The organism is Kitasatospora sp. NPDC094019 (assembly GCF_044764505.1).
Lineage (GTDB): Bacteria > Actinomycetota > Actinomycetes > Streptomycetales > Streptomycetaceae > Kitasatospora.
The window spans coordinates 115,344-171,566 of record NZ_JBIWIF010000020.1 but is presented as its reverse complement, the minus strand read 5'-3'; the positions used below and the strand labels follow the sequence as shown (position 1 = coordinate 171,566).

The following is a 56,223-nucleotide window of genomic DNA, read 5'->3' as shown; positions in this document are numbered from 1 at the left end:
AGAACAGGAACGCCAGACCACCCGAACCCGCCACACCCCGCACCACACCCGCACCCTCGGGATCACGCAGCAACCCCGCATCCCCCAGCACCACCACCCGCTCCTCCAACGCCGCCCGGCCCACGGCCAGCGACTGGGCGAGGTCCGCCGGATCGGCGGTGAGGGCCAACTCGGCCACCCGCTCGCCCTGTTCGCGCAGCGCTTCCGGCGAACGGGCCGACACCACGAACGGCAGCAGCGCACCGTCCACCGTCGGCCCGGCAGCCTCCGCCGGCGCGGCCTCCTCCTCCGGGGCCTGCTCGACGATGACATGGGCGTTGGTGCCGGAGACACCGAACGCGGACACGGCGGCCCGGCGCGGACGCTCCAGCGCCGGCCACTGCCGCTGCTCGGTCAGCAGCTCGACGGTGCCCGCCGACCAGTCCACGTGCGGCGACGGCTCGTCCACGTGCAGCGTGCGCGGCAGCACCCCGTGCCGGATCGCCAGCACCGACTTGATCACACCCGCCACACCGGCAGCCGCCTGGGTGTGACCAATGTTCGACTTCACCGAACCCAACCACAACGGCCGTTCCGGCGAACGCTCCTGCCCGTACGTCGCGATCAGCGCCTGCGCCTCGATCGGGTCGCCCAGGGTGGTGCCCGTGCCGTGCGCCTCCACCACGTCGACGTCCGCGGCGGTGAGCCCGGCGGAGTCGAGCGCCGCCCGGATCACCCGCTGCTGCGAAGGACCGCTGGGCGCGGTGAGGCCGTTGGAGGCGCCGTCCTGGTTGACCGCACTACCGCGCAGCACCGCCAGCACCTCATGACCGTTGCGACGCGCGTCCGACAGCCGCTCCACCAGCAGCAGGCCCACACCCTCCGCCCAGCCCGTCCCGTCGGCACCCGCCGCGAACGCCTTGCACCGCCCGTCGGGCGACATCGCGCGCTGCCGGGAGAACTCGACGAAGGTGGTCGGGGTGGTCATCAGCAGCACACCGCCGGCGACGGCGAGGTCCGACTCGCCCGAGCGCAGTGACTGCGCGGCCAGGTGCAGCGCCACCAGCGACGAGGAGCAGGCCGTGTCCACGGTCACCGCCGGGCCCTCGAAGCCGAAGGAGTAGGAGATCCGGCCCGAGGCCACGCTGCCCGCGTTGCCGATGCCGAGGTATGCCTCCAGCTCCGCCGGGACCTGCTGGGCGCCGCTCGCGTAGTCGCGGCCGGAGATGCCCGCGAAGACTCCGGTCCGGCTGCCGCGCAGGGCGGCCGGGTCGAGGCCGGCCCGCTCGAAGAGCTCCCAGGTGGTCTCCAGCAGCAGCCGCTGCTGCGGGTCGATCGCGGGGGCCTCGCGCGGCGGGATGCCGAAGAACTCGGCGTCGAACTCACCGATGCCGTCGAGGAATCCGCCGTGCCGGGAGTAGGAGGTGCCGGGCTTGTCGGGGTCGTCGGGCGAGTACAGGGCGTCGAGGTCCCAGCCCCGGTCGGCCGGGAACTCGGTGAGCGCGTCGACGCCGTCGGACACCAGCCGCCAGAGGTCCTCCGGCGAGGCGACGCCGCCGGGGTAGCGGCAGGCCATACCGACGATGACGATCGGATCGGTGTCGACGGCCGCGCCGTGGGCCGGGGCGGCCGTCCGGTCGGCCCGGGAGTCGGCCTGCGGGTCGGCGTCGGCCGCGCCCCACAGTTCGTCCGCCAGCCAGTCGGCGAGCGCGGCGGGCGTGGGGTGGTCGAAGACCGCGGTCGCGGGCAGGCGTCGGCCGGTGACCGCGCCGAGGCGGTTGCGGAACTCGACGGCCGTCAGCGAGTCGAAGCCCTGCTGCTGGAAGGCCCGGGCCGGGTCGACGGCGTCCGCCGAGCGGTGCCGCTGCACGGCCGCGGCCTCGGCCCGGACGACGCCGAGCAGGCTGCGGCGGCGCTCGGCGGCGGGCAGCGCGCCGAGCCGGGCGACGAGGTCGGCCTCGGCGGCCGCGCCTCCGCCGCCCTGATGAGCCGAACGGGCCACGTCGTCGCGGGGCAGCAGTTCGACCACCAGACGCTGATCCCGGCCCCGGAACAGCGCCGCCCAGTCGACGTCGGCGACGACCAGGTGGCTCTCGCCCCGGTCGAGCGCCGCGCCGAGCAGTTCGACGGCCTGCGCGGGCGGCAGCGAGGCGAGGCCGTGCCGGAGCAGTTGCCGTTCGGCGCCGTCGGCGGCGATGCCGGCGCCCGCCCAGTGGCCCCAGGCGATCGAGGTGGCCGGGAGTCCGGCCGCCCGGCGCTCGGCGGCGAGGGCGTCCAGGTAGGCGTTGCCGGGGGCGTAGTTGGCCTGGCCCGGGATGCCGGCCACGCCCGCGAGCGAGGAGAACAGGACGAACGCGCTCAGCGGCAGGTCCGCGGTGAGCTCGTGCAGCAGCCGGGCGGCGCCCGCCTTGGCGCGCAGGGCGGCGGCGAGCCGGTCGGCGGTGAGGGTGGGCAGCAGGCCGTCGTGCAGGGCGGCGGCGGTGTGGACGACGGCGCCGAGCGGCACGTCGGCGGGGATCGCGGCGAGGACGGCGGCGAGCTGCTCGCGGTCGGCGACGTCGGCCGCGGCGAAGGTCACCCGGGCGCCGAGGGCGGCGAGTTCGGCCTCCAGGACGGCCGCTCCGGGCGCGTCGGCCCCGCGTCGGCCGACCAGCAGCAGGTGCTCGGCACCGCGCGCGGCCAGCCAGCGGGCGACGTGGCCGCCGAGGGCGCCGGTGCCACCGGTGATCAGGGTGGTGCCGCGCGGCTCCCAGGGCTGCTCCGCCGGGGCGGACGGCGCGGCGGGGGCCAGCCGGCGGGCGAGGGCTCCGGCCGGGCGCAGCGCGAGTTCGCTCTCCCGATCGGGCGAGCGGTCGGTGATCAGTGCGGCGGCCTGCTGCCAGGTGTACCGGTCGGGCTCGGCGGGCAGGTCGATCAGGCCGCCGTGGAGGGCGGGCTGCTCGGCGGCCAGGATCGCGCCGAAGCCCCAGGTGAGGGCCTGCTCGGGGGCGGTGACGGGGTCGGTCGCGGAGTCGGCGGGCCCGGTGCTGACGGCGCCCCGGGTGAGGTACCAGACGGGGGCGGGCGCGGCCGCGTCGTCGAGGGCCTGGGCGAGGGCCACCTGGGCGGCGTGCGCCCATGGCAGTTCGGGGTGTTCGGGGTGGACGCCGGGGCGCAGGGCCAACAGGGAGACGACGCCGGTGACCGGGCCGTCCTCGGCGGTGGTCCGGGCCAGTTCGGCGGCCAGGGCGGGCCGGTCGGTGCCGGCGGTGAGCACCCGCGCGGTGGCGCCGTGTGCGCCGAGCGCCTCGGTGAGGCCGGTCGCCCAGGGGTGGTCGGCCGGGTCGAGGTCCTCCGGGAGAACGAGCAGCCAGCGGCCCCCGGTCGCGGCCCGCGCCGGGGTGGCGACCGGCCGCCAGACGACGCGGTGGCGCCAGCCGTCGGCGGCCGTCGCGGCGCGGCGCCGGTCCCACCAGGAGGCGAGCGCGGGCAGCACGGGGACCAGCCGGTCGCCGTCGACGCCGATCGCCTCGCCGAGGCGGCCCGCGTCCTGCTCGCCGACGAGGTCCCAGAACACGCTGTCCCCGGCGGGCCCGCCCGGGGCGGCGGTCAGCTCCGGGGAGCGGCTGGCGTCCAGCCAGTAGCGCTGCCGCTGGAACGGGTAGCCCGGCAGTTCGGCGTGCGTGGGCCGGGCGTCGGCGAAGGCGGCCGTCCAGTCGACGGGTATGCCGCGCACGGACAGCTCGGCGACGGAGGTGAGCCAGCGCTCGCGGCCGCCGTGACCGCGCCGCAGCGAGCCGGTGACGACGGCGGACGCGGCCGGGGCCGCGGCGTCGAGGGTGTCCTCGATCGCGCCGGTGAGCACCGGGTGCGGGGAGACCTCCACGAACACGGTGTGCCCGGTTTCGGCGAGCCGGCGGGTGGCCTGCTCGAAGCGGACGGTGTGGCGCAGGTTGCGGTACCAGTAGCCGGCGTCCAGCTCCGCGGTGTCCTGCCAGTCCCCGGTGACGGTGGACAGCAGCGGCACGGTACCGGTGCGCGGCCGCAGGTCGGCGAGCAGGGTGAGGAGTTCCTCGCGCAGCGCCTCGGTCTGGGCGGAGTGCGAGGCGTAGTCGATGTTGACGGGCCGGACGGTGGCGCCCTCGGCGGTGTAGGCGGCGGTGAGTTCGGCGAGCGCGTCGAGGTCGCCGGAGACCACGGTGGCCTGCGGGCCGTTGACGACGCCGATGGAGAGCCGGCCGGGCCAGGCGGCGATCCGCCGTTCGACCTCGGCGAGCGGGCGCGGCACGGAGACCATGCCGCCGCGGTGGGAGATCCGGGCGAGCAACTTGGCCCGCAGGGCGACGATCCGGGCCGCGTCGGCGAGGTCGAGGCCGCCCGCGACGTAGGCGGCGGCGACCTCGCCCTGGCTGTGGCCGACGACGGCGTCCGGGCGGACGCCGTAGGCCCGCCAGAGTTCGGCGAGCGAGACCATCACCGCCCACAGCACCGGCTGGACGACGTCCACCCGGTCCGGGTCGGGGCCGTCGGCGGCGCCGCGGACGACGTCGAGCAGCGACCAGTCGGTGTGCGGGGCCAGGGCCTCGGCGCAGCGGGTGAGGGCGGCGGCGAAGGCGGGTTCGGTGTCGAGCAGTCCGGCGGCCATGCCGGCCCACTGGGAGCCCTGGCCGGGGAAGACGAAGACGGTGCGGCCGGGGGTGGCGGCCCGGCCGCGGACGACGCCGGGGCCGTCGAGCGCGCGCAGGGCCGAGGCCGCGTCGTCCGCCGGGGCGACGACGACGGCGCGCTCGTCCAGCGCGGCCCGGCCGGTGGCCAGGGTGTGCGCGGCGTCGACGGGCCGGGTGCCGGGGAGCCGGTCGGCGATCCGGGCAGCGTGGGCGGTGAGCGCCTCGGGGGTGCGGGCGGAGAGCACGTACGGGAGGACGGCGGGGGCGGGGGCGACCTCGACCTGCGCGGTCTCCTCTGCGGGTGCCTGCTCGACGATGACATGGGCGTTGGTACCGGAGACACCGAACGCGGACACGGCGGCCCGGCGCGGACGCTCCAGCGCCGGCCACTCCCGCCGCTCGGTCAGCAGCTCCACCGTCCCCGCCGACCAGTCCACGTGCGGCGACGGCTCGTCCACGTGCAACGTACGCGGCAGCACGCCGTTCCGGATCGCCAGCACCGACTTGATCACACCCGCCACACCCGCCGCCGCCTGCGTGTGACCGATGTTCGACTTCACCGAACCCAGCCACAACGGCTGCTCGGCACTACGACCCGCCCCGTACGTCGCGATCAACGCCTGCGCCTCGATCGGGTCACCCAGCCGGGTGCCGGTGCCGTGCGCCTCGACGACGTCCACGTCCCCGGTGGTGAGCCCGGCGGAGTCGAGCGCCGCCCGGATGACGCGCTGCTGCGAGGTGCCGCTCGGGGCGGTGAGCTGGCTGGAGCGGCCGTCCTGGTTGACGGCGGAGCCGCGCAGCAGGGCGAGCACCCGGTGGCCGTTGCGGCGGGCGTCGGACAGCCGCTCCAGGACCAGCAGGCCGGCGCCCTCGCCCCAGCCGGTGCCGTCGGCGGCGGCGGCGAAGGGCTTGCAGCGGCCGTCGGCGGCCAGGCCGCGCTGACGGCTGAACTCGATGAACATGCCCGGCGCGGCGAGCACGGTGGCGCCGCCGGCCAGGGCGAGCGAGCTCTCGCCGGAGCGCAGCGAGCGGGCGGCGAGGTGCAGCGCGACCAGCGAGGAGGAGCAGGCGGTGTCGACGGTGACGGCCGGGCCCTCCAGGCCGAGGGTGTAGGCGATCCGGCCGGAGGCGACGGAGGTGGTGGTACCGGTCAGCACGTAGCCGTCGGTCTGCTCGGCGGGCAGGTGGTGCATGCTCGGCCCGTACTCCTGGGCGATGACGCCCGCGAACACGCCGGTGCGGGTGCCGCGCAGGGCCGCCGGGTCGATCGCGGCGTCCTCCAGGGCCTGCCAGGCGGTCTCCAGCAGCAGCCGCTGCTGGGGTTCGGCGGCGAGCGCCTCGCGGGGCGAGATGCCGAAGAACTCTGCGTCGAACTCGCCCGCGTCGTAGAGGAATCCGCCCTCGCGGGCGTAGCTGCGGCCGGCCCGGTCGGGGTCCGGGTCGTAGAGGTGGTCGAGGTCCCAGCCCCGGTCGGTGGGGAAGGGGCCGACGACGTCGCGCTCCTCGGTGACCAGCCGCCACAGCTCGTCGGGGGTGTCGGCGCCGCCGGGGAAGCGGCAGGCCATGCCGACGATGGCGATCGGCTCCTCCGCGCCGGGGCCGGTCCCGCCGTCGGCGGCGGGGTCGGTGACGGCGGCGCGGGCCTCCGCGTCGCGCAGGCGGCGGCGGGTCTGGTGCAGCTCGGCGGCAACCTTGTTGAGGTAGTCGCGCAGCTTCTGCTCGTTGGTGCTCATCTCTGCGGTGCCTCTCTCAGGAAATGCCGAGCTCGTTGTCGATGAAGTCGAAGATGTCGTCGTCGCTGACGTCGGTGATGCGGGTGGCGAGGTCGCCGTCCCCGCCCTCGCCGTCGCCTTCGGCGGCGGGCGGGCCGGTCAGGGCGGCGAGCAGGGCGGTGAGCCGGTCGACGGCCTCGTCCCGGGCGGCCGGGTCGGCGGCGAGGGCGGTCAGGGCGCGCTCCAGCCGGTCGAACTCGGCCGCGGTGTCGGCGGGTTCGGCCTCCTCGACCGGTGCCACCGGTGCCACCGGCGGTGGCGGGGCGAGCCGCTCGGCCAGGTGGGCGGCGAGAGCGGCCGGGGTGGGGTGGTCGAACAGGGCGGTGGTGGGCAGTCGCAGACCGGTCGCGGTGTTGATCCGGTTCCGCAGCTCGATCACCCCGAGGGAGTCGAACTCACTGTCCATGAAGCCGAGTTCCGGTCGGATCGCGGTCGCGTCCGGGTGGCCGAGCACAGCCGCGGCGGTGCTGCGGACCAGCGCCAGCAGCTGCCGCTCCCGCTCGGCGGGCGGCTGCCCGGCCAGCCGGGCCAGCAGCGCGGCCGGACCGTCGGCGCCGCCCCGGGCGGCCGGACGGGACCGGTGCCGGGCGAGGCCGCGCAGCACCGGCGCCAGCCGGTCGGCGGGAACGGCCGCCGGGTCCAGCCGGGCGGCCACCAGGGCCGCGTCCGGGACGCCCCGGGTGCCCGGGCCGGCCGTCGGGGAGCCGAGCGCGGCGTCGAACAGGGCGAGTGCCTGCTCGTCGGTCATCGGCGCCAGACCGGTGGCGCCGAGCCGCTCCCGCTCGGCGGCGGTGAGGCCCGCCGCCATACCGCCCTCGGCCTGCGCCCAGTGGCCCCAGGCGAGCGAGACGGCGGGCAGTCCGCGCACCGTCCGGTGCTGCGCCAGCGCGTCCAGCTCGGCGTTGGCGGCGCCGTAGTTGGCCTGGCCGGGATTGCCCAGCAGGCCGACCGCGGAGGAGAACAGGACGAACGCGGCCAGGTCCTGGGAGCGGGTCAGCTCGTCCAGGTGCCGGGCGCCGTCGGCCTTGGGGCGGCGGACGGCCCGCAGCCGCTCGGCGGTGAGCGAGCCGAGCACGGCGTCGTCCAGGACCCCGGCGGTGTGCACGACGGCGGTCAGCGGCCGCTCGGCGGGGACGGCCGCGAGCAGCGCCGCGACGGCGTCCCGGTCGCCGAGATCGGCGGCCCGCACGGTCACCTCGGCGCCCGACTCCGCCAGCTCCGCGACGAGTTCGGCGACGCCCGGGGCCTCCGGTCCCCGCCGGCTCGCGAGCAGCAGGTGCCGGACGCCGTGCCGGGCGACCAGGCGGCGGGCGACGAGCCGGCCGAGGGCGCCGGTGCCGCCGGTGACGAGGACGGTGCCCTCGGGGTCGAGCGGGGCGGGCAGGGTGAGCGCGAGCTTGCCGGTGTGCCGGGCCTGGCTGAGCCGCCGCAGCGCCTGCGGGGCCTGCCGGGCGTCCTGGGCGTGGACCGGCAGCGGGCGCAGCGCGCCCTCGGCGAACAGCCCGGCGAGTTCGGCGAGGATCCCGGCGATCCGGTCGGGGTCGACGTCGAACAGGTCGAAGGCCAGGTAGGCGGCGCCGTCGTAGTCGGCGGCGACGGTCTCCGGGTCGCGCGGGTCGGTCTTGCCCATCTCGACGAACCGGCCGCCGGGGGCGAGCAGGCGCAGCGAGGCGTCGGTGAACTCGTGGGCCAGCGCGTTGAGGACGACGTCGACACCCCGGCCGCCGGTGGCCGCGCGGAAGGCCGGCTCGAAGTCGAGGGTGCGGCTGGAGGCGACCCGGTCGCCGACCAGGCCGAGCCCGCGCAGCACGCCCCACTTGCCGGGGCCTGCCGTGGCGAGCACCACCGAGCCGCCGTGGCCGGCGAGTTGGACGGCCGCCTGGCCGACGCCGCCGGTCGCGGCATGGATCAGCACGGACTCGCCGGGCCGCAGCCGGGCGAGGTCGTAGAGGCCGTGGTAGGCGGTCAGGAAGGCGACCGGGGCGGTGGCGGCCTCGGCCCAGCTCCAGCCGTCGGGGACGGGCAGGAGCAGCCGGTGATCGGTGACGGCGACCGGACCGAGGGTGCCCTGCACCAGGCCCATCACCCGGTCGCCGGGCCGCAGTCCGGTGACGCCGGGGCCGGTCTCCAGGACGGTGCCGGCTCCCTCGGCGCCGATCCGGGCGCCGCCGGGGTAGAGACCGAGGGTGATCAGCACGTCCCGGAAGTTGAGGCCGGCGGCGCGCAGGGCGATCCGGACCTCGCCCTCGGCCAGCGGCCGCCGGGCCTCGGGGGCGGGCAGCAGGGCCAGTGAGTCCAGGCTGCCGGGGGTGGCGGTGTCGAGCCGCCAGGTGTCGGCGGCGCCGGGGTCGAGCCGGTCGCCCGGCCCGGGGCGGGCGAGCCTGGGGACGAGGATCTCGCCCGCGCGGAGGGCGAGTTGGGGCTCGCCGTCGTCGGCGGTGCGCAGCCCGGCGGCGAGGGCGTCGCCGAGGGCGTCGCGGCTCGCGGGGGCGGTGTCGGTGTCCAGGAGGAGGAAGCGGTCGGGGTGTTCGGCCTGGGCGGTGCGGACCAGGCCCCAGACCGCGCCGACCGCCGGGTCGGGCACGTCCTCGCCCGGGTGGGTGGCGACGGCGTGCTCGGTGAGCAGGGCGAGGGTGCCGGTGTGCGCGGCGTCCAGCCAGCCGTGCAGCAGGGCGAGGGCCTGTTCGGCGGTGCGGACGGGGGCCAGCACGTGCTGTCCGGGGGCGGCCTCGGCGAGGGAGGCGAGGACCGGCGCGGCGGGCCGATCATCGGCGGGGTCTGCGGGGTCTGCGGGGTCGGCCAGGAGGGCCCAGTCGACGGGCGGCGCGTCGGCGGCGGTGAGCGGGCGCCAGTCCAGCCGGTACAGCGAGTCCGGGCCGGCGGCCGCCGGGGCGCGCAGGGTCAGCTCGCCGACGGTGGCGACGGGCAGCCCGGCCGGGTCGGTCAGCGCCAGGGCGACCCGGTCGGGCCCGGCCGGGGTGATCCGGGCCCGCAGGGCGCCGGTCCCGGTCCCGGCGCGGTGGACGGTCACGTCCCGCCAGGAGAACGGCAGCACCGTCCGGTCGGCGTCCAGGACCACGGCGTGCAGCACGGCGTCCAGCAGCGCCGGGTGCAGGGCGTAGGCCCCGGCCTCGGCGGACGGCAGCACCGGTGGCGCGGTGACCTCGGCGTAGCGCTCCTCGCCGTGGACGGCGACGGCGGTGAGACCCCGGAAGGCGGGGCCGTAGTGGTAGCCGCGCCCGGCGAGGCGGTCGTAGGCGTCGGCGAGGTCGAGCGGGACGGCGGCCGGGGGCACGGCGGCGGAATCGGAGGTGTCGGGTCCGGCCGTCCCGGCGGGCTCCACCGGGGCGACGGCGACGGCCCCGGTGGCGTGGGTGGTCCAGTCGGCGCCCTCGGCCTCCCCGGTGTCGGGCTGGGAGCGGATCCGCAGCGGTCGGCGTCCCTCCTCGTCGGCGGCGCCGAGCAGCACCTGGAGCCGCACCCCGGCCCTGGCCGCCGCCGACAGGACGAGCGGCGCGGCCAGGTCCAGCGTCTCCACCCGGGCGGCGCCGGCCCGCAGCGCGGCCTGCACGGCCAGCTCCAGGAAGGCGGTGCCGGGCAGCAGCACGGTGCCGGCCACGGTGTGGTCGGCCAGCCAGGGGTGGGTCCGCAGCGAGATCCGTCCGGCGAGCAACCAGCCCTCGCTATCAGGGAGTTCGGTCACTCCGGCAAGCAGCGGGTGGCCGGTCGGGGCCAGGCCGCCGGGGGCGTCGGCGGTGTGCGCGGTCGGCGTGTCCAGCCAGTGCCGGCGGCGCTCGAAGGGGTAGGTGGGCAGGTCGGGGCGGTCGGCGCCGGGGGCGGCCGGCAGGGCGGCGGCCCAGTCGACCGGCACCCCGTGGACGTGCAGCCCGGCCAGCGCCTCGGCGACGGTCGCCCGCTCCGGCCGGCCGGCGCGCAGCAGCGGGGCGAACACCCGTGCGGGCGGGACGGGACGGGCCGCGTCGGCGTCGGCCAGCGCCTCCTCGGCGAGGGCGGTCAGCACGGGGCCGGGGCCGAGTTCGAGGTAGGCGGTGGTGCCGAGGCGGTCCAGGGTGCGCACGCCGTCGTGGTAGCGGACCGCCTCCCGGACGTGCCGCACCCAGTACCCGGGGTCGGTCAGTTCCCCGGCCCGGGCGAGTCCGCCGTGCAGGTTGGAGACCACCGGGGTGTGCGGCTCCCGGTAGTCGAGCCGCTCCGCGACCGCCCGGAACTCCGCCAGCACCGCGTCCATGTGCGGCGAGTGGAAGGCCCGGCCGACGGTCAGCAGCTTGACCCGCCGCCCGCGCGCCCGCCAGCCCTCGGCCAGGCGGCGGACCTCGGCCTCGTCGCCGGAGAGGACCACGGAGGAGGGGCCGTTGACGGCGGCGATCGCCACCCGGTCGGCGAGCTCCGCCAGTTCGGGCGCCACCTCGGCCTCGGTGGCGCCGATCGCGGCCATCGCGCCGTTCGCCGGGAGCGCCTCCATCAGCCGGCCGCGCGCGGCGACCAGCGCCACCGCGTCGGGCAGGCCGATCACCCCGGCCAGGTGCGCGGCGCTCAACTCGCCGATCGAGTGGCCGATCAGCCGCTCGGGGCGCAGGCCGTACGCCTCCACGGCGAGCCGGTGCAGGGCGACGTGCAGGGTGAACAGGGCGGGCTGGGTGTAGGCGGTGGTGTCCAGCAGCGCGGCCGGCGCGGTGCCGGGCGCGGCGAACAGCACCTCGGTGAGCGGGGTGTCCAGGTGCGGGGCGAACAGCTCCGCGAGCTCGTCCACCGCGGCCCGGAACACCGGCTCCGCCGCGTGGAGTTCGCGCCCGGCGCCGGGCCGCTGGCTGCCCTGGCCGGAGTAGAGGAAGGCAAGTCCGGAGGGGCGGGCGGCCTCGCCCCGGAGCAGTCCGGGCGCGTCCTCGGCGCCCTCGGCGAGCGCCCGCAGCGCCTCGGCGCGGGATCCGGCCGGGCCACCGAGCACGACGGCCCGGTGCGCGAAGTGGGTGCGGCCGGTGGCGAGGGCCCGGGCGACGCCGGGGGCGTCGGGCGCGACCGCGTCCAGCAGTCGGGCGGCCTGGGCCCGGAGAGCGGCGGGCGTCCGGGCCGACAGCAGCAGCGGGGCGTCCACCGGGACGCCGTCGAGCGGGACGGCGCTCCCTGCGGGGACGGCGGACTCCGAGGGAACGGCGGGCACTGCGGGCTCCGCGAGTTCCTCCGGCGCGGCCTCCAGGATCAGGTGCGCGTTGGTGCCGCTGATCCCGAACGAGGACACCGCCGCCCGGCGCGGCCGGCCGGTGGCGGGCCAGGCCCGGGTCCCGTCGAGCAGTTCCACGGCGCCCGCCGACCAGTCGACGTGCGGCGAGGGCGCGTCCAGGTGCAGCGTGCCCGGCAGTTCGCCGTGCCGCAGCGCCTGCACCAGCTTGATCACCCCGGTGACCCCGGCGGCGGCCTGGGTGTGCCCGAGGTTGGACTTCGCCGAGCCCAGCAGGACCGGCGCTCCGCCCGGGCCGCGCTGCCCGTAGGTGGCGAGCAGCGCGCGGGCCTCGATCGGGTCGCCGAGCGCGGTGCCGGTGCCGTGCGCCTCCACCGCGTCCACCTCGGCCGGGGTGAGCCCGGCCGCGTCCAGCGCCTGGCGGATCACCCGCTCCTGCGCCGGGCCGTTGGGGGCGGTCAGCCCGTTGGAGGCGCCGTCCTGGTTCACCGCGCTGCCGCGCACCAGCGCCAGCACCCGGTGCCCGTTGCGGCGGGCCGCGGAGAGCCGCTCCAGCAGCACCAGCCCGACGCCCTCGGCCCAGGCCGTCCCGTCGGCGGCGGCGGCGAAGGGCTTGCAGCGGCCGTCCGGCGCCAGACCGCGCTGGCGGCTGAACTCGGTGAACATGCCGGGCGAGGACATCACGGTGACACCGCCCGCGAGGGCGAGGTCGCACTCCCCCGCGCGCAGCGCCTGCGCCGCCAGGTGGATCGCGACCAGCGAGGAGGAGCAGGCGGTGTCGACGGTGATGGCCGGTCCCTCCAGGCCGAGCGCGTACGCCAGCCGGCCGGAGGCGACGGAGGTCAGGGTGCCGGTGAGGGCGTGCCCCTCGTACCCGGCGGGCGTCTCGTGCAGCCGCGGCCCGTAGTCCTGCGGCATGACGCCGACGAACACGCCGGTGCGGCTGCCGCGCAGGGCGGCCGGGACGATGCCGGCCCGCTCGGTCAGCTCCCAGGCGGACTCCAGCAGCAGCCGCTGCTGGGGGTCGGTCGCGGCGGCCTCGCGCGGCGGGAGGCCGAAGAAGGCGCCGTCGAACTCGTCGGCGTCGTACAGGAATCCGCCCTGGCGGGTGTAGGAGGTGCCGGGGCGCTCGCCGTCCGGGTCGAACAGGGCGTCGAGGTCCCAGCCCCGGTTCTCCGGGAACGGGCCGATGGCGTCCCGGCCGTCGCGCAGCAGCTCCCACAGCTGCTCGGGGGTGTCGGCGCCGCCCGGCCAGCGGCCACTGAGGGCGACCACGGCGATCGGGTCGTCCGCCTCCCGCGCGGCGGCGGTGCCACGATCGGCACCGGAACCGGCACCCGCACCGGAACCGGCACCCGCACCCGCACCTCCGGCGTCCGGCCGCTCGGCGAGGAAGGCCGCGACGGCGCGCGGCGTCGGCCGGTCGTACACCAGGCTGGTCGGCAGGGCACGGCCGACGGAACCCGCGAGGCGGTCGCGGAACTCGACCGAGGCGACGGAGTCGAAGCCGAGGTCCTTGAAGGTCCGGTCCGGGTCCACGGCCTCCGCCCCGCCGGTCTCGCCGAGCACGATCGCCGCGCCCGCGCGGACGGCGGCCAGGGCGGCCGCCTCGTCCAGGGCCGGGGCCTCCGGGCCGTCCGCCGGGAGGGCCGGGACGTCGGCCGGCTCCTCGGCCACCGCGCGGCCCGACCCGATCGCCGCGCGGCCCGGCCCGGTCGCCACCGCGACCGGCCCGCCGTCCGGCAGCCAGAGCCGACGGCGCTGGAACGCGTACGTCGGCAGACCGGTGAGCCGCTGCCCCGGCCCGGACCAGACGCGCCAGTCGACCGCGCCGCCGCGCGCGAACAGCTCGGCGACGGAGCCGGCGAACTGGTCCGGGCCGCCGTGGTCGCGCCGCAGCGTGCCGGTGACCGCCGCCGCACCCTCCGTCAACTCACCCAGTCCGAGGGTGAGTACGGGATGCGGGCTGCTCTCGACGAAGGCCCGGTGGCCGTCGGCCAGGGCGGCCCGCACGGCCCGGTCCAGCCGGACGGTACCGCGCAGATTGCGGAACCAGTACCCGCCGTCCAGCACGGCGGTGTCGAGGCGGCCGCCGGTGAGCGTCGAGTAGAAGGCGACGCTGCCGCTGCGCGGGCGGATCCCGGCCAGCAGCACGGGCAGGGACTCGCGCAGCGGCTCCATCTGCGCGGAGTGCGAGGCGTAGTCGACGGGGACGAGCTTGGCCCGCACGCCCTCCGCCCGGTACTGCTCGACCAGCGCCTCGACGGCCTCGCGCTCGCCCGAGACCACGGTGGAGGTGGGGCCGTTGACGGCGGCCACGCCGAGCAGGCCCGGGTCCGGCGCGGCGGCGATGGCGGCCTCGACCTCGGCGACGGGCAGCGGGACGGCGGCCATCGCGCCCCGGCCGGTCAGACCGAGCCCGGCGATCGCCTTCGACCGCAGCGCGACCACCGCGGCCGCGTCCTCCAGCGAGAGCGCGCCGGCCACCTGGGCGGCGGCGATCTCGCCCTGGGAGTGGCCGATCACGGCATCGGGCCGCACGCCCGCCGCCTCCCAGAGCGCGGCCAGGGCCACCATCACGGCGAACAGGGCGGGCTGGACGACGTCGACCCGGTCCAGGCCGGGCGCTCCCGGCCGGCCGCGCAGCACCGCGTCCAGCGACCAGTCGACATGCGGGGCGAGGGCCCGCTCGCAGTCCGCGATCCTCGCGGCGAACACCGGTGCGGTGTCGAGCAGTTCGCGCGCCATGGCGTCCCACTGCGCGCCCTGGCCGGGGAAGACCAGTACGGTGCCGGCCGACTGGCCCGGGGCCGACGGCACCGCCCGGCCCTGCACCAGGCCCGGCAGCTGCCCGCCCCCGGCGAGGGCGTCCAGACCGGCGAGCAATCCGGACCGGTCGGTGCCGGTGACGGCGGCCCGGTACTCGAAGGCGGTCCGGGTGGTCGCCAGCGCCCGCCCGAGGTCCGCCGGGGCCAGCTCCGCCCGCCGCTCCGCGAACTCCCTCAGCCGGGAAGCCTGTTCGCGCAGCCCGCCGGGGGTCCGCGCGGACAGCGGCCACAGCACGGGCCATGGCGCGGACACCGCCGGGACGCCGCCCCCGGCCTCGGCCGGAGCCGCGCCCGGGACCGTCTCCGGGGCGTCGGCGACCAGGACATGGGCATTGGTCCCGCCCACGCCGAAGGAGCTGACCCCGGCGATCAGCCGGCCCTCCGGGTCCGGCCACGGCCCGGACCCGGTGCGGACGGCGAGACCGAGCCGGTCGAAGTCGATGTCCGGGTTCGGCGTCCGGAAGTTGAGGCTGGCGGGCAGTCGGCGGTGGCGCACCGCCAGGACCGTCTTCAGCAGGCCGACCAGGCCCGCCGCGCCCTCCAGATGGCCCACGTTGGTCTTGGCCGAGCCGACCAGCAGCGGCCGGTCCGCCGGACGCCCCGCGCCCAGGGCGGCCCCGAGACCGGCGGCCTCGACCGGGTCGCCGACCCGGGTGCCGGTCCCGTGCAGCTCGACGTACTGCACCAGTCCGGGGGCGACGTCCGCGCGCCGGGCGGCGGCCCGGATCACGGCGGCCTGGGCGTCGGCGCTCGGCACGGTCAGCCCGTCCGTCCCGCCGTCGCTGTTGACGGCACTGCCGAGCAGGACGGCGTGCACGGGGTCGCCGTCGGCGACGGCGCGGGCGAGCGGCTTCAGCACCAGCAGCACCGCGCCCTCGCCGCGCGCGTAGCCGTCGGCCCCGGCGTCGAAGGTGGCGCAGCGGCCCTCGGGCGACAGGGCGCCGAAGCGCTCGACGGTGAGGGTGGACTCGGGGGCGAGGTTGAGGTTGACGCCCGCGACCAGGGCGACGTCCGACTCGCCGGTGCGCAGGCTCTCCAGCGCCAGGTGGACGGCGACCAGCGAGGAGGACTGCGCGGAGTCGACAGTGAGGCTGGGACCGCGCAGGTCGAGGGCGTGCGAGACGCGGTTGGCGATCAGGCCCCGGTTGACGCCGGTGAGGCTGTGCCGGGTGATCGCGTCGGCCCCCGTGGTGAGGGTGCTCCAGTCACCGGCGATGGCGCCGACGAAGACGCCGGCCCGCTCGCCGGCCAGGGCGGCGGGAAGGATGCCGGCCTCCTCCAGGGCCTCCCAGGCGAGTTCGAGCACGAGTCGCTGCTGCGGGTCGGCGGCGGCCGCCTCGCCGGCCGCGAGGCCGAAGAACTCGGCGTCGAAGCCGTCGACCCGGTCGAGCCAGCCGGCGGCCAGGCGCGGCCGCGCCGCGTCGGCGAACCGGTCCGGCGGGACGGCGCCGACGCTGCTGGTGCCGCTGTCGAGCAGCCGCCAGAACGCCTCGGGGTCCGCCGCGCCGGGCAGGCGGCAGGCGGCGCCGACGACGGCCACCGCCTCCGGCGGGCCGGACTGCGGTGCGGACGGGTCGAGGGGTTCCAGGGGCGCCATGGCGGTTCCACTCCTGAGGGCCGGCGGCTCGGGTGACGGACCTCAGCGTTCCGTGGCACCCGGGCCCACCGGCCCCCTAGCCAACCCCTGTCGAACCCCTATGGCGCCCCCGACCAGCCGGAATTTGCCTCCGGCCCGCTCGGGAGGCCCTCGCCGCCCCGGTTCGCCGACGGTCCGTCACCGGCGCGGGACGGCCCGTCACCGCTCGGCGACGGCCTCCAGCGGTCCCAGCCCGGCGGCTCGGCGGGCCGGGACGGCGGCGGCGAGGGCGCCGACCGCCAACGACGCCAGGCAGACCAGCAGCAGCGTCGGCCAGGGCGGCTCGAACCGGTACTGCGCGATCGCGCCGCCCGCCAGCGCGCCGACCCCCCAGGCGCCGAACAGTCCCGCCGCCAGGCCCAGCACGGTGCCGAAGGCGGCCACGGTCACCGCCTCCAGCCGGACCGTCCGGCGGACGGCGGCCCGGTCCATGCCGACAGCGCGCAGGACGCCGATCTCGCGGGTGCGTTCGGTCACCGACATGACCAGGGTGTTGACGATCCCGAGGGCGGAGATCACCGCGCCGATGCCGAGCAGCCCGTACATCAGGGTGAGCAGACCGCTCGTCACACCCCCGGCCGCACGCACCAGCTCGTCCCGGCTCTCCACCTTCAGCAGCGGATTGTCGCCGACGGCGGTGCGCAGCTGCCGCGCGGTGGTGCCGTCCGCGCGGACCAGGATCCGCTGGACGCTGCCGGGCCGGAAGCCGTCCCGCTGGACGTCCTCGCGGACGGCGAGCGCGTCGCGGGCGGTGGGGTTGTCCTGGTAGACGCCGACCACGGTGGAGGTGCCGGGCTCGCGGTTGCGGCCGATGGAGGTGGTGACCCGGTCGCCGGTGGTCAGTCCGTTCTCCCGGGCGGTGCTGCGGGAGACGGCGATCCGGCCCGGGCCGAGGTCCTGGAGGGAGCCGCTGACGAAGTCCAGCCGCACGGTCCGCCCGAGGCTCGTCGGGTCGACCCCGGAGACCTCCCGGACCGTGCCGCCGAGGAACAGCGTGGAGTCGGCGACGGCGGCGGCCGTCCGCACCCCCGGGGTGGCGCCGACCCGCCGCACGGCCTCCGGGTCGATGCCGGTCGTGCTGCTGCCGGTGGCGATCACCCAGTCCGCGCCGAGCCCGGCGGCGGCCTGCCGGTCGAGCGCCCGCCCGGTGGAGTGGCCGACCGTGGCGAGCCCGCCGACCAGCGCGGTGCTGATGAGCAGGGTGGCGGCCGTGGCGGCGGTGCGGCGCGGGTCGCGCAGCGCGTTCTGCCGGGCGAGCAGGCCGGTGACGCCGAAGCGGCGGGTGAGCGGCCCGGTCAACCGGACGGCCGGGCCGGCGAGGGCGGGGGCCAGCGCGACCAGGCCGGTGACGAGGGCGCCGCAGGCGAGCACGGCGTTGCGCAGATTGGCCTCGGAGGCGTCCTCCGCGTGGCGGGCGAGGGCGACCAGCAGGCCCGCGCCGAGCAGCAGCAGGCCGGCCCCGAGGGCGGGGCGCAGCCGCGAGCGGGCGGCGGGGCGCTCCGCCGCCCGGAGGGCCTCGACGGGGGCGATCCGGGCGGCCCGGCGGGCGGGCAGCCAGGCGGCGAGGGCGGTCACGCCGACGCCGACGAACAGTGCCGCCGCGACCGGCCGGGGCCCGATCACCAGCGGCCCGTCCGGCAGCCGGTCGCCGTCGGTGCTCAGCAGGCCGGGCAGGACTTCGGCGATGCCGAGGCCGAGCACGAATCCGGCCGCGGAGGCGGCGAGGCCGACCAGCAGCGCCTCGGCGAGCAGCGAGCGCACCACCTGGCGGCGGGTGGCGCCGACCGCCCGCAGCAGCGCGATCTCCCGGGTGCGGCGGGTGATCAGCATGGTGAAGGTGTTGACGACCAGGAAGGAGCCGATGAACAGCGAGACGCCGGCGAAGACCAGCGGCAGCTTCTGGTAGCCGCGGGTCAGGGTGCCGACGTAGCGGGCCTGCTGGTCGGCCTGCGCCCGGCCGGTGGTGACCTCGGCGCGGTCGGCGGGGAGCAGTTCGGTGATCCGCCGCGCCAGTTCGTACTGGCCGGTGCCGGGGGTGGCGGCGACGTCGACGGCGGTCCAGTGGCCGGGGGTGGCGAACAGCCGCTGGGCGGTGGCCCGGTCGAACAGGACGAGGGTGCCGCCGGCGGTGATCCGGGTGTCCGCGGTGGTGACGGTGCCGGTCAGGCGGGCGGTGCGGGCCGGGCCGTCGGTGGCGAGGGTGACGGTGTCGCCGAGGTGGAGGTGTCCGGCGGCGGCGGTGCCCCGGTCGAGGGCGATCTCGTCGGCACCGGCGGGGGCCCGTCCCTCGGCCAGCGGGTGCCGGGGGTCGGTGCCGTCGGGGCCGGGGGTGTGGGCGGCGGCGAGGTTGGCGCCGGGCCGGACCCGCAGCGGATTCCCGTCGGCGCCGTTCAGCACGGCGGTGCCGTCGATCCGGGGCCGGACGGCGGCCACTCCGGGGACCTTCGCCAGCTTCGCGGCCAGGGCGTCGTCGAGGACGCCGTCCGGCCCGCCCCCGGTGGCCGTGCCGGGCGGGGGCGCCTCGGCGGTGACGGCGGTGACGGTGACGGCGGTGTCGGCGAAGTCCTTGGAGGCGGCGGCCCGGTGGGCGGCGGCGGTGGAGTCGGCGAGGACGAGGGTGCCGGAGGCGAAGGCGACGCCGAGGCAGATCGCGAGGACGGTCGTCAACAGGCGGGCCTTGTGCGCCAGGACGTTGCGCAGGGCTGTTCTCAGCATGGCGGGGCTCTCGGTGACGGTGACGGTGGCCGGGCCGGTGGACACGGCCAGGGGTGCGGCGCGGTCGCGGTCCCGGCTCAGCCGGTGCGCGTACGGGTGTCGAAGGTCCGCATCACGTCCAGCACCCGGTCCGGCGTCGGACGGGCCATCTCGTCCACCAGCCGGCCGTCGGCCAGGAACAGCACCCGGTCCGCGTACCCGGCGGCGACCGGGTCGTGGGTCACCATGACGACCGTCTGCCCCAGCTCCCGGACGGAGTCGCGCAGGAATCCGAGGACCTCGGCCCCGGAGCGGGAGTCGAGGTTGCCGGTCGGCTCGTCCCCGAAAACGATCGACGGCCTGGCGACCAGGGCGCGGGCGACGGCGACGCGCTGCTGCTGACCGCCCGACAGCTCGGCGGGCCGGTGGTCCAGCCGCCCGCCGAGGCCCACCATGGCGATCACCCGGTCCAGCCAGGCCGGATCGGGCCGCCGCCCGGCCAGGGAGAGCGGGAGGGTGATGTTCTCCAGCGCGCTCAGGGTCGGCAGCAGGTTGAACGCCTGGAAGACGAAGCCGATCCGGTCCCGGCGCAACTGGGTGAGCTGCCGGTCGCCCAGCGTGCCGAGTTCGGTGGTGCCGATCCGGACGGAGCCGGAGGTGGGGGTGTCCAGGCCGGCGGCGCAGTGCATCAGGGTGGACTTGCCGCAGCCGGACGGACCCATGATCGCGGTGAACTCGGCCTCCCGGAAGGCCACGGTGACCGCGTCGAGCGCGGTGACCCGGGTGTCGCCGCTGCCGTAGACCTTGGTCAGGCCGGAGGTCGCCGCGGCGGTCCCGGCGGCCGGGCAGGGGGTGCGGGTCGGGTGGGGGGCGAGCGGATCGGTGGTCACGGGACGGGACTCCTCCTCGGTGCGTTCGGTGCGCTTCGAAGGGTGTCGGGCGGACGTATCGGCCGGCCGCGCCGCCGGGTATCGGTGCGGGCTCCGGTTCACGTCGGTTGTGCAGCAGCCGTCCGCCGGGCCCGGCCGGTAGCCCTCTGTCGGGCGGCCGGTCGCACGGGGGTAGCGGCGCCGCCCTCCCGGCGGGGAGGGGGCTCGCGCACGGAAACGCGCCGCGGGGACCACGGGTCGTGGTCCCCGCGGCGCGGGTGTACGGAAGAAACGCGGTCGGGCGAGGTGCGGCCGGGCGAGGTGTGATCAGGCAAGGTGCGGTCAGGAGAGGTGGCTGAAGGCTCCGGGCTGACCGGCCTTGTCGATGGCGACCTGGTCGACACTGGTGACCGGCTGGCCGGTGGTGGTCGGGGTGGGGTGGCCGCCCTGGACGGTGTAGAGCTTGCCCGTGGTGTAGCCGCGGAGGACCGTGCCGTCGGCGGGGGTCCGGCGCAGGTGGCTGTAGGAGGTGGTGTTGCTGCCCGCCAGGCCCAGGGCGTTGGTGTCCACGGTGGTGTAGGACTGGAAACCGCCGACGTTGGCCCAGTCGGTCACCGCGATCGGCGCGCCACCGGCGACGCGGTAGACCTGGCCGGTGGTGCCGTCGTTGAGGAAGGTGCCGTCGGCGGGCACGGCCCGCAGGTGGTTGTAGACCCCGCCCGAACCCGCGAGGTCGACCGCGGTCTCGTCGACGACGGTGCGCTGCGCGATGCCGGGGACATGGGAGAAGTCGCTCACGTAGACCGGGGCGCCGCCCGCGATCACGTACACGCCGCCGTTGACGCCCCCGGCGATGGCCGTGCCGTCGACGGGAACGGTCCGCAGGTGGTTGAAGGCGCCGCCGGTGCCGGCCCGGTCGAGGGCGGCCGGGTCGACGACGGTGCGCTGTGCGATGCCGGGGACGTGCGAGAAGTCGCTCACGTAGATCGGCGCGCCGCCAGCCACCACGTAGATGCCGGTGCCGGCGGCCAGGGCCGTGCCGTCGGCCGGGTAGGTGGGCAGGGTGTTGAACTGCGCCTGGCTGATGTTGACGTAGGACTGGAAGCCGCCGACGTTGTTCCAGTCGGTCACCGCGATCGGCGCGCCACCGGCCATCCGGAAGACCTGACCCGTCTCGGTGACGTTGACGAAGGTGCCGTCGGTGAGGGTCGGCGCGGTCGGGGTGGTCGCGGCGTTCTTGTAGCGCAGGGCGACGTAGCCGGAGGTGGGCCAGCCCTCGATGGTCGAGTTGTGGATGTTGGCGGTGGACGGGCCGTGGGTGGGGTTGCCGGGGTTGGACTCGGCATAGTAGGTGAAGTCGCCGGTGGCCTTGTCGGTCCAGCCGGCGAACAGCCATATGTGCTGGTGGGGGTAGGCCATGGCGTCGCCGGGCTGGAGGTTGGAGAAGTCCCCCACCGCCGTGTCGTAGGTGGAGTTCGGGGAGCCGTCGGCGTTGGTGAACGACGGGCCGCCGTCGGTGACGACCAGGCTGGTGCCCAGGTGCCAGGCCATCGAGACGTAGCCGGAGCAGTCCTCCCGGTAGGTCTTGCCCTGCTGGTCGGCCGCGTAGCCGCCCTGGTTGTAGGGGACGTGGTTGTTCACCCAGTACTGGGCCCGGGAGAGGATCTCGGAGGTGGCGATCTGGCCGCCCACCGAGCTCGTGGCCTGTGCCGGAGCGGCCAGGGCCACCAGGCTCGCGCCCAGGACGGCCGAGGCGACGAAGCGGCGGGTGCGGTTCGATGACATGGGAATCTCCGTAGAAAAGGTGTGGTGGGGGCCTCGGCGGGCCCCGGCGGCAGGGTCCGGGCGCACGGCTCGGCGACCGTCGACGACGGGGGCGGAGGGAGTGCCGTCGCTGCGTCCCGCGGTTGACGCTTCGTCCGGCGACCGTTCGGCCGGTGTTCCTCCCGGCGATCAACAGCTTGGCCGGGCCGGCGACTCCGCGGAAGGTCCTCGGCCTGGCGCCAACCCGCCTGGCGGGATCAGGACAGCGTGACCTTGCCGGACTCGCTCGGAGGCGGGCCCCAAGGCCGCGCGAAAGGGCGTCGCCGACGAGCGCGACCGCCCGGCCGGCACCCGCACCGACCGGGCCGCGGGGCACCGACCGCGGCCCGCCGTCGAACATCGGCGGCACCGGGCCGAACCCGGCGGTCATGATGCCGGTGGTCACCAGCGCGTACGACGGCGTCCACAGCTGCGTGCCGATCGGGACCACCCGGCCCGGCGCGAGGCCGGCCGCCGCGCACAGCGCACCGGCGCCGCCCGTCAGTCCGGCAGGTGGAGGGTGGCGACGGCGCCGCCGTCCGGGGCGTTGGCGAGGCGCAGGTCGGCGCCGAGCAGCCGGGCCTGGCCGATCGCGATGGTCAGGCCCAGGCCGTGGCCCGATCCGCGTTCGGCGGCGCCGGTGTGGAAGCGGCGCGGGCCGTGCCGCAGCAGGTCCTCGGGGAAGCCCGGGCCGTGGTCGCGGACCCGGACGGTGCGGCCGTCGACGGTGACGCGCACCGGGGCGGCGCCGTGGCGGTGGGCGTTGGCGACGAGGTTGCCGACGATCCGCTCCAGCCGACGCGGGTCGGTCTCGGCGGTCGACGCCGCGTCCGTGTCCAGTTCGGTGTCCGGGCCGGTCCGCCGGACGGCCTCGCGGACGACCTCGCCGAGCGGGACCCGGGCCCGCACCGGCTGCTCGGCCCCGGCGTCCAGCCGGGAGATCTCCAGCAGGTCCTCGACCAGCGCCCGCAGGTCCCGCACCCGGGCCCGGAGCGCGTCCTCCGTCTCCCCGTCCGGCAGCAGGTCGGCGGCGGCCAGCAGGCCCCCGACGGGGGTGCGCAGTTCGTGCGCCACGTCGGCGGTGAACTGCCGTTCCACCCGCAGCCGGTGGGCGAGGCTGTCGGCCATCAGGTCGACCGTGACGGCGATGTCGGCCACCTCGTCGCGACCCCCGGTGGGCCCGGTGCGGGCGTCGAGGTCCCCGGCGGCGATCCGGTCGGCGGTCTCGGCGACCCGGCCCAGCCGGCGGGCGAGCAGGCCCGCCCCGTAGACGGCGAGCGGGGTGGCGGCGGCGAGGGCGATCAGCGAGGCCACGGCCATCGCGGCGTCGAGCCGGGGCAGGTCGGAGAGTTCCGGGCCCATGTTGATCTGGACGGCGAGCACCGGGCTTCCGGGGCCGCCGGTGCGCTGGGCGGCCCAGACGCTGGGGCCGAGGCTGCCCTCCACGAGGTCGACGACCGCGGTGTGCCGGTCGCCGTCGGCCGGGTGGCGCAGGGCGGCGGGCAGGCCCGCGGGGTCGAGGGCCGCGCCGTCGGACAGGGCGCCAGTGCGCCGGTAGACGTCCATGGCGGCGTACACGGAGTTGAACGCCCGGGCCTGGGCGCGGGAGCGGATGTCGTGCTCGGTCCAGACGTGGACCAGCACGCCGACCGCGGCGGCGACCAGGCAGGCGATGGCGGCGGCCAGGAGGGCGATCTTCCGGCGCAGCGAGGTGCGGCGGTCCCGCCGGCGGGGCGGGCCGGAGTGCGGGCGGGTGTCCGGGCGGGGGCTGGTGTCCGGGCGCGGGCGGGGCGGCACCGGGCTCAGCGCCTGAGCTTGTAGCCGAAGCCGCGGACCGTCTCGATCCGCTCCCGGCCGAGCTTGCGGCGCAGGCGCTGCACGCAGAGGTCGACCACCCGGCTGTCGCCGTCCCAGCCGTAGTCCCAGACATCGCGCAGCAGGGTGTGGCGCTCCAGCACGACGCCCGGGTGGGCGGCGAACTCCAGCAGCAGCTTGAGCTCGGTCGGGGTCAGGGCCACCGGGCTCCCTGCGACGGAGACCTCCATCCCGGCGGTGTCGACGGTGAGGTCCCCGAAGACCAGCACCGGGCCCCCGGTCCCCGGGTCCGCGTCGGGGGCACCGCCGGGCGCGGGCACGGGGGCGTAGGTGGCCCGCCGCAGCAGCGAGCGGATCCGCGCCACCAGGACGTAGGTGTCCACGGGCTTGACCACGTAGTCGTCGGCACCGGCTTCCAGACCGGCCACCACGTCCAGCCCGTCGCCGCGCGCGGACATCATCAGCACCGGCACCAGGCTGGTCTCGCGGACCCGGCGGCACAGGCCGATGCCGTCCAGACCGGGCAGCATGACGTCCAGCACCAGCAGGTCGAACGCTCCGTCGCGGAAGAGTTCGAGGCCGGTGAGGCCGTCGGCGGCGGCCGTCATGGTGTAGCCGTAGCGCTCCAGCGCGGTGGTGAAGGACCGACGCATCAGGTCGTCGTCCTCGACCAGCAGCACGCGGACGGGGCGCGAGGGATCGGGCGACGACACGGGCGGACGGCTCCTCTGCGGGCGGGACCGGGACGGCGGACGGGCCGACGCGGGGTGAACGGCGCGACGGGCCGTCCCAGGGAACGATACGACAGGCGGCCGACCGGTCCGCGCTGCTGCGACGGCGCGTACGGCCGCCGCCGCGCGACCCGGTCCGGACGCGGATCCGCAGGTCGGAGGGGCCGCCCGGGGCCGGCGGGCGGGTGCCCCGGCGCCCGGGGCGGGGCACGCCCGGGCGCCCGGGCGGCCGATCCGATGCGCGGTGGAGCACCGCCTGGTACGCGATGGATACAGAGGCGCCGGGCCGCCCCGCCCTCAGCCGGCGACGAGGTCCGCCCGGCGGGGGAAGCCCCCGCGCGGTGGGGCGCCGTCGGCGGCGGCCGGCGGGACGGGGCCGAGCCGCCGGGCCAGGTCGACCCGGCGGCGGACGCCGAGCTTGCGGTACACCCGGGTGAGGTGCTGCTCGACGGTCGACACGGTGATGTAGAGCTTGCGCGCGATGTCCCGGTTGGACAGGCCGCGCGCGGCGAGCTCGGCGACCCGCCCCTCGGCCTCCGAGAGCCCGCCGGTGCCCGCCGCCGGAGCGGCCGCCGGGACCGGTCCGGCTCCGGGGACGGCGGTCCCGGGGACGCCGGTCACCGGGACGCCGGTCGTACGGGAGCCGGTCATGGGGGCACCGGTCATGGGGGCACCGGTCGCGGGAAGGCCGGTCACCGCGAGGGCGACCGCCGTCGGCAGCGGCGACACCGGCGGTGGCAGCTGGGCCGACGCCTGCCCGGACGCCTGCGACCGGAGCGGCACCACGGCCAGCACCGGCGTCCGGCGCAGCCTCCGGTCCGCCCGGCGGGCCCGGCCCGGGTCGCCGTCCTGCTGGTGGGCCTCGCTCAGCTCCCCCAGCGCCGCCGCCAGCTCCGACTCCGCGCCGGCCTCCTCCAGCAGCGCGACGGCGCGTTCCAGCAGCTCCGTCCGCTCCGCGGGTCCGCCCGCCGCCGCCCGGATCCGCAGCGCCAGACCGCGGATCCGCGGGTGGCCGACCGGCCCGAGCCGGGCGAGCTGCTGGTCCGCGAGGGCGGCGGCGCTGCCCGGCCGGCCGAGGGCGAGCTGCGCCCGGGCCGCCCCGAGCCGCCAGGGCGCGATGGCGGGCAGGTGGTCCAGGCCCCAGCGGGCCATGGTGTCGCCGCAGGCGCGGTAGTCGGCGAGCGCCTGCTCGGCCCGGCCGAGGGCGAGCCGGTGACCGGCCAGCGCGTACCGGAGGTGCAGACCGGCGGGCGTGTGCTCCAGACCCGCCGGGGTGACCAGCTCCAGGAAGTGCGCCGCGTCCTGGTGCAGGCCGAGCGCGGTGCGGGCGGCAGCCATGGTCGCCAGCGGCAGCCCGACGGCCACGCCCCACGCCTCCGGCCGGACGTGCGCGAACGCGGCGCGCCCGGCCTCGTCGGCGCTCCGCAGGTCGCCCTGACGCAGCGCCGCCTCGGCGCGCAGGGCGGCCAGCAGGGCGTTCCAGTGGGCGCCGCAGCGGGCACCGGCGCGGTCGGCGAGCGGGACGCACCAGTGGGCGGCCCGGTCGGCCCGGTCGGCGTAGAGCAGGACGGTGAGCGCGGCGGTGAGGGATTCGGTGCGCACGCCGCCGAGGAGCCCGGCGCGCAGGACGAGCTCGGCGCGGACCACGGCGTCCTCGGGGGTCACGGTGCCGGCGAGGAGGGCGGCCAGCAGCCGCATGCCGTCGCCACGGTCGGCGCCGTCGCCCGACCCGGCCCGGCGGGCGGGGTTGGGGAGCAGCGCGGGGTACCAGTAGGCGAGCCAGTGGCGCAGGGCCTCGGTGCGGTCGGCCTGGCCGGGGACGGCTTCGAAGCGGGCGAGCGCGGCGGTGCCCTCGTCGATCCGGCCGTGCCAGAAGTGGAGGCGCAGGCGCTTGAGTTCGTGGCGCAGCGCGGTTTCGGCGTCGGTGACGGTGCCGGGGAGGGTGGGGACGCACTCGACGGCGGGGCCGGCGGGCGCGGCCGGGAGCCGCAGCAGGTGGGCCGGTACCGGTCCGAAGCCGCCGGTCGCGGTGGCCCGCCGTGGCGCCGGCTCCGCGGCGGCGCCCTCGTTCTCGTTCCCGTTCTCGTTCTCGACGGTGTCCGCCGCGGCGAGGGCGGCGCCCGGCGTCTCCCACGCGCCGCCGCCGAACTCCGGCAGCACCGCGCCGGGGTCCCCGGAGCCGGGGGCGGCCGCCGGCCCGAGCGAGCTGCGCAGATGTCCCTCGGCCACCCGGGCGTGCCCGTCGACGGTGGCCGCCGCCGCGCCGGCGGCCCGCAGGAGTCGGCCGGCCCGCTGGTGCAGGGCGGCGAGTTCGAGCGGCCGCATCGCGGCGAGCAGGTCCCCGGCGGCGGTGGGATGGCGGAAGCCGCCGTCGCGGAACAGCCCGGCCGCGTCCAGCAGGTACAGCGCCCGGGGCAGCGCGTCGGGGGCGAGCAGCAGCAGTTCGGCGAGGAGTTCGGGGGTGGCCCCGGCGCCGAGCACCGCGACGCCGCGCGCGTAGTGCAGGGCGAGCGGGTCGATCCGGTGCAGGCAGTGCATCAGGCCGCGCCGATAGCCCTCGCCGACGACGAGGGTGCCGGGGCTGCCGGCGCGCTCCTGGTCCCCGACGAGGCTGTGCACCAGCAGCGGGTTGCCGCCGGTGAGGGTGTGCGCCTCGGCGGCGTACCGGTCGGCGGCCGCGGCGCCGAGCCGGGTGCGCAGCACCTCGGCGACGAGTCCGGTGGTCAGCAGGTCGAGCCGGATGTGCTGGTGGTGCGGTTGGCGGGCGAGTTCGACCTCGAACAGCGGGTTGGCGGGGGTCATGGTCTCGCGCGAGCTGAGCACGGTGAGCACGCCGGTGCCCCGGGTGCGGCGGACCAGGTAGAGCAGGAACTCCAGCGACTGCGGGTCGGCGTCCTGCCGGTCGTCGACGGCGATCAGCACGGGGGCGCGGTCGGCCAGGCCGCGGACCAGCCGGAACAGGCCCTCCAGGACGCGCTGGGTGAGCCGCCCGGCGGGGCGGTCGGACGGGGCTGGGTCGGTGCCGGCGGCCGCGCCCTCGGCGAGCAGGGCCTCGGCGGTGGCGGCCTCCTCGGGTTCGAGGTCGGCGCCCTGGAGGAGTTGCCGGGCCAGGCCGAGCGGGAACTCGCGTTCGAGCGGCGAGCCGGTGCCGACCAGGACCTGGACGCCGCGCTCGGCGGCGGTGTCGGTGAAGGTGTAGAGCAGGTCGCTGCGCCCGCTGCCGACGGACCCGTGCAGCACGATCACGCTCCCGGCGCCGGCGGCGCAGCGGTCGAGGGCGTGGTGCAGCCGGCGGTACTCGGACTCGCGGCCGGCGGGCGGGGTTCTCGACGGGCCGTACGGATCGTACGGATCACGCGGCGGGGGCACGGGAAGGGGGGACATCCGTTCTCCTGGTGCAGGGCGCACGGGAGGACGGGCCGCTGGGCGCTCCTCCTCGCGCGGGTTCGTGGGCGAGGGAATCGGAGGGACCGACCGGGGCGGGCGGGGACGCCCGGCCGGCCGACCGGCTCAGCGACAGAGGGAGCTGGCGCGCCGCAGCAGGTCGACGTCGAGGCGGGCGACCAGTCGCAGGTCGGCTCGGAGCAGCGGGGCGGCGGACGTCGTACGCGAACCGACGGGCGACGACGGCCACGCACCCGCGCGGTGTCCACCTGCCCGCTGTTCCACGACGTTCTCCGTCCCCCGCGCCCTCCCGGGCCCATGACCGCGCTTGTGACGGTCCGTCGGTCGGACGGACCCTCACCTGGCTTATCCCCGGGGCACCCCACCGCAGTGTGGGGGTTGCCGGTCAGCCGGCCGGGGCCTTGGGGCTGACACTCTTCGCCGCCCCCGAGTCTAGGAAGCGCCCGGCGAGCGCGTCAATCGGCCGGGCCCCGGAATCCGGCCCACCGGCCGGTTCAGCACGGGGCGCAACGGGCGCGCAACACACCCGCCACAGTGCGCCGGGGCGCGCCGCGGCCCACGTGCTCGGCCCGCTCGGCCCGCCCAGCACGCTCGACACCGCTCGACCCCGCTCGGCCCGCCCGGCCCCCTCAGCCGGCCAGGCCGTGCCCGGCCAGGCGGCGGCGCAGCCCGGCGAGTTCGCGCCGGACCAGCGGCGGCAGCCCGTCCACCCCGCCGCCGGCCGCCGCGAGCACCGGACCCAGCAGGTCGGCGGCCGCCCTCGGGTCCTGGGCGAGCAGGTGGCAGTCGGCCACCCGGACGGTGAACAGCAGACGGGCGGAGGGCAGTTGGTCGGGCGCGAGCAGCGCGAGCGCGGTCTCGGCGGCGTCGACGGCCCGGCGGGCCAGCCGGGGGTCCTCGACGGCGGCGGCCGCGTCGCGCAGGGCGGCGGCCGCGCCGGCCTCGACCCGCAGCCGCATCGAGGCGATGGAGAGCCAGGCGGCGTCGGACTCGTCGTGGACCCCGATGTGGTCGAGGTGGAGCCGGGAGCGGCCGAGGTGGCGGACGGTGGCGCGGACGTCGCCGGTGAGGGCGTGGGCGCGGGCCTGGGCGATCTGGCCCATGGCTCCGGCCCAGTGCCGGGCCGGGGCCACCCGGGAGATCTCGCGGGCGTAGCCGAGCGCGGCGTCCGGATCGCCGTCGAGGCGGGCGAGGAAGCTCATGTCACTGAGGGCGGCGACCTGGGTGGCGTGGTCCCCGGCGAGTTCGGCCCAGCCGAGGGCGCGGGTGAAGCAGGCCATCGCGGTGGCGTTGCGGCCGTCCTGCATCCGCAGGGCGCCCGCGGCGTGGGCGTACTCGCCGGCGAGCCGGGCCAGCGGGCGACGGTCGGGTCCGGCCGGGTGGGCGGCCAGACGGCGCAGGACGACCCGCAGGGTGTCCTCGACGGCCGCGGTGCCGGGAGCGGCGGGGCTGTCGCCGGCCCGCAGGTGGGCGGCGAGCAGGCCGGCCAGGGCGTGGGCGGTGTCGGGGTCGAGCGGGGCGGTCGTGTCGGGGTCGGCGGCGCGGAACGCGGTGTGCAGGGCAGCCAGTTCGGGCGCGGCGGGGACGGCGCAGCCGGCCGCGTCGTGGAGGGGGCAGAGCAGCCCGTAGTCGGGGAGGCGGTCGGGCAGGTGGGCGGCGAGGCCGGCGGGCAGGACAGGGGCCAGGGCGGCGACCGGCGGGCCGGGCAGCGGGGGGCGGGTCCAGTCCCCGGGGACGGGCACCGGGGGCGCCCCGAGCACGGCGACAGCGGGTACGAGGACGGGAACGGAGGCCGGGGCCGGTCCCTCCTCGGCGAGGCGGCAGGCGGCCCGCAGTTCGCCGCCGGCGTGGAGGAGGTCGTCGAGGCGGTCGGCGACCCGGGGGCTGGTGCGTCGGGTGCCGTGCTCCAGTTTGCTGACGGCGGTGTGGTCGTAGCCGATCTCGGCGCCGAGCTGGGCCTGGGTCAGGCCGGCCCGACGGCGCCACTGCCGCAGCCGGTGGCCGAAGGCCCGCCAGAGGTGGTCCTCGACGGGCGTGGTCGCCGCCCGGTTCCGGTGCACGGGGCTGCCCTCCCGAGTGCGTTCCGGGCCCTCCGGTGGGAGAGGTCCGCTGAGGAGGACGGTACTGGACGAGGACCCCCGACGTACATGAGGTGGTCTCAACCACTTCTGCACGCTGGTCTCAACCTCTCTACACGGTGGTCTCAACCTCTCCTCTCTATTGGTCTCTACCTCACCACGCACCGGTCTCGACCTCTCCGACCACTCCGACCTGCCCGGACGCCTTTTTCACCGTCATGTTTCTTGTGCCGATGGCTCATTGACGCGTCAGGGTGACACTTGACGGAACTTGCCAACCCCCCGTTCGACGTGTCCAGCCCGTTGACCGAGGCATGACGGCGTGTGAGGGTTCCGGCACCCGAGCGCGGACGCCCGCAGACCAGTCCCCCAGCGTCCTGCGGTGAGCGCCCCTCCGGCACACCGTCCGCGGTCGAGCACCCCCACGTTCGAGGAGCCTCGGAATGAAACGCAGATTGCTGACGGCGGGGACCACCCTGACCGTCCTGGCCGGCATGCTGACCGCCACCGCGGTCGGACAGGCCGGAGCCGCCCCGGGTGCGGCCGCGCCGACACCCCCCAGCGCGCTGGCCGCCGCCGTGAACGCCGCCGACCAGGCGGCCGCGGCCGGCCTGGACGCCCTGGCCAAGGGACCCGGCGAGACCTACGAGCGCCAGTCCGTGACCCCCTGGCTGGGCGGTCTCTACTCGGTCGCCTACGAGCGCACCTACAAGGGCCTGCCGGTCGTCGGCGGCGACGCCGTCGTCATCGCCGACGGCCAGGGCAAGGTGCGCGGCCTGCAGTCCGCCTCCACCGGCGCGATCGGGGTGCCCACCACGGCCCTGGTCAGCGCCGCCAACGCGGAGCGCACCGCCCGCACCGAACTGGCCACCGTGGACGGCGTCCAGAGCCGCCGGCTGGTCGTCCGGGTCAAGGACGGCGCCGGACGGCTCGCCTGGGAGACCGTGCTCACCGGCCGCACCGCGAGCGCCCCGAGCACCCTGCACGTCTTCGTGGACGCCCGCAACGGCGAGGTCATCGACAGCTACGACGACGTCCGGGCCGGCACCGTCAACAGCAAGTGGAACGGCCCCTCCCCGCAGATCAGCACCACGGCCTCGGGCAGCACCTACTCGCTGCGCGACCCGAACCGTCCCGGCCTGACCTGCGCCGACTACTCGACCGGCCAGATATTCAGCAAGTCCTCGGACTCCTGGGGTACCGGCAACCCCACCAGCAAGGAGACCGGCTGCGGCGACGTCATGTTCGCGGCGCAGAAGGAATGGGACATGCTCAAGGACTGGCTGGGCCGCAACGGCCACAACGGCACCGGCGGCAGCTGGCCGGTCAAGGTCGGTCTCAACGACGTCAACGCCTACTGGGACGGCTCCTCGGTCTCCATCGGCCACAACAACGCCAACGAGTGGATCGCCGCGATCGACGTCGTCGGCCACGAGTTCGGCCACGGCATCGACCAGTACACCCCGGGCGGCGCCAACAACGAGAACGGCCTGGGCGAGGGCACCGGCGACATCTTCGGCGCGCTGACCGAGGCGTACGCCAACGAGCCCTCCCCGTACGACAGTCCGGACTACACCGTCGGCGAGATGATCAACCTGGTCGGCCGCGGCCCGATCCGCAACATGGCCAACCCCTCGCTCGTCAACGGCGACCCCAACTGTTACTCCTCCTCGATCCCGAGCACCGAGGTGCACGCGGCCGCCGGCCCGCTGAACCACTGGTTCTACCTGCTCGCCGAGGGCTCCAACCCGGGCGGCGGCAAGCCCACCAGCCCGACCTGCAACAGCTCCACGGTCACCGGCGTCGGCATCAAGGACGCGGGCCGGGTCTTCTACGGCGGCATGCTGCTCAAGACCAGCGGCATGACCTACAAGAAGTACCGGACCACCACCCTGACCGCGGCCAAGAGCCTCGACCCCACCTGCAACCTGTTCAACCGCACCAAGGCGGCCTGGGACGCGGTCAGCGTGCCGGCCCAGACCGGTGACCCGACCTGCTCCGGCCCGACCGGCCCGGACTTCTCGATGACCACCAACCCGGGCTCCGGCAACGTCCAGGCCGGTTCCTCCGCGACCACCACGGTCGGCACCCAGGTGACCCAGGGCGGCGCCCAGACCGTCAACCTGACCGCCTCCGGCGCCCCGAGCGGCGCGAGCGTCAGCTTCAGCCCGGCCTCGGTCCAGTCCGGGTCGAACTCGACCATGACGGTCTCCACCAGCGCGAGCACCGCGCCCGGGACCTACGTCATCACGGTCACCGGCACCGGCCAGACCACCCACACCGCGCAGTACACGCTGACGGTCGGCGGCGGCGGTCCCACCGGACAGGCGCCCGACATCAGCGTCGCCAACGTCCAGGCCCACCTGGCCCAGCTCAACACCATCGCCTCCCAGAACGGCGGCAACCGCCGTACCGGCACCGCCGGTTACAGCCAGTCGCTGGCCTACGTGAAGGCGAAGCTGGTCGCGGCCGGCTACCAGGTCAGCGAGCAGACCTGCGGCTCCTGCACCTACAGCGCCAACAACCTGATCGCCGACTGGCCGGGCGGCCCCGCCGACCAGGTCACCATGTTCGGCGCGCACCTGGACGGCGTCAGCGCCGGCCCGGGCATCAACGACAACGGCTCCGGCTCGTCCGTCCTGCTGGAGACCGCGCTCGCGCTGGCCCAGCAGAACCCCACCATGACCCGCCACGTGCGCTTCGCCTGGTGGACCGGTGAGGAGCAGGGCCTCCAGGGCTCGCAGTACTACGTCAGCCAGCTGGGCTCCACCCAGCGCAGCGCCATCAAGGGCTACTACAACTTCGACATGGTCGGCTCGCCCAACGCCGGCTACTTCATCAACAACGTCAACTCCGCCACCTCGGCGCCGATGAAGGCGTACTGGGACTCGCTGAACCTCCAGCCGGAGGAGAACGTCGAGGGCCAGGGCCGCTCCGACGACGCCTCGTTCCAGTCCGCCGGCATCCCGACCTCGGGCTACGCGGCCGGCGCCAGCGCCACCAAGACCGCCAACCAGGCGGCCAAGTGGGGCGGCACCGCGAACCGGGCGTACGACTCCTGCTACCACTCCGCCTGCGACACCACCAGCAACATCAACGCCACCGTGCTGGACCGCAGCGCCGACGGCGTCGCCTACACGCTGTGGAAGACCTCGGTCGGCAGCGGACCGATCCCCAGCGACGACTTCTCGGTGGGCGTCAACCCGGCCACCGGCAACGTCAAGCCGGGCGAGTCGGCCAGCGCCACGGTGAACACCCAGACCACCTCCGGCTCCGCCCAGACCGTGAACCTCACGGTCACCGGCGCGCCGACCGGTATCACGGCCACCGTCAGCCCCGCCTCGGTGCAGTCGGGCGGCTCCGCGACGCTCAACGTCTCGGTCGCCTCCTCGGTCGCCTCCGGGACGTACAACCTGACCGTGACCGGCACCGGTTCGGTCTCCCACTCCAGCAGCTACTCGCTGGTCGTCAGCTCCGACCCCGGCCCGGGCAACGGCACCTGGGCGGCGGGCACCACCTACAAGGCAGGTGACATCGTCACCTACAACGGAATCAGCTACCGGTGCATCCAGGGCCACACGGCCCAGGTTGGCTGGGAGCCGCCGATCGTCCCGGCCCTCTGGCAGTCGATCTGAGCGGACCGGATCGTCTCCGGGACGGGATGAACAAAAGCGGTGCCGCGGTTCGTCGAGGGGGACGGACCGCGGCACCGCCGCCTGTACGGGGCCGTACCGCCACTCGCGCGGTACGGCCCCGCGCGTGTGCGGGGCGGCGGTTCGAGCACCGGCGGGCCGACGGGGTGACGCCCGGGGCCGGACCGGCACGGCGGGACGGTGCGCTGACGTAGAGTCGGCGCGGACCGCCGCCCGCCGCCGACCGAGGAGGCACCCCCGTGACCACCACCGCGAACCCCGGCCCCTCCCCCGCCACCGCCCCGCCCGTCCCCGAACTGCCGCCCGAGGCCGTCGAGGAGTGGCGCGCCGAGGAGGCCGAGCTGGTCGACCTGCTGGCCCGCACCCGGCAGCGCCTCGGCGGCGTCGCCGCGTTCCGGATCGGCCCCCGCCCCACCGTCCTGGTCACCGACCCCGAGGCCGTGCAACACGTCCTCGGCCGCCACCCGGAGCGGTACGTCAAGCGCTCGCACCGGGCCCGGACGCTCGCCGGCGAGGGCGTGCTCACCGCCACCGGCGAGCCCTGGAAGCGCCAGCGGCGAATGCTCCAGGCCCAGTTCACCGGCCCCGGGATGCGCCGCTACGAACAGCGGATCGCCGCCGCCGCCCGCCGCGCCGCCGACCGCTGGGCCGGGTACGCGCGCACCGGCGAGGAGTTCGACCTCGGCGCCGAGATGCGGCACTTCGCCCTCGACACCATCTGGCGCGCGCTCACCGGCCATCCCCTCGACCCGGCCACCGAACGCGAACTCGACAGCATCGCCACCGTGGTCGCCGCCCTGCCCCAACTCCCCGACGGCGAGGAGGCCGCAGAGGCCGTCGCCGAGGACCTGGCCCGGATCGACGCGGTGGCGCACGCCGCGATCGCCGCCGCCCGCCGCCACGAGGACGGCCCCGACGGCCCCGGCGTCCTGCGGGTGCTGCTCGACGCGGCCGAGCAGCACCCCGAGTACACCGAGCGGCTGATCCGGGACGAACTCGTCACCCTGCTCGTGGCCGGCCACGAGACCACCGCCACCACCCTCACCTGGCTGTATCTGCTGCTCGACCGCGCGCCCGGCGCCCGGCGGTGGGCCCTGGAGGCCGGCCCCGAGGGATCGCCCGAACGGCGCGAGGCGGTACAGGCCCTCGTCTCCGAGACGCTGCGGCTCTACCCGTCGGCCTGGATCCTCCCCCGGCACGCGCTCGCCGAGGACACCCTGGCCGGTCACCGGATCGAGGCCGGCACCGACCTGCTGGTCTGCCCCTACCTCACCCACCGCGACCCGGCGCTCTGGCCCGACCCCGAACGCTTCGACCCGGCCCGCTTCGGCCCGGACGGCAGCCGCCCCGCGCACCTCGGCGGCTACCTCCCGTTCGGCCTCGGCGCCCGCGCCTGCCTCGGCACCCAGTTCGCGCTCCGCGAGTCCGTCGCGGTGCTCGAACTCCTGCTGCCCGCCTTCACGGTGCGCTTCCTCGACCGGCCCGCCGGGGCCGTCTACAGCATCACCGTGCGGCCGGACGGCCCGACGCCGGTGGTGCTCGGCCCGGCGGCTTGACGGCCCGGCCCGGCGGCGCCGACCGCCGCCGGGCCGGTCTCAGCGCCGGGACGGCGACGGCTGCCAGCGGGCGAGGGCCGCCCGGACGGCGTGCGCGGGGACGCCCATCGCCCCGAGGTCGCAGACCCGCAGCACCCGGCGCTTGGCGTCGAACATCCCCATCGTCGGCGGGGTCATCAGCAGCGGCGACCCCGCGACCGGGCGCGCCTCCAGCCAGGTGCCGCCGAAGAACGTCGACCTGACCTCCACCGCCGTCAGCTCCGACCAGGGCAGCACCACCCGGCGCCGGGGCCCGCTGACCACCAGCGATTCCGCCGAGAACTCCAGCCGCCCCCGGCCCCGCCCGACCGCCTTCAGCACGGCGGGGACGACGAACACCAGCAGCACCACGCCCAGCCCCACCCAGGAGCCCAGCGGGTGCGCCCCGAACACCGTCGGGTCGTGGGGGCCCGGGTGCCACTTGCGGGTGGCCGAGCCCGGGCGCGACATCACCAGCGCCGCCAACCCCGCCACGAAGATCCCGCACAACAGGATCATCACGCCCGCCCCCGGCTCACCCGTCCGCAGACCGCCGAGCACGGTCGCGCCACCGGCCCCCACCGGCGCGGTGACCGGCCCGGGCGGCACCGGCGCGGCGGCGGGCTCGGCGGCGGGCGCGGCCCCCGGACCGCGCAACTCCCGATAGGTCTGGATCACCAGCACCCCGGCCAGCAGCACGCACCCCGTCGCCACCACGGCCCACCAGAGCGGCGACAACGACACCTGGTTGGTCACCAGGTTCGTCGCCACCGCGAACAGCGCCGGACAGACCGCCAGCAGTACCGGCCACAACCGCGTCCTCCTCACGACCTCCCCCTCTCCTCGGCTCGTTCCCGATCGATCACGATCACCCACGATCACTCCCGAGCGAAGCACCGAACGGCCCGGGAGACTCGGTCACCGGACCGAATCCCACCGACCGGCCACCGTGCCCGCCCCGACAAATCGGTGGCCCGGCCCGGCGGCCGCGCACTACGCTCCTGGCCACCACCCCCGACCACCCCGCCCGAACCGGAACCCCCATGACCGACGCCCTGCTCTCCGGCCTCCTCGCCGGCTACGGCATCGCCGTGCCGGTCGGGGCGATCTCCGTCCTGATCGTCACCCTCGCCTCCCGCGTCTCGCTGGCCCGCGGCCTGGCCGCCGCCCTGGGCGTGGCCACCGCCGACGGCCTGTACGCGCTGCTGGCGCTGATCGGCGGCGCGACCCTCGCCCCGCTGCTCGCACCGGCCGCCGGCGCCCTCGAACTCGTCGCCGCGGCCGTCCTCGTGCTACTCGCCGCGCACGGCCTGCGCGCCACCCTCCGCGCCCACCGCGCCGACCGGGACCCGGCCGGCCCACCGCCCCCGGCACCCGCCTCCCCGTTGCGCACCTACGCCTCGCTGCTCGGCCTGACCCTGCTCAACCCGCTGACCGTGGTGTACTTCAGCGCCCTGGTGCTCGGCGGCCGCACCGGCCCCGGCAGCCTCGGGCCGGGCCTGGTCTTCGTCCTGGCCGCCTTCGCCGCCTCGGCCAGCTGGCAGGCCCTGCTCGCCACCGGTGGTGCTCTCCTCCGCCGCCTGCTGACCGGCCCCCGCGGCCGCCTCCTCACCGGCCTGACCGGCAACCTCGTCGTCCTCGCCCTGGCCCTGCGCCTCGCCCTCCAGCGCTGAGCCGCTCCGCCGAGCGCGTCCCCGATCACCGGCCCCGCGCACCGGCCCAGGCCGCACCCGGCGCGGGCCCGCCGCCCCACGGCCAGGAGCCCCACCGAGGGCCCGACTCGCCTACGGGGCGGAGGAAGCGGCCGCCGAGGTGCCGGGTCCGGGCCCGACTCCGCACCCGAACGGCCCGGGCGAGCACGCCCGACGGGCCTCACCCGCGCCCCCCGCCGCCGTCCCTCAGCAGCCACCCCGGCGGCGGAACTCCGAAGGTGGGCAGCCGAATTGGGCACCGAAGCGGCGGGTGAGGTGGGCGTGGTCGGTGAAGCCCGCGGCGGCGGCGACCTCGGCGAGGGGCAGGGCGGTGCGGGCGGTGAGCTGACCCGCCACGGCGAGCCGGACCGCGAGCAGTTCCGCGCGGAAGGAGGTGCCCGCCTCGGCCAGGCCGCGCTGGAGGGTACGCGGAGCCAGGCCCAACAGGGCGGCCGTCCCGTCGAGCCGCCAGGGGCGGGCCGGATCCTGGGCGAACCGGGCCCGGACGGCGTCCGCCGGGCGGGCCGCGGCGGCCGCGCCCGATGGCACGGCCGGGACGATCCCGGACCCGAACCCGGACCGGTTCCCACCCCCGGACCAGTGCAGACGCCAGCCCGCGACCCGGGCCGCGCCCGTCCGCAGGACGTCCTCGGGCCGCCCCACCGCGCCGTCCGCCCGGATCTCGACCCGGGCCGTGCGACCGGCCGGCCCCGCCGTGGCCACCACGTCGATCGCGCACACCAGGAGTGACTCCGCCGGGCCCGGCACGCCGCCCAGACGCGGGACGTGGCACACCTCCAGCAGCCCTTCGCCGAGCCTGCGCCCGGTCCGGTGGCCGACGTGGAACCAGGGCTCCACCAGCCCGGCCCGGTCGAGGAGTTCGGCGAGGTCGGCGCACCCGGGCAGGGCCGCGAGCAGCGGGTCCTCGGCGAGCAGCCGCTCGGCGGCCGCGAGCAGCGCCGGCCAGCCGCGGGCCGCGAGCGCGGCCGTCAGCCGGGCGTGCAGGCGTTCCGGCACCGGGAGCCCGTCGCCCAGCAGCCGTTCGGCCCGCTGCCCCGCCGCCCCGGCACGCGGGCCGAGTTCGCGCAGGACGGCGAGCGCCATCGCCGGGCGGACCGAGCGTGCCATGTCGACACCGGTGCGGGACATGGCGCGATCGTACAAGCGGACCGGACGCCGCCGCTCCACCATGGGCGGCGTGAACATCAGCTCGAAGCGCGTCCTCGTCACCGGCGGCACCGGCGGTGTCGGCCTGGCCCTCGCCGACCGTCTCACCTCCCTCGGCGCCGTCGTCGTCACCTGCGGCCGTAGCGCGCCGCCCGACCACCCGCACGCCGTCCGGGCCGATCTCGCGGTGCCGGGTGAGGCGGCGCGGGTGGTGGCGGAGGCCGTCCGGCGCCTCGGCGGCCTTGACGTGGTGGTCGCAAACGCCGGGGTCCAGTACCCGACCCCGCTCACCCTCGGCCCCGACCCTCGGACGCTGGCGCTGGCCCGCGAGGAGATCGAGGTCAATCTGGCCTCGGTGGTGGAGCTGGCCGCCGCCGCCTGGCCGCACCTGGCCGCCGCCGCGCCCGACGCCGCGTTCGTCGCGGTCACCTCGGGTCTGGCGTTCGCGCCCAAGCGGAGCGCGCCGGTGTACTGCGCCACCAAGGCGGCCGTCCACATCCTGCTGGAGTCGCTGCGCCACCCGGCCCGGACCGCGAGCCCGGGGGTCCGGGTCCAGGAGATCGTGCTGCCGTTGGTCGACACCGCGATGACCGCCGGGCGCGAGGGCCCGGCGAAGAAGCTCACCCCGTCCGCCGCGGCGGCCGCCGTCGCCCGCGGCATGGCGGGCGGGCGCCCCGTCGTCCCGGTGGGTGCCACCCGCGCCCTGCTGGCGCTGCTGCGGGTCGCCCCGGCCGTCGGGCGCCGGATCCTGCGCGACGGCTGAGCCGTGCCGCCCCGGCGGCCCGCCGGATCGCGGGCCGCCGGGGCGGCGGTCGGGCGGGGCGGTCGGCTCGGCGCCGACCGCGCCGGATCACGGGTAGGAGATGACCGTGGACGGGGTGGTGGAGGTGCCCGAGGTCGCGCCGCCGGTGCCGTTGATCACGTGCTCGTACTGGCCGTTGCCGCCCAGCGAGACCACCAGCAGGTCGTGGAACCGGACCCCGGGCCGGACCGGGGCCTCGAAGCCGTGGTCCATCCGGATGCTCGGATCCACGTTGAAGTAGCAGTAGCTGCCGAGGCCCCAGCCCTCGTGGGTGGTGACGTTGTCGTCCACCTTGTAGGCGGCCCAGCCCCTGGTGGCGCCGTTCTGCACGGCGGCCTGGTTCGGGGCGTCGTAGGCGATCTCGTTCTGGTAGAAGATGGTCCGGCCGCGTTCGCCCGACCATTCGACGTCGTACTTCTTGAAGTGCTCGACGAACAGGCCGGTGCCGAGCACGTCGTCGCCGCGCACGACCAGACCGTAGTCGGCGGGGTTGACCGTCCAGCCGACGCCGGCGCCGTGGTCGGCGCGCCAGATCCAGGTGTGGTCGACGATGACGTCGTCGCTGTTGACCACGATCCCGGTGGTGGCCGAGCCCGCGCCCGCGCCGCCGACCCGGACGAACACGTCCTGGAGGGTGGTCGGGTCGGCGGCGTGGTCGGCGGCGGCGTTGTCCGGTCCGATCTGCACCAGCACCGGCGAGTTGACCGGTCCGGCGTCGACCAGCAGCCCGGCCAGCCGGACGCCGTCCACGTCGGCGACCCGGATCGCGGTGACCCCGTTGTCGGGCACCACGGTGGCCAGGCCGAGGCCGAGCACCACGGTGTCCGGGCGGGTGACCTCGATCGGCCGGTCGACGTGGTAGACGCCGGGGGTGAACAGCAGGTCCAGGCCCTGGGCCAGCGCCTGGTTGATGGTGGCCGCCGTCGCGCCCGGCTTGACCAGGTAGAACTGGTTCAGCGGCCGGGAGCTGCCCTGCGGGGTGCCGTCCCAGGAGACGCCGCGGGCGTTGGTGCGCTTCGCCGGGACGAACACCCGGTACTCGTTGCCGTCGAGGTAGAGGAACGGCTTCTCGCGGGAGACCGGGGTGGTGTCGAGGGTGGTGTAGGGCGGGTTCGGGAAGCTCTGCGCGGGCGCGCCCTGGACGCCGGAGAACACCTGGTTCCACACGCCGTTGGAGAAGCCGCCGATCGCGCTGTCCCGGGTGTACCACTGCTGCTGCGAGTAGTTGCCGATCGGCCCGTCCACCCGGCTGTCGGCGATGTAGCCGCCGCTGGCCCAACCGTAGCCGTTGGGCGACAGGTTGAGGCCGCCCCGGACGTGCATCCGGCGGAACGGCGCGGCCTGGGCGACGGCCCAGCGGTCGGTGCCGTTGACCGGGTTGAGGGCGAGGTTCTCGGCGGAGCGCCAGAAGTTCTGGGTGGCGTTGCCGTTGAACCAGCCGGCGTCGACGGTGACATCGCCGTTGAAGGTGGTGTCGTCGGGCTTGAGGCCGAGGCCCGCGATCGAGGTGTAGAACCCGAGTTGGGCGTTGAGGTTCTGGTAGGTGCCCGGCTTGAACAGCAGCGCGTACCGCTCGGGGCCGAACTGGTTGGACTCCTGCTTGCGGAACACCTCGTCCAGGGTGCCCTGGATGCCGGGCGTGCCGGGGTCGAAGACCAGGACGTTGGGGCCGAGGTCGCCGCCGCCCTGCACCGGCGGCACGGTCGGGCCGTCGGAGGCGGCGACCCGCAGTTCCCACAGCGAGTAGCCCCAGCCGGTGCCCCGGGCCAGGCCGTTGAGCCGGACGAAACGGCCGCTGCCGGAGACGGCGAGGGTCTCGGTGCCGCCGGTGCCGTTCGCGGTGGAGTAGAGGGTCCGCCAGGTGACGCCGTCGTCCGAGGACTGGATCTGGTAGGCGCGGCCGTACGCCGCCTCCCAGGCGAGTTCGACCCGGCACAGTTGCCGCACCGAACCCAGGTCGACCTGGAGCCACTGCGGGTCGGCGAAGGCGGAGGACCAGCGGGTGCCGGGGTCGCCGTCGACGGCGTTGGCGGCGGACAGGCCCGGGTTCTCGGTGGAGGAGGCGGTGGCCGGGCGGCCCCGCGCGGCATCGGCGGCCCCGCACTCGGCGGCGGGGGCCGCCGCGGTGGACCCGGCGGTGGACCCGGCGACGGGGGCCGCGAGGGCGGCCGGTCCGGGCAGGGCGAGGGTGGTGGCCGCGAGCAGGGCGAGACCGAGCCTGGCGGCCGGCCCCCCGCGACGCGGGCGTGCTGAAGTGAGCCTCATGGGCTGCTCCTGCGGTGGGGGTGGGTGGAGGCGGAGGCGCACACCGCGGCCCGCGCCCGGTGCGCCGTCGGGCGCCGGGCGGTGGGGAACGACGGGACGGCTCGGCGGGTCCGCGCACCGGCCGGCCCGGGGTACGGCCGGTGCGCGCACGGACCCGCCGTGCGGCGGGCGGTCACCTGGTGCGTGACGGAGCGCCGCCCACCCGGGGTCCGGGCTCGGGGAGCGCCCCCGACCGGGAGTCTCGGGGCAGTCGATCCGGGGTGTCAACCCCTCCGGACGACTTTCATCACGGCGTGAACTTGCCTGTGCCGCAAGGAAATACCGAAGAATCCCAGCTCAGGGGCGTCACCCCGGCCGGGCCCCGCCGCCGGTCAGGCCCACCGCCCGGCCGGCGCCGCGGCACCCGCCGCCCCGGCGGGTGCCCGGCGCGGGAACTCCCCGCCGGAGTCCAGGAAGTCGGAGAGCGGCAGGGTGGCCGCTCCCACCGTGACCGCCGCCGGGCCCAGGGTGCCGAGCACGATCTCGGTCTGCTCGCGCGGGAAGCGCAGCGCGTACTCGGTGGCGGCCGCACGGATCCCGGGCAGCAACCGGGGGCCGAGCAGCAGCCCGGCCCAGCCGCCGATCACGATCCGCTCCGGGTTGAACAGGTTCACCAGGTCGGCGATGGCCGCGCCGAGGTACTCGGCGGCCTCGTCGAGCAGGGCGACCGCGGCCGGATCGCCCGCCCCGGCGGCAGCCAGCAGCGCCGCCAGCCCCGCCTTCTCCCCGCCGCCGGCCGGCGCCGCGCCCCACCGCGCGACCAGCGCCTCCGCCCCGACGTACGCCTCCAGGCAGCCGCGCGCGCCGCACCGGCAGCGACGTCCGCCGACGTGCACCTTGGTGTGGCCCCACTCGCCCGCGCTGCTGGTGGCGCCCCGGAAGCGGGCGCCGTCGGCGATCACGCAGGCGCCGACGCCGGAGCCGAAGAGGGCGACCACGGCATGCCGGGCGCCGCGCCCGGCGCCGAACCACATCTCTGCCTGACCGAGGGTCTTGGCGCCGTTGTCGACGAACAGCGGCAGGTCGGTGCCGGCCCTCAGCATCCGGCCGAGCGGCACCGCGTCCCAGCCGACGGTCTGGCCGTGCACCACGGCGCCCGCCCCTCCCCCGAGGTCCGACCCGCCGCCCTGCTGGACGATGCCGGGCACGCCGACACCGACACCGAGCACCGTCCCCGGATCGGTCCCGGTGCGCTCCAGCACCTCGGCCAGCCCGGTCAGGATCAGCTCCGCCACATGGCCGGCGTCGTGGCCGCGGTCGTCCAACGCCCGGTCACTGGCGGCCAGTTCGGTCCTGGCCAGGTCGAACAGCGCGACCCGGACCTGGGTCTCCCCGACGTCCACGCCGACCAGGTGGGCCCGGCCGGCCGCGACCCGGAGCAGGATCCGGGGCCGCCCGCCGTCCGACTCCACCGAGCCGCACTCCTCGATCAGGCCGTCGGCGAGCAGTTCGCCGGTCACGTTGCTGATCGAGCCGGCGCTCAACCCGGTGATCGAGCCGAGCTCCTGGCGGCTGAGCGGCCCGTCGAAGTACAGCCGCCGCAGCAGCGTGGACCGACTGCCTCTGCGCAGGTCACGCACCGTCTTCTTGCCTCGCGCGGTCATGGGATCTCCCTCCTGATCCGAATCTATCGCTGTCCGAACCCTTGACGGAAGCTTTTCTCACACGTTAAATCACGCCTCGAATTAAGTAGCGCAGAACCGGACTTCACCCGAGAGGGGATCCCTTCATGCCCATCCTCCGCGTCGCCGCCGCCGGCGTGCTGGCCACCGCGCTCGTCCTCGCCGCCACCGCCTGCGGCGGAGGCTCCGCAGCCGGTGGCGGGGGCGACAGCAGCCCCGGCACCCTCACCTACTGGGCCTCCAACCAGGGCACCAGCCTGGAGAACGACCGCCAGGTGCTGGAGCCCGAGCTGCGGAAGTTCGAGCAGCGGACCGGCATCAAGGTGAAACTGGAGGTCATCCCCTGGTCCGACCTGCTGAACCGGATCCTCGCCGCCGCCGGCTCCGGCCAGGGCCCCGACGTGCTCAACATCGGCAACACCTGGTCCGCCTCGCTCCAGGCCACCGGCGCCCTGCGGCCCTTCGACGCCGCCACCCTGGCGAAGACCGGCGGCAAGGAGCGGTTCCTGCCCGCCGCCCTCGCCTCGGCCGGCGCCGCCGGGCAGGACCCGGCCGCCGTCCCGCTCTACTCGATGGCCTACGGCCTGTACTGGAACAAGAAGCTCTTCGCCGAGGCCGGGATCGACCGCGCTCCCGCCACCTGGGAGGAACTCGTCGCCGACGGGAAGAAGCTGACCACCGGCGGTCGCTACGGCCTCGCCGTCGAGGGCGGAAACATCAGCGAGAACGTCCACCACGCCTTCACCCTCGCCAAGCAGCACGGCGCCGACTTCTTCGACCCGTCCGGCCGCCCCGCCTTCGACGGCCCCGGTACCGTCGCCGCCGTCAAGCAGTACGTCGACCTGCTCGGGACCGAGAAGATCGCCGCGGCGGGCAACGCCGAGTACGCCAACAACCAGTCCGTCACCGACTTCGCCACCGGCAAGGCCGCCATGCTGCTGTGGCAGGCCGCCGGGGCCAACCTCAAGTCCCACGGCATGGCCCCCGAGGACTACGGCGTCGCCCCGGTCCCCGTCCCCGCCGGCGCCACCGGCGAGCGCGCCACCACCTCGATGGTCGCCGGGATCAACCTCGCCGTCTTCCGCGCCACCAAGAACACCGAAGGGGCACTGAAGTTCGTCTCCTTCATGACCGGCACCGAGGAGCAGACCGTGCTCAACCGGGCCTACGGCACCATCCCCCCGGTCGTCGAGGCGCAGCGCGACCCCGCCTTCGCCACCCCCGAACTCGGCACCCTGGCCGCCGTCCTGGGCCAGAGCGCCCGCCCGCTGCCGCAGGTGCCCGCCGAGAGCCAGTTCGAGACCCTGGTCGGCACCGCTGTGAAGAACCTGCTCGCCTCGGCCGCCGCCGGCAAGGCCGTCACCGAGGACGGCGTCCGCTCCGAACTCACCCGGGCCCAGCAGCAGATGCCGGCCAACTGACGTGATCCGAGCCCGAATCGACCGACTGCGCCGCCGCGCCGGAACCACCGCACTCCCCTATCTGCTGCTGCTCCCCGCCCTGCTGCTCGAACTCGCCGTCCACCTGGTGCCGATGGTGCTCGGCGCCGTGATGAGCCTGAAGCGGCTGACCCAGTTCTTCATTCGCGACTGGACCACCGCCCCCTGGGCCGGACTCGCCAACTTCCGTACGGCGGTGGACTTCGACGCCCCGGTCGGCCGGGCCCTGCTGCACTCGTTCTGGGTCACCTGCGCCTTCACCGTGCTCGCCGTCGGCCTGTCCTGGCTGATCGGCACCACCGCCGCCGTGCTGATGCAGGACACCTTCCGCGGCCGCGGCGTGCTGCGCGCCGTGTTCCTGCTGCCCTACGCGCTGCCGGTCTACGCGGCGGTCATCACCTGGTCGTTCATGTTCCAGCGGGACACCGGCCTGATCAACCACGTGCTGCACGACCAGCTCCACCTGGTCGACGACAAGCCGTTCTGGCTGCTCGGCGACAACAGCTTCGCCGCGCTGGTCACCGTCTCGGTCTGGCGCAGCTGGCCGTTCGCCTTCCTCACCCTCACCGCCGGGCTGCAGAACATCCCGCGCGAACTCTACGAGGCGGCGGCGCTGGACGGCGCCGGCGTGTGGCAGCAGATCCGCCGGATCACCCTGCCCTCGCTGCGGCCGGTCAACCAGGTGCTGGTGCTGGTGCTCTTCCTCTGGACCTTCAACGACTTCAACACCCCCTATCTGCTGTTCGGCCGCTCGGCCCCGGCCGCGGCCGACCTGGTCTCCGTGCACATCTACCAATCCTCCTTCGTCACCTGGAACTTCGGGGCGGGCTCGGCGATGTCCGTGCTGCTGCTGCTGTTCCTGCTGGTGGTGACGGCCGGATACCTGCTGCTCACCTCGCGCCGGAAGGACGCCACCGCGTGATCGACCCGCCCGCCTCGTTCCGATGGCTGCGCCGCGTGCTGCTCGCCGCGCTCACCGTCTTCACGCTCGTCCCGGTCCTGGTGATGCTCGGCAGCTCGCTGAAGCCGCTCCAGGACGTCCAGGGGCCGTTCCGCTGGATCCCCAGCACCGTCACCCTGCGTCCCTACGCGGACATCTGGCGCACCGTGCCGCTCGGCCGCTATTTGCTCAACTCGCTGATCGTGGCCGGGGGTTCGACGATCTTCTCGGTCCTGGTCGCGATCGTCGCGGCGTACGCGGTGAGCCGCTACCGTTTCCGTGGGCGGCGCTTCTTCACGGTGACGGTGCTGTCCACCCAGATGTTCCCCGGCATCCTGTTCCTGCTCCCGCTCTTCCTGCTCCTCGTCAACGTCGGCAACGCCACCGGTGTCCCGCTGTACGGCAGCCGCGGCGGTCTGATCCTCACCTACCTGACCTTCTCGCTGCCGTTCTCGATCTGGATGCTGGTCGGCTACTTCGACTCCATCCCGCGCGACCTGGACGAGGCGGCGCTGGTCGACGGCTGCGGGCCGGTCCGGGCCCTGGTGCGGATCATCGTCCCGGCGGCGGTGCCCGGCATCGTCGCGGTCGCGGTGTACGCCTTCATGACGGCCTGGGGCGAGGTGCTCTTCGCCTCGGTGCTCACCAACGAGGAGACCCGCACCCTCGCCGTCGGCCTCCAGGGCTACGCCACCCTCAACGACGTCTACTGGAACCAGGTGATGGCCGCCTCGCTGGTGGTCAGCGTCCCGGTGGTGGCCGGCTTCCTGCTGCTCCAGCGCTACCTGGTCGCCGGGCTCACCGCCGGGGCCGTCAAGTGACCGGCGCACCACGGCCCGGCGCCGCCCGCTCCCGCACCCGCCCTTGCCCCGAAAGGCCCGCCATGACCGACTCCGGCACCCAACTGGCCTCCCTGCCCGACGACTTCCTCTGGGGCGCGGCCACCGCCGCCTACCAGATCGAGGGCGCGGCGGACACCGACGGGCGCGCCCCGTCGATCTGGGACACCTTCGCCCGCACCCCCGGCCGGGTGGCCGGCGGCGACACCGGCGACACCGCCTGCGACCATTACCACCGCTGGCCGGAGGACGTCGCGCTGATGGGCCGGCTCGGCCTCGGCGCCTACCGGTTCTCGATCGCCTGGCCCCGGGTGGTGCCGCTCGCCGACGACCGGGTCAACGCGGCCGGACTGGACTTCTACGACCGGCTGGTGGACGGCCTGCTGGCGGCCGGGATCCGCCCGTTCCCGACGCTCTACCACTGGGACCTCCCGCAGGCGCAGCAGGACCGGGGCGGCTGGCCGGTCCGGGACACCGCCGAGCGCTTCGCCGAGTACACCGCCGCCGTCGCCGCCCGGCTCGGAGACCGGGTCACCGACTGGGCGACCCTCAACGAGCCGCTCTGCTCGGCCTGGATCGGCCACCTCGACGGGGCCATGGCCCCCGGCCTGACCGACCTCACCGCCGCCGTCCGTGCCTCCTACCACCTGCACCTCGCCCACGGCCTGGCCGTCCAGGTGCTGCGCGAGAACGTCCGGGACGCCCGGATCGGCATCGTCAACAACCTCAGTCCGATCGAGCCGGCCACCGACTCGCCGGCCGACCTGGCCGCCGCCGTCCGCGCCGACGGCCACGTCAACCGCTGGTGGCTGGACCCGATCCACGGCCGGGGCTACCCCGAGGACATGCTGCGGGTCTACGGCGTCGACCTGCCGGAGCGGGCCGGGGACCTCGACCTCATCGCCGCGCCGCTCGACTGGCTGGGCCTGAACTACTACTTCCGCCAGATCGTCGCCGACGACCCCGACGGTCCGGCCCCGTACGCCCGCCAGCTGCCCGGCCCCAACCCGGAGCACACCGCGATGCCGTGGGAGGTGCACGCGCCCGGGCTGGAGCAGCTGCTGCTCCGGCTCACCGAGGAGTACGAGGCCGAGCGGATCTACGTCACCGAGAACGGCTCGGCGTACGCCGACTCCGTGGCCGCCGACGGCAGCGTCCACGACCCGGAGCGGACCGCCTACCTCGCCCAGCACCTCGCCGCCTGCGCCCGCGCCGTCGGCCGGGGCGCCCCGCTGGCGGGGTACTTCGCCTGGTCGCTGCTGGACAACTTCGAGTGGGCGTACGGGTACGCCAAGCGCTTCGGGCTCGTCCACGTCGACTACCCGACCCAGCGCCGCACCATCAAGTCCAGCGGCCATCACTACGCGCGACTGATCGCCGCGCACCAGCGGCGGTAACGAGGAGGCGGGGGCCACGGGGGCCGAACAGCCGGGGCACGGGAGGGGTGGGAGCGGCGGGAGCGACAGGTGGGGCAGGAGCGGGGTGCCGGGAAGCTGCCGGTCGATCTGCCGCCACCCGCCGTTCCGACGGCCATAACCTGGGCGCCCGGCGCGCAGGAACCGACTGACGCGCCGTCAGAGCTCAGGCCCCACAGGGCCGCCCCCGTCCGGAAGGATCCCGAACCCCGCCATGACCACTCTCCGCACCAGAGCCGCAGCCCTCGCGGCAGTCGCCGCGATCGGCTTCGCCACCCTCGCCACCGGCACGGCGGCCGCCGCCCCGGCCCCGGCCGCCCCCGCGACCGCCCAGGCACCCGCCCTCGCGACGGCCGCGCTCACCCCGCCCACCCGCATCCCCGGCAACACCTCGATCGGCCGCAACCAGGCGTGGTACTCGCCGAACGGCAAGGTCGTGCTCGCCATGCAGGGCGACGGCAACGTCGTGCTGTACCGCGACGGCAAGGCGATCTGGGTCGCCCAGGGCGCCATGCCCCGCGGCGAGTTCCTGGTGATCCAGGGCGACGGCAACCTCGTCGTGTACGCCGCCGACAACACCCCGCTGTGGAACAGCCAGACCGGCGGCAAGTGGGGCGCCGAGCTGACCATCTACAACGAGGGCGCGATCGCGGTCGAGCTGAACGGCAAGATCCTCTGGACCTCCGCGCCGGCCCAGCCGCTGCCCCCGTGCCCGCCGTGGGGCCCGCCCTACCCCGGCCAGATCATCCCGCCGTGGTGCCCGACCTGGCCCTTCCCCTCCTGATCCCCGCTGTTCCGTTCCCGCCCCCACATCGCGGGCGGGAACGGAACACCGTGACAGACCCGCTCACTCGGCCGGGTCCAGCACCTTCACGGCCTCCTCCTCGGCCCCGACCCGCCGGAACGCCGCCGCGGCCGCCTCCCGCGTCCGCGTGACCTCCTCCGGGTCGCGTCCAAGCGCGGCCAGGCAGGACGCGAACTCTGCCAGCGCCTCACCCTCGCGGTACGCGTCCGCCAGCTCGCGGAACACCTCCACCGCCCGTTCCACGGCGGCCGTCCCGGCCACCGGATCGCCCTGGGCCCGTTGCGCCGTCCCGAGGTTCACCAGGCCGACCGCCGCGCGGTACCGGTCGCCGATCTCCTCGTGCAGGGCGAGGGATCTCCGCTGCGCCTCGACCGCCTCGTCGAAGCGGCCCGCCTCCCGCAGGACTCCGCCCAGGCTGTTCCAGGCGACTCCCTCGTCACGCCGGTCACCGGTCTGCTGGAAGATCGCCACGGCGGCCCGTGCCACCTCCTCCGCCTCGTCGAGCCGACCTGCCCTGAGGAGTGTCTGGCCGAGGTTGTTCAGGACCTTGCCCTCGCCGTGCCGGTCACCGTTGTCCCGGACGATCGCCAGGGCTTCCCGCTGTTCCGCCTCCGCCTCCTCGAACCGCCGTACTCGGTACAGGACCCCGCCGAGGTTGTGCCGTGCCGTACCCTCGCGGTGCCGGTCGCCGTTGTCCCGGACCAGCGCCAGGGCGGCCCGCTGTTCCACCTCCGCCTCCTCGAACCGCCGCAGTTCCAGCAGGGCCTGACCGAGATTGCTCCGGGCCATCGCTTCGTTGCGCGGATCGTCCTCCTCCTCGCAGAGACGCACGGCGGCCCGGTGCAGCTCCTCCGCCTCCTCGAACAGCCGCTGTTCGTGCAGGACGGTACCGAGGTTGCTCGCCGCTGTGGCCTCGCCGCACCGGTCGCCGATGGCCCGGAGCATCTCCAGCGCGGTCCGCTCCGCCTGCTCCGCCTCCTCGAACCGTTGCAGCCCGGCGAGCACCCGCCCGAGATTGCTCCAGGCGGCGCCCTCGCGCTGGCTGTCGCCGACCTCCCGCAGGACTGCGAGCGCCGCGCGCGCGGCCTCCTCCGCCTCGGGCAAACGCCGTTGCAGGAGGAGGGTACTGCCGAGGTTGCTCAACGCCGTGCCCTCGTAGAACCGGTCGCCGAGTCCCTCGAAGATCTCCAGACAGGCCCGCTGCGCCTGCTCCGCCTCCTCCAGCCGCCACCGGTCCTGGAGGAAGTGGCCCAGGTTGTTCCAGGCGGTGCCCTCGCGCGGGCCGTCACCGAGCTCCTGGGCGATCCTCAGGGCGGTCCGCTCCGCCTCCTCCGCCTCGGGGAAACGCCGCAGGTCGTGCAGGGCGACCCCGAGGTTGGTCCAGATGGTGGCCTCCTGGCGGGAGTTGCCCGGCGGATCCATGACGGTGAGGGCCGTTCGCAGCGCCTGCTCCGCCTCCTCGAAACGCCGTACCTTCAGCAGGCTCTGACCCAGGTTGTTCCACACCGTGGCCTCGGCGCTCCGGTTCCCGACCTCCCGGAGGAGGTCGAGCGCCGTCCTCAGCGCCTCCTCCCCCTCCTCGAAGCGCCGCAGCTCACCGAGTACCTGCCCGAGTACGGCCCAGGCGGCGGCCCGCCCCTCCCGGTCGTCGGACTCCAGCAGGTCCAGCGCCGTCCGCTGCGCCTCCTCCGCCTCCTCGAAGCGCCGCAGCTCGGTCAGAACACGGGCGAGCGCGGTCCCGGCCGCGGCCTCGCTGCGGCGGTCCCCCTCGGCCCGGGCGCTGTCCAGGGCCGTCGAGGCGACCGCCAGCCAGTCCGTCAGGTACCGGCGCAGGTTGAAGTACTCGCCCAGGTTCACGGCCAGCGCCTGGGCGAGGTCGTACTGCTTGGCGCCGTGGGCCAGCCGGACAGCACCGACGAGGTTCATCCGCTCGACATCAAGCCACTCCATCGCCTGCGCGCGGCTTCCGAACAACCCGTCGCCCGAGGGCTTCTCCGGGGTCAGGTACTCGGCCGCGGCCTCGGCGTGGTCGGCGTAGTGCCGGAGCAGGCGGCTCGCCGCCATCCCGCCGTGGAGCCGGTGGAACCGGCGGGCACCGAGCTGCTCGATCGCGTAGAGGCGGACCAGGTCGTGCATGCTCCAGCGGTCCGTGGCGGGATCCTGCCTGATCAGGCTGGCCCTGGCCAGGGCGATCAGCCGAGCGCGGACCTCCTTGCGCTTCCCGGTCCCGGAGAGCGCCATGGCGACGGCCGTGGACATGTCCGGACCGGGATTGAACGTCAGCAGGCAGAACAGCTCGGCCTGCGGAGGCGTCAGCCGCCTGCACGAGGTCTCCAGGACGGTCCGGATCGCACGGCGGCCGTCGTCGAGGGCGTCCAGGCGGCGCTCCTGCACCTCCAGTTCGGCCGCCAGGGCGGCGGGCTTGAGCGCCCGGTCGGTCACCAGCTGCGCGGCGGCCAGCCGCAGCGCCAGCGGCAGGTGCCCGCACAGCTCCGCGACCCGAGCGGCCCCCGAGGGGTCGGCGGCGATCCGGCCGTCGCCGGGGAGCGTGGCCCGGACGGCGCCGTCGAGGAGCTCCACCGCGGCGGCGCCGGTGAGGACGTCGAGGTCGAACAGCCTCGCGCCGAGCGCCGAGAGGTCGTCGCGGCTGGTGATCAGCAACCGGTTCGGTCCGGTGCCGGGCACCAGGTGCTCGACCTGTCCGGCCGAGGCCGCGTTGTCCGCGACCACCAGCACGCGCTCGCCCGCCCGGGTGCGGGCCGACAGCTGGGCCCGGTAGAGGCCGGCCCGGTCCTGCTGCTCCGACGGGATCTGCGCCGGTTCCGTTCCCAGCGCGTGCAGCATGGCGACCAGTGCCTGGCTCGGATCGAGGGGCTTGTCGTCGTAGCCGCGCAGGTCGAGGAAGAGCGCCCCGGTGAACAGGCCGCGGTCGAGGGCCGTGTGGGCGACGGCCAGGGCGAGCGTGGTCTTGCCGACCCCGCCCATCCCCTGGACCGACGCCACCGCCGTCGTCGTCCCCGGCCGGGCCGTCCGCGCGTCCGGGTCGAGGAAGGCGAGCAGTTCCTCGAACTCCGCCGCGCGGCCGGTGAGATCGGCGGCGCCCAGGGCCGGCGGCGGCGGGAGTTCCGGCAGGCCGGCCGGTCCGGAACCGTTGCCCCCGGGGTGCACGACGGTCTGCCGTTCGATGTAGGTCCTGCTGACCGTGACGCTCGAATTGCTGCCCAGGGCGGAGTACTTGAGGTCCCGCCCGGCCGCCACGGAGTCGTCGCCGCCGGCCTCCACCCGCACCGTGCCGCCTTCCGCCGCCGGTGGCGGCGGTCGACGCGGAGGGGGCGTACCGGCGTCGTCGGCGCCCGCCCCGGCGGCGGCACGCCGACCCGAGGTGCCCGCCGAACGCTGCTTGGATCTGCCCGCCTTCTGCTGACGCCCCGACTTGCGGGTCACCCGACCTCGCTCTCGTCGCCGATCGCGTTGCCGATCATGTCCCCGCCCGCCGTCACCGATCCCGTGCCGCCGCCCACGACCTCCTGCCCGGCGGCCGGGGCAGCGGGCTGCGGCCCGGGGGCCGGAACGGCCGGGGTCCCGGTCACCCGACTGTTCGCGCCGATCGCGTTGCCGACCATGTTCCCGCCTGCGGTGACGGAGTCCTTGCCGCCGCCCACGACCTTCTGCCCGGCGGCCGGAGCACCGGGCTGCGGCGCGGGGGCCGGAACGGCCGGCGTCGCAGCCACCCGGCTGTTCGCGCCGATCGCGTTCCCGACCATGTTCCCGCCCGCCGTCACCGCCCCCTCCCGGCCGCCACGCACCAGCGTCCGCGGGTCCGGGGCGGACCGCCGCAACTGCCACAGAGCCAGGACGAGAGCGACCAGCGCGACCGCCGCCCCGATCACGCTGGCCACCCGGTCCGCCGTGTCCAGGTCCACCAGCACGGCGACCAGGACCAGCGCGATCACACCCGCCGCGCACACCCCCACCGCGCAGCGCAGCGCCCACACCCGACCCGAAGCACCCATCCCGCATCTCCTTGCCCCCACGCGGCGACCGCGCCGTCGCCGAACGCCGCCAGGATGCCATCCGACCACTGACTTCGCATCAATTTCGTGGCAACGGGAGCGAGATGCCGATGACTCGGGCGGGGCTCCGGGGCCGGCCGACGAGATCCGGAGTCGGCCGGGGCCGGTGGCCTCAGCCCAGCTTCTTCGCGCCTTCGACCGCCTTGGCCAGGGCCTCCAGCAGCGGGGCCGCGCCCAGCCAGGAGAACCTCGGCACCGCGTCCCAGGGGGCGACCTGACCGGCCTTGACGGCGGGCAGCGCGGACCAGGCGGGCTTGGCCGCGAGGTCGGCGGGCTGGAGCGCGGTGCTCCGGTTGTCGAGCAGGATCAGGTCGGCCTTGTACTTGCCCGCGTTCTCCCAGCTCAGGCTCTCGAAGTAGCCCTGCGGGTCGAGCGCGTCCGGGACGACGAAGTCGACGCCGAGCTCCCGGAAGTACATCAGGTCGGTGCTGACCGCCGGGTTGGTGACGTAGAACAGGTCGGCGCTGCCGGAGGCGGCCATCACCCTGAGCCCGCCCGCGGCCTTCGCGGCCCGCCGCAGTGTCTCCGCGGCCGCCTCGAACCGCGCCTTGGCCTCGGTGACCGGCTTGGCGTTCAGGTCCGCGCCGAGCGACTCGGCCAGCGCGGCGTAGCGCTTGATCGGTTCCGGCAACGGGACCCGGGCGGTGGTGACGGCGATGCTGGGAGCGAGGCCGAGGATCTTGTCCTTGCTCTCGTCCGGGACGTACCAGAGGGCGTCCGGGTCGTACATGTGGGTGACCAGGAGTTCGGGGCGCAGCGCCGCGTACTTCTCGATGCCGAACTCGCCCCAGGCGTTGCCGACGATGGTGACCTTGTCGATGTCGAGGTCGCCGGCGGCCGGGTCGGCCTTGCCGTCGGCACGCCGGGTCTCGCCGAAGACGCCGACGAGGCGGTCGCCGAGCCCGAAGTCGTGCAGGGCGGCGGCGGTTCCGGTGAAGGCGACGATCCGGCGCGGGGTGTTCTTCGCGGTGACGGTCCGGCCCCGGTCGTCGGTGAAGGACCAGACCTTGCCGTCGGCGCCCCCGCCGGCCGCGCCCTTGGTGCCGCCCCCGCTGCCGCAGGCGGCCAGAGCGGCGCCGAGGCCGACGGCGCCGGCGGCGGTGAGGAGGGTGCGGCGGGTGGGTCGCCCGGGGGTCGGGAAGCCGGGGTTGGGCATGGTGGTGCCTTTGTTCGGTGGCGGGAGTGGTGAGGGTCCCGGGGCGGGTCGCACCCCGAGCCGAGACTTAGGTTAGCCTAACCATAGTCACCGGCTCGTCGGCTGTCCGTCGACGCCCCGTCCCCCGCCGTTCCCACCCCGGTTCCCGGAGCCCCTCACCATGCACGACGTCACCGCCCGCCCGGGACCGCCCGCTCCGGCCGTGCCCACCGGACGCCGCCACCGCGACCGGACCCGCGCCCTCGGGCTGCTCGCCGCCCTCGCGCTGCTCGCCGCCGCCGCGGCGCTCAGCATCGCCGTCGGCGCCAAGGCGCTCTCCCCCGCCGAGGTCTGGCACGGTCTCACCGACCCCGCCTCCCCGGCCTACCCGGTGGTCAACCGGATGCGGGTCCCGCGCACCCTGCTCGGACTGCTCGCCGGCGCCGCCCTGGGCCTGGCCGGCGCCGTCATGCAGGCCGTCACCCGCAACCCGCTCGCCGACCCCGGCCTGCTCGGCATCAACGCGGGCGCCTCCGCCGCCATCGCCACCGCGATCGCCTTCCTCGGCGTCGGCGGCTTCACCGGCTACGTGTGGTTCGGCCTGGCCGGCGCCGCCGTCGTCTCCGCCCTCGTCTACGCGGTCGGCGGCGGCCGCCGGGCCACCCCCGCCCGGCTCGCCCTGGCCGGCGCCGCCCTCAACGCCGCCCTCTACTCCTACGTCAGCGCCGTGATGCTGCTCGACTCCGCCTCGCTGGACCGGATGCGGTTCTGGACCATCGGATCGCTGGCCGCCGCCACACCCGGCACCGTCGCCGCCGTCGCGCCGTTCGTCCTGGCCGGCGCGGTGCTGGCACTCGCCCTCGCCCGGCCGCTCAACGCGCTCGCCACGGGCGAGGAGTCCGCGACGGCCCTCGGCGCCCGGCCCGCCCGGATCCGGGCCGGCGCCGTGCTCACCGTCACCCTGCTCTGCGGCGCCGCCACCGCCGCCTGCGGGCCGATCGTGTTCGTCGGCCTGACCGTGCCCCACCTGGTCCGTGCCCTCACCGGCCCCGACCTGCGGTGGATGCTGCCGTACTGCGCCGTGCTCGCGCCGCTGCTGCTGCTCGGCGCCGACGTGCTCGGCCGGGTCCTCGGCCGACCCGGCGAACTCCAGGTCGGCCTGGTCACCTCCGTCCTCGGCGGCCTCTTCTTCCTCCTCCTCGTCCGTCGCGCCAAGGCGGCCCGCGCATGACCGACCTCACCCTCACCCGCACCCTGCGCACCCCCGGCGGACTCTCCGTCCGCTACCGCCCGCGCACCGTCCTCACCGTCACCGCCTGCGTGTTCACCGCGCTCGCCGTCGCCGTGGCCACCCTCGGCAGCGGCGACTACCCCCTCACCCCGGGCCAGGTGCTCGGCGCCCTCACCGGCGGCGGCGACCCCGCCGCCGACTTCGTCGTCAACGAGCTGCGGCTCCCCCGAGTGGTCACCGCGCTGCTGACCGGCGCAGCCCTCGCCCTCTCCGGCGCCGTGCTCCAGGCCCTGGTCCGCAACCCGCTCGGCAGCCCCGACATCCTCGGCCTCACCCAGGGCGCCACCACCGGCGCGCTGCTGGTCGTCGCGACCGGCGGCGGCAGCCTCGCCCTGGCCGGCGGCGCCGTGGCCGGCGGCACCGCCGCGGGCGCGCTGATCAGCGCCCTCTCCCGGCGCGGCACCGGCGGGCACCGGCTGGTCCTGGTCGGCATCGGCGTCGCCGCCGTGCTCGGCGGCGTCAACGGCTACCTGCTCACCCGGATCAAGCTGATGGAGGCCGCCCGCGCCCTGCTCTGGCTCACCGGCAGCCTCGACGGACGCGGCTGGGACGACGCCCTCCCGCTGCTCGCCGTCCTGGCCCTCCTGCTCCCGGTGGTCCTGCTCGTCTGCGGCCCCGGCCTGCGGATGCTGGAACTCGGCGACGACACCGCCCTCGGCCTCGGCGTCCCGGTCCAACGGATCCGGCCCGTCCTGCTGGCCTGCGCCGTCCTGCTGGCCTCGGTCGCGGCGGCCGCCGCCGGACCGGTCTCCTTCGTCGCCCTCACCGCACCCCAACTGGCCCACCGCCTCACCCGCGCCCCCGGCCCCAACCTGCTCGCCTCCACCGCGATGGGCGCGACCCTGCTCGCCGCCGCCGACCTCGCCGCCCAGCACGCCTTCGGCGAGCGGCAGTTGCCGGTCGGCGTGGTCACCGGCGTGCTCGGCGGCGGCTACCTGGTCTGGCTGCTGGCCGCCGAACGGCGGGCCGGCCGGCTGTGACCGCCGCCGCGCGCGCCCGGTACCCGACCCCGACCCCGACCCCGACCCCGACCCCGACCCCGACCGAGAAGACCTCCCCATGACCCCCGCCCCCGGAACATCCCGCCTCACCGCCCGCGACCTCACCCTCTCCTACGACCGGCGGACCGTCATCGAGGGCCTGGACGTCGACATCCCCGACCGCTCCTTCACCGTCGTCATCGGCCCCAACGCCTGCGGCAAGTCCACCCTGCTGCGCGCCCTCGCCCGGGTCCTGCGCCCCACCCTCGGCACCGTCCTCCTCGACGGGGCCGACCTGGCCCGCCTCCCCGCCCGCCGGGTCGCCCGCACCCTCGGGCTGCTCCCGCAGTCCTCCGTGGCCCCCGACGGCATCACCGTCGCCGACCTCGTCGCCCGCGGCCGCCACCCCCACCAGGGCCTGCTGCGCCAGTGGTCCCGCGAGGACGAGCGGATCACCGAGGAGTCGATGGCCGCCACCGGCGTCGCCGAACTCGCCGACCGCCCCGTCGACGAACTCTCCGGCGGCCAGCGCCAGCGTGTCTGGATCGCCATGACCCTCGCCCAGCAGACCCCGCTGCTGCTGCTCGACGAGCCCACCACCTACCTCGACATCAGCCACCAGATCGAGGTCCTCGACCTCTGCGACCGCCTCCACCGCACCCAGGGCCGTACCCTGGTCGCCGTCCTGCACGACCTCAACCAGGCCGCCCGCTACGCCACCCACCTCATCGTGATGCGCGAGGGCCGGGTGGTGGCCGCCGGCGACCCGGGCGAGATCCTCACCGCCGAACTGGTGGAGGAGGTCTACCGGATCCCGTGCCGGGTCGTCCCCGACCCGGAGACCGGCACGCCGCTGGTCGTCCCGGCCGCCCCGAAGCGGCTCTGACCGGCCCCGGCCAGCGCTGACCGGTACTGACCGGTACTGACCGGTACTGACCGATCGTTTCGGACCGACTCTCGAAGGCGCCGGAGGCGGATCAGGACCGCACCCGATCCGACCTGTCCGTCAGGACGGACCTCGAACCGTCCGCTCACGGTGG

At 76.0% G+C, this 56,223-nt stretch carries 28 protein-coding genes, 1 pseudogene and 1 riboswitch; of the genes and pseudogenes, 12 read left to right on the top strand and 17 right to left on the bottom strand.

Features of this window, described 5'->3' with window-relative positions; all coding sequences use genetic code 11:
* The 10 genes and pseudogenes from ACIQ9P_RS32930 to ACIQ9P_RS32885 all read right to left on the bottom strand — a co-directional run.
* A partial coding sequence (locus ACIQ9P_RS32930; protein WP_402364572.1) for a type I polyketide synthase occupies positions 1–6,199 on the bottom strand: 6,199 nt, incomplete at its 3' end.
* Positions 6,200–6,304: 105 nt separating this feature from the next.
* Positions 6,305–6,358, bottom strand: a pseudogene (locus ACIQ9P_RS32925) (polyketide synthase docking domain-containing protein); the annotation flags it as partial.
* 16 nt (positions 6,359–6,374) lie between these two features.
* The gene (locus ACIQ9P_RS32920; RefSeq protein ID WP_402364558.1) at positions 6,375–16,019 is read right to left on the bottom strand and encodes a type I polyketide synthase; all 9,645 of its coding nucleotides are present in this window, start codon (positions 16,017–16,019) and stop codon (positions 6,375–6,377) included.
* A 198-nt stretch (positions 16,020–16,217) separates the two neighbouring features.
* A complete protein-coding gene (locus ACIQ9P_RS32915) occupies positions 16,218–18,818 on the bottom strand; it encodes an ABC transporter permease (protein ID WP_402364555.1) in 2,601 nt (866 codons plus the stop codon).
* A 32-nt stretch (positions 18,819–18,850) separates the two neighbouring features.
* Positions 18,851–19,642, bottom strand: a complete 792-nt coding sequence (locus tag ACIQ9P_RS32910; protein ID WP_402364552.1) for an ABC transporter ATP-binding protein — start codon at positions 19,640–19,642, stop codon at positions 18,851–18,853.
* A 321-nt stretch (positions 19,643–19,963) separates the two neighbouring features.
* Complete coding sequence (locus ACIQ9P_RS32905; RefSeq protein WP_402364549.1) at positions 19,964–21,406, bottom strand: hypothetical protein; 1,443 nt, start codon at positions 21,404–21,406, stop codon at positions 19,964–19,966.
* 519 nt (positions 21,407–21,925) lie between these two features.
* A complete protein-coding gene (locus tag ACIQ9P_RS32900) occupies positions 21,926–23,221 on the bottom strand; it encodes a sensor histidine kinase (protein WP_402364546.1) in 1,296 nt (431 codons plus the stop codon).
* 5 nt (positions 23,222–23,226) lie between these two features.
* Positions 23,227–23,892: a two-component system response regulator CseB gene (gene cseB, locus ACIQ9P_RS32895; RefSeq protein ID WP_402364569.1), complete on the bottom strand. Its 666-nt coding sequence runs from the start codon at positions 23,890–23,892 to the stop codon at positions 23,227–23,229.
* Positions 23,893–24,267: 375 nt separating this feature from the next.
* Entirely contained in the window at positions 24,268–27,354 is a 3,087-nt protein-coding gene (locus ACIQ9P_RS32890; protein WP_402364543.1) for an AAA family ATPase, read from the bottom strand.
* 319 nt (positions 27,355–27,673) lie between these two features.
* Positions 27,674–27,797: riboswitch (SAM riboswitch) on the bottom strand.
* 207 nt (positions 27,798–28,004) lie between these two features.
* A complete protein-coding gene (locus tag ACIQ9P_RS32885; protein ID WP_402364540.1) occupies positions 28,005–29,435 on the bottom strand; it encodes a helix-turn-helix domain-containing protein in 1,431 nt (476 codons plus the stop codon).
* A 461-nt stretch (positions 29,436–29,896) separates the two neighbouring features.
* Here ACIQ9P_RS32885 and ACIQ9P_RS32880 point away from each other — a divergent pair, with 461 nt between their 5' ends.
* Both ACIQ9P_RS32880 and ACIQ9P_RS32875 read left to right on the top strand, forming a co-directional pair.
* Entirely contained in the window at positions 29,897–33,088 is a 3,192-nt protein-coding gene (locus tag ACIQ9P_RS32880) for a M28 family peptidase (RefSeq protein ID WP_402364537.1), read from the top strand.
* A gap of 257 nt (positions 33,089–33,345) precedes the next feature.
* A complete protein-coding gene (locus tag ACIQ9P_RS32875; RefSeq protein ID WP_402364534.1) occupies positions 33,346–34,662 on the top strand; it encodes a cytochrome P450 in 1,317 nt (438 codons plus the stop codon).
* A 39-nt stretch (positions 34,663–34,701) separates the two neighbouring features.
* Here ACIQ9P_RS32875 and ACIQ9P_RS32870 read toward each other — a convergent pair whose 3' ends face one another.
* The gene (locus tag ACIQ9P_RS32870) at positions 34,702–35,508 is read right to left on the bottom strand and encodes a hypothetical protein (RefSeq protein ID WP_402364531.1); all 807 of its coding nucleotides are present in this window, start codon (positions 35,506–35,508) and stop codon (positions 34,702–34,704) included.
* A 215-nt stretch (positions 35,509–35,723) separates the two neighbouring features.
* On the opposite strand from ACIQ9P_RS32870, the gene ACIQ9P_RS32865 reads away from it, so the two are divergent.
* Positions 35,724–36,353, top strand: coding sequence for a LysE family transporter (locus ACIQ9P_RS32865; RefSeq protein WP_402364528.1), 630 nt, complete (start codon positions 35,724–35,726; stop codon positions 36,351–36,353).
* 225 nt (positions 36,354–36,578) lie between these two features.
* Here ACIQ9P_RS32865 and ACIQ9P_RS32860 read toward each other — a convergent pair whose 3' ends face one another.
* A complete protein-coding gene (locus ACIQ9P_RS32860; RefSeq protein WP_402364525.1) occupies positions 36,579–37,520 on the bottom strand; it encodes a helix-turn-helix transcriptional regulator in 942 nt (313 codons plus the stop codon).
* On the opposite strand from ACIQ9P_RS32860, the gene ACIQ9P_RS32855 reads away from it, so the two are divergent.
* Entirely contained in the window at positions 37,519–38,301 is a 783-nt protein-coding gene (locus ACIQ9P_RS32855; protein WP_402364522.1) for an SDR family NAD(P)-dependent oxidoreductase, read from the top strand. The genes ACIQ9P_RS32860 and ACIQ9P_RS32855 overlap by 2 nt on opposite strands.
* 87 nt (positions 38,302–38,388) lie before the next feature.
* Here ACIQ9P_RS32855 and ACIQ9P_RS32850 read toward each other — a convergent pair whose 3' ends face one another.
* Together ACIQ9P_RS32850 and ACIQ9P_RS32845 are read right to left on the bottom strand one after the other, a co-directional pair.
* Complete coding sequence (locus tag ACIQ9P_RS32850) at positions 38,389–40,605, bottom strand: discoidin domain-containing protein (protein ID WP_402364519.1); 2,217 nt, start codon at positions 40,603–40,605, stop codon at positions 38,389–38,391.
* A gap of 371 nt (positions 40,606–40,976) precedes the next feature.
* Positions 40,977–42,248: an ROK family protein gene (locus ACIQ9P_RS32845; protein ID WP_402364516.1), complete on the bottom strand. Its 1,272-nt coding sequence runs from the start codon at positions 42,246–42,248 to the stop codon at positions 40,977–40,979.
* A 125-nt stretch (positions 42,249–42,373) separates the two neighbouring features.
* Between ACIQ9P_RS32845 and ACIQ9P_RS32840 the strand changes: the two genes are divergently transcribed.
* From ACIQ9P_RS32840 to ACIQ9P_RS32820, 5 genes are all read left to right on the top strand, one after another.
* Entirely contained in the window at positions 42,374–43,687 is a 1,314-nt protein-coding gene (locus ACIQ9P_RS32840) for an ABC transporter substrate-binding protein (RefSeq protein ID WP_402364513.1), read from the top strand.
* Position 43,688: 1 nt separating this feature from the next.
* Entirely contained in the window at positions 43,689–44,627 is a 939-nt protein-coding gene (locus tag ACIQ9P_RS32835; protein ID WP_402364510.1) for a carbohydrate ABC transporter permease, read from the top strand.
* Positions 44,624–45,466, top strand: a complete 843-nt coding sequence (locus ACIQ9P_RS32830; protein ID WP_402364507.1) for a carbohydrate ABC transporter permease — start codon at positions 44,624–44,626, stop codon at positions 45,464–45,466. Before ACIQ9P_RS32835 ends, ACIQ9P_RS32830 begins: the two co-directional genes overlap by 4 nt.
* Before the next feature lie 62 nt (positions 45,467–45,528).
* Positions 45,529–46,881 (top strand): GH1 family beta-glucosidase, encoded by a 1,353-nt coding sequence (locus ACIQ9P_RS32825; RefSeq protein WP_402364504.1) that lies wholly within the window; start codon positions 45,529–45,531, stop codon positions 46,879–46,881.
* A 232-nt stretch (positions 46,882–47,113) separates the two neighbouring features.
* A complete protein-coding gene (locus tag ACIQ9P_RS32820; protein ID WP_402364502.1) occupies positions 47,114–47,683 on the top strand; it encodes a hypothetical protein in 570 nt (189 codons plus the stop codon).
* Between the two features lie 63 nt (positions 47,684–47,746).
* Here the strand turns inward: ACIQ9P_RS32820 and ACIQ9P_RS32815 are convergent, their stop codons facing one another.
* From ACIQ9P_RS32815 to ACIQ9P_RS32805, 3 genes are all read right to left on the bottom strand, one after another.
* Positions 47,747–51,148: a tetratricopeptide repeat protein gene (locus tag ACIQ9P_RS32815; RefSeq protein WP_402364499.1), complete on the bottom strand. Its 3,402-nt coding sequence runs from the start codon at positions 51,146–51,148 to the stop codon at positions 47,747–47,749.
* Positions 51,145–51,717 (bottom strand): hypothetical protein, encoded by a 573-nt coding sequence (locus tag ACIQ9P_RS32810; protein ID WP_402364496.1) that lies wholly within the window; start codon positions 51,715–51,717, stop codon positions 51,145–51,147. The genes ACIQ9P_RS32815 and ACIQ9P_RS32810 overlap by 4 nt, the downstream gene beginning before the upstream one ends.
* 172 nt (positions 51,718–51,889) lie before the next feature.
* Positions 51,890–52,933: an ABC transporter substrate-binding protein gene (locus ACIQ9P_RS32805; protein ID WP_402364494.1), complete on the bottom strand. Its 1,044-nt coding sequence runs from the start codon at positions 52,931–52,933 to the stop codon at positions 51,890–51,892.
* 160 nt (positions 52,934–53,093) lie between these two features.
* On the opposite strand from ACIQ9P_RS32805, the gene ACIQ9P_RS32800 reads away from it, so the two are divergent.
* The 3 genes from ACIQ9P_RS32800 to ACIQ9P_RS32790 all read left to right on the top strand — a co-directional run bounded on the left by ACIQ9P_RS32800 (position 53,094) and on the right by ACIQ9P_RS32790 (position 56,069).
* Positions 53,094–54,143: a FecCD family ABC transporter permease gene (locus ACIQ9P_RS32800; protein WP_402364491.1), complete on the top strand. Its 1,050-nt coding sequence runs from the start codon at positions 53,094–53,096 to the stop codon at positions 54,141–54,143.
* On the top strand, positions 54,140–55,183 hold the full coding sequence (locus ACIQ9P_RS32795; RefSeq protein WP_402364489.1) for a FecCD family ABC transporter permease: 1,044 nt from the start codon (positions 54,140–54,142) through the stop codon (positions 55,181–55,183). The genes ACIQ9P_RS32800 and ACIQ9P_RS32795 overlap by 4 nt, the downstream gene beginning before the upstream one ends.
* A 79-nt stretch (positions 55,184–55,262) precedes the next feature.
* Positions 55,263–56,069: an ABC transporter ATP-binding protein gene (locus ACIQ9P_RS32790; RefSeq protein WP_402364486.1), complete on the top strand. Its 807-nt coding sequence runs from the start codon at positions 55,263–55,265 to the stop codon at positions 56,067–56,069.
* Positions 56,070–56,223: the final 154 nt, after the last annotated feature.

Bases quoted from the DNA above. Each gene is read 5' to 3' on its own strand.
- ACIQ9P_RS32920 (WP_402364558.1), bottom strand. From the start codon at position 16,019: ATGGCGCCCCTGGAACCCCTCGACCCGTCCGCACCGCAGTCCGGCCCG.
- ACIQ9P_RS32905 (WP_402364549.1), bottom strand. From the start codon at position 21,406: ATGTCATCGAACCGCACCCGCCGCTTCGTCGCCTCGGCCGTCCTGGGC.
- cseB (WP_402364569.1), bottom strand. From the start codon at position 23,892: ATGCGTCGGTCCTTCACCACCGCGCTGGAGCGCTACGGCTACACCATG.
- ACIQ9P_RS32890 (WP_402364543.1), bottom strand. From the start codon at position 27,354: ATGTCCCCCCTTCCCGTGCCCCCGCCGCGTGATCCGTACGATCCGTAC.
- ACIQ9P_RS32880 (WP_402364537.1), top strand. From the start codon at position 29,897: ATGAAACGCAGATTGCTGACGGCGGGGACCACCCTGACCGTCCTGGCC.
- ACIQ9P_RS32865 (WP_402364528.1), top strand. From the start codon at position 35,724: ATGACCGACGCCCTGCTCTCCGGCCTCCTCGCCGGCTACGGCATCGCC.
- ACIQ9P_RS32855 (WP_402364522.1), top strand. From the start codon at position 37,519: ATGGCGCGATCGTACAAGCGGACCGGACGCCGCCGCTCCACCATGGGC.
- ACIQ9P_RS32860 (WP_402364525.1), bottom strand. From the start codon at position 37,520: ATGTCCCGCACCGGTGTCGACATGGCACGCTCGGTCCGCCCGGCGATG.
- ACIQ9P_RS32850 (WP_402364519.1), bottom strand. From the start codon at position 40,605: ATGAGGCTCACTTCAGCACGCCCGCGTCGCGGGGGGCCGGCCGCCAGG.
- ACIQ9P_RS32845 (WP_402364516.1), bottom strand. From the start codon at position 42,248: ATGACCGCGCGAGGCAAGAAGACGGTGCGTGACCTGCGCAGAGGCAGT.
- ACIQ9P_RS32840 (WP_402364513.1), top strand. From the start codon at position 42,374: ATGCCCATCCTCCGCGTCGCCGCCGCCGGCGTGCTGGCCACCGCGCTC.
- ACIQ9P_RS32825 (WP_402364504.1), top strand. From the start codon at position 45,529: ATGACCGACTCCGGCACCCAACTGGCCTCCCTGCCCGACGACTTCCTC.
- ACIQ9P_RS32820 (WP_402364502.1), top strand. From the start codon at position 47,114: ATGACCACTCTCCGCACCAGAGCCGCAGCCCTCGCGGCAGTCGCCGCG.
- ACIQ9P_RS32810 (WP_402364496.1), bottom strand. From the start codon at position 51,717: ATGGGTGCTTCGGGTCGGGTGTGGGCGCTGCGCTGCGCGGTGGGGGTG.
- ACIQ9P_RS32805 (WP_402364494.1), bottom strand. From the start codon at position 52,933: ATGCCCAACCCCGGCTTCCCGACCCCCGGGCGACCCACCCGCCGCACC.
- ACIQ9P_RS32800 (WP_402364491.1), top strand. From the start codon at position 53,094: ATGCACGACGTCACCGCCCGCCCGGGACCGCCCGCTCCGGCCGTGCCC.
- ACIQ9P_RS32795 (WP_402364489.1), top strand. From the start codon at position 54,140: ATGACCGACCTCACCCTCACCCGCACCCTGCGCACCCCCGGCGGACTC.
- ACIQ9P_RS32790 (WP_402364486.1), top strand. From the start codon at position 55,263: ATGACCCCCGCCCCCGGAACATCCCGCCTCACCGCCCGCGACCTCACC.